The 45234-nt window shown below is 49.3% G+C and carries 35 protein-coding genes and 1 pseudogene; 18 read left to right on the forward strand and 18 right to left on the reverse strand.

What is annotated here, in order from left to right; genetic code table 11:
* Window positions 1-636: pseudogene (locus ACQY6F_RS08580) on the reverse strand (flagellar sheath protein A); the annotation flags it as partial.
* A 475-nt stretch (window positions 637-1111) separates the two neighbouring features.
* On the opposite strand from ACQY6F_RS08580, the gene ACQY6F_RS08585 reads away from it, so the two are divergent.
* From ACQY6F_RS08585 to ACQY6F_RS08625, 9 genes are all read left to right on the forward strand, one after another.
* Window positions 1112-2659 (forward strand): DUF3360 family protein, encoded by a 1548-nt coding sequence (locus tag ACQY6F_RS08585; protein ID WP_428773658.1) that lies wholly within the window; start codon window positions 1112-1114, stop codon window positions 2657-2659.
* 280 nt (window positions 2660-2939) lie between these two features.
* Entirely contained in the window at window positions 2940-5216 is a 2277-nt protein-coding gene (gene pflB / locus ACQY6F_RS08590) for a formate C-acetyltransferase (RefSeq protein ID WP_428773660.1), read from the forward strand.
* Window positions 5217-5371: 155 nt separating this feature from the next.
* Complete coding sequence (locus ACQY6F_RS08595; protein WP_428773661.1) at window positions 5372-6349, forward strand: lipid A deacylase LpxR family protein; 978 nt, start codon at window positions 5372-5374, stop codon at window positions 6347-6349.
* 123 nt (window positions 6350-6472) lie between these two features.
* Window positions 6473-7213: a pyruvate formate lyase 1-activating protein gene (gene pflA, locus ACQY6F_RS08600; RefSeq protein WP_428773662.1), complete on the forward strand. Its 741-nt coding sequence runs from the start codon at window positions 6473-6475 to the stop codon at window positions 7211-7213.
* A 65-nt stretch (window positions 7214-7278) separates the two neighbouring features.
* The gene (locus tag ACQY6F_RS08605; protein ID WP_428773663.1) at window positions 7279-7950 is read left to right on the forward strand and encodes an energy-coupling factor ABC transporter permease; all 672 of its coding nucleotides are present in this window, start codon (window positions 7279-7281) and stop codon (window positions 7948-7950) included.
* Between the two features lie 108 nt (window positions 7951-8058).
* Window positions 8059-8559, forward strand: a complete 501-nt coding sequence (locus ACQY6F_RS08610; RefSeq protein WP_428773665.1) for a YfbU family protein — start codon at window positions 8059-8061, stop codon at window positions 8557-8559.
* 319 nt (window positions 8560-8878) lie between these two features.
* Complete coding sequence (locus ACQY6F_RS08615; RefSeq protein WP_428773666.1) at window positions 8879-10813, forward strand: PrkA family serine protein kinase; 1935 nt, start codon at window positions 8879-8881, stop codon at window positions 10811-10813.
* Window positions 10814-10897: 84 nt separating this feature from the next.
* On the forward strand, window positions 10898-12169 hold the full coding sequence (locus ACQY6F_RS08620; protein WP_428773667.1) for a YeaH/YhbH family protein: 1272 nt from the start codon (window positions 10898-10900) through the stop codon (window positions 12167-12169).
* Between the two features lie 9 nt (window positions 12170-12178).
* Window positions 12179-13723: a SpoVR family protein gene (locus ACQY6F_RS08625; RefSeq protein WP_428773669.1), complete on the forward strand. Its 1545-nt coding sequence runs from the start codon at window positions 12179-12181 to the stop codon at window positions 13721-13723.
* Window positions 13724-13794: 71 nt separating this feature from the next.
* On the opposite strand, the gene kdsB is transcribed toward ACQY6F_RS08625, so the two are convergent.
* Genes kdsB through ACQY6F_RS08650 form a run of 5 tightly spaced genes read right to left on the reverse strand, consistent with a single transcriptional unit; the run spans window position 13795 to window position 19751 of the window.
* Window positions 13795-14553, reverse strand: coding sequence for a 3-deoxy-manno-octulosonate cytidylyltransferase (kdsB, locus tag ACQY6F_RS08630; protein WP_428773670.1), 759 nt, complete (start codon window positions 14551-14553; stop codon window positions 13795-13797).
* Complete coding sequence (locus ACQY6F_RS08635) at window positions 14553-14732, reverse strand: Trm112 family protein (protein ID WP_428773671.1); 180 nt, start codon at window positions 14730-14732, stop codon at window positions 14553-14555. Before ACQY6F_RS08635 ends, kdsB begins: the two co-directional genes overlap by 1 nt.
* Window positions 14713-15720, reverse strand: coding sequence for a tetraacyldisaccharide 4'-kinase (lpxK, locus tag ACQY6F_RS08640; RefSeq protein WP_428773673.1), 1008 nt, complete (start codon window positions 15718-15720; stop codon window positions 14713-14715). Before lpxK ends, ACQY6F_RS08635 begins: the two co-directional genes overlap by 20 nt.
* A gap of 2 nt (window positions 15721-15722) precedes the next feature.
* Window positions 15723-17471 carry a lipid A ABC transporter ATP-binding protein/permease MsbA gene (msbA, locus tag ACQY6F_RS08645; RefSeq protein WP_428773674.1) on the reverse strand — a complete coding sequence of 583 codons (1749 nt, stop codon included), beginning with the start codon at window positions 17469-17471 and terminating at the stop codon, window positions 15723-15725.
* Window positions 17472-17504: 33 nt separating this feature from the next.
* Entirely contained in the window at window positions 17505-19751 is a 2247-nt protein-coding gene (locus tag ACQY6F_RS08650) for a DNA internalization-related competence protein ComEC/Rec2 (protein WP_428773676.1), read from the reverse strand.
* Between the two features lie 8 nt (window positions 19752-19759).
* Here ACQY6F_RS08650 and ACQY6F_RS08655 point away from each other — a divergent pair, with 8 nt between their 5' ends.
* The gene (locus ACQY6F_RS08655) at window positions 19760-20269 is read left to right on the forward strand and encodes a DUF2062 domain-containing protein (protein ID WP_428773677.1); all 510 of its coding nucleotides are present in this window, start codon (window positions 19760-19762) and stop codon (window positions 20267-20269) included.
* Window positions 20270-20416: 147 nt separating this feature from the next.
* On the opposite strand, the gene lolE is transcribed toward ACQY6F_RS08655, so the two are convergent.
* Genes lolE through lolC form a run of 3 tightly spaced genes read right to left on the reverse strand, consistent with a single transcriptional unit; the run spans window position 20417 to window position 23546 of the window.
* On the reverse strand, window positions 20417-21661 hold the full coding sequence (lolE, locus tag ACQY6F_RS08660; protein WP_428773679.1) for a lipoprotein-releasing ABC transporter permease subunit LolE: 1245 nt from the start codon (window positions 21659-21661) through the stop codon (window positions 20417-20419).
* Entirely contained in the window at window positions 21662-22348 is a 687-nt protein-coding gene (lolD, locus tag ACQY6F_RS08665; protein ID WP_428773681.1) for a lipoprotein-releasing ABC transporter ATP-binding protein LolD, read from the reverse strand.
* The gene (gene lolC, locus ACQY6F_RS08670) at window positions 22341-23546 is read right to left on the reverse strand and encodes a lipoprotein-releasing ABC transporter permease subunit LolC (protein WP_428773683.1); all 1206 of its coding nucleotides are present in this window, start codon (window positions 23544-23546) and stop codon (window positions 22341-22343) included. Before lolC ends, lolD begins: the two co-directional genes overlap by 8 nt.
* 164 nt (window positions 23547-23710) lie before the next feature.
* On the opposite strand from lolC, the gene ACQY6F_RS08675 reads away from it, so the two are divergent.
* Genes ACQY6F_RS08675 through ACQY6F_RS08690 form a run of 4 tightly spaced genes read left to right on the forward strand, consistent with a single transcriptional unit; the run spans window position 23711 to window position 29157 of the window.
* Window positions 23711-24277 carry a PilZ domain-containing protein gene (locus ACQY6F_RS08675; RefSeq protein ID WP_428773684.1) on the forward strand — a complete coding sequence of 189 codons (567 nt, stop codon included), beginning with the start codon at window positions 23711-23713 and terminating at the stop codon, window positions 24275-24277.
* Window positions 24278-24288: 11 nt separating this feature from the next.
* Window positions 24289-27750 carry a transcription-repair coupling factor gene (gene mfd, locus ACQY6F_RS08680; RefSeq protein ID WP_428773686.1) on the forward strand — a complete coding sequence of 1154 codons (3462 nt, stop codon included), beginning with the start codon at window positions 24289-24291 and terminating at the stop codon, window positions 27748-27750.
* 51 nt (window positions 27751-27801) lie between these two features.
* Window positions 27802-28584, forward strand: coding sequence for a peptidoglycan binding protein CsiV (locus ACQY6F_RS08685; protein WP_428773688.1), 783 nt, complete (start codon window positions 27802-27804; stop codon window positions 28582-28584).
* 36 nt (window positions 28585-28620) lie between these two features.
* Window positions 28621-29157 (forward strand): GNAT family N-acetyltransferase, encoded by a 537-nt coding sequence (locus tag ACQY6F_RS08690; RefSeq protein WP_428773689.1) that lies wholly within the window; start codon window positions 28621-28623, stop codon window positions 29155-29157.
* A 62-nt stretch (window positions 29158-29219) separates the two neighbouring features.
* Here the strand turns inward: ACQY6F_RS08690 and ACQY6F_RS08695 are convergent, their stop codons facing one another.
* From ACQY6F_RS08695 to hinT, 7 genes are all read right to left on the reverse strand, one after another.
* On the reverse strand, window positions 29220-30509 hold the full coding sequence (locus tag ACQY6F_RS08695; protein ID WP_428773691.1) for an NAD(P)/FAD-dependent oxidoreductase: 1290 nt from the start codon (window positions 30507-30509) through the stop codon (window positions 29220-29222).
* Window positions 30510-30859: 350 nt separating this feature from the next.
* Complete coding sequence (ycfP, locus tag ACQY6F_RS08700) at window positions 30860-31402, reverse strand: alpha/beta hydrolase YcfP (protein WP_428773692.1); 543 nt, start codon at window positions 31400-31402, stop codon at window positions 30860-30862.
* A 10-nt stretch (window positions 31403-31412) separates the two neighbouring features.
* Entirely contained in the window at window positions 31413-32357 is a 945-nt protein-coding gene (locus tag ACQY6F_RS08705; RefSeq protein ID WP_428773694.1) for a phosphotransferase, read from the reverse strand.
* Window positions 32358-32375: 18 nt separating this feature from the next.
* Window positions 32376-32966 carry a penicillin-binding protein activator LpoB gene (gene lpoB, locus ACQY6F_RS08710; RefSeq protein WP_428773695.1) on the reverse strand — a complete coding sequence of 197 codons (591 nt, stop codon included), beginning with the start codon at window positions 32964-32966 and terminating at the stop codon, window positions 32376-32378.
* Between the two features lie 71 nt (window positions 32967-33037).
* Window positions 33038-33430, reverse strand: coding sequence for a YcfL family protein (locus ACQY6F_RS08715; RefSeq protein WP_428773697.1), 393 nt, complete (start codon window positions 33428-33430; stop codon window positions 33038-33040).
* A complete protein-coding gene (locus ACQY6F_RS08720; protein ID WP_428773698.1) occupies window positions 33430-34827 on the reverse strand; it encodes a COG3014 family protein in 1398 nt (465 codons plus the stop codon). Before ACQY6F_RS08720 ends, ACQY6F_RS08715 begins: the two co-directional genes overlap by 1 nt.
* Window positions 34828-34945: 118 nt before the next feature.
* Window positions 34946-35296, reverse strand: coding sequence for a purine nucleoside phosphoramidase (hinT, locus tag ACQY6F_RS08725; RefSeq protein WP_428773700.1), 351 nt, complete (start codon window positions 35294-35296; stop codon window positions 34946-34948).
* 252 nt (window positions 35297-35548) lie between these two features.
* On the opposite strand from hinT, the gene ACQY6F_RS08730 reads away from it, so the two are divergent.
* A complete protein-coding gene (locus tag ACQY6F_RS08730) occupies window positions 35549-37540 on the forward strand; it encodes a methyl-accepting chemotaxis protein (RefSeq protein ID WP_428773701.1) in 1992 nt (663 codons plus the stop codon).
* Between the two features lie 152 nt (window positions 37541-37692).
* Complete coding sequence (locus tag ACQY6F_RS08735; protein WP_428773703.1) at window positions 37693-38859, forward strand: DUF1887 family protein; 1167 nt, start codon at window positions 37693-37695, stop codon at window positions 38857-38859.
* A 73-nt stretch (window positions 38860-38932) separates the two neighbouring features.
* On the opposite strand, the gene fadR is transcribed toward ACQY6F_RS08735, so the two are convergent.
* Window positions 38933-39772: a fatty acid metabolism transcriptional regulator FadR gene (gene fadR, locus ACQY6F_RS08740; RefSeq protein WP_428773705.1), complete on the reverse strand. Its 840-nt coding sequence runs from the start codon at window positions 39770-39772 to the stop codon at window positions 38933-38935.
* A 637-nt stretch (window positions 39773-40409) separates the two neighbouring features.
* Here fadR and nhaB point away from each other — a divergent pair.
* Together nhaB and dsbB are read left to right on the forward strand one after the other, a co-directional pair.
* The gene (nhaB, locus tag ACQY6F_RS08745; protein WP_428773707.1) at window positions 40410-41996 is read left to right on the forward strand and encodes a Na(+)/H(+) antiporter NhaB; all 1587 of its coding nucleotides are present in this window, start codon (window positions 40410-40412) and stop codon (window positions 41994-41996) included.
* An 81-nt stretch (window positions 41997-42077) separates the two neighbouring features.
* Window positions 42078-42599, forward strand: a complete 522-nt coding sequence (dsbB, locus tag ACQY6F_RS08750) for a disulfide bond formation protein DsbB (protein ID WP_428773708.1) — start codon at window positions 42078-42080, stop codon at window positions 42597-42599.
* 89 nt (window positions 42600-42688) lie between these two features.
* Here the strand turns inward: dsbB and ACQY6F_RS08755 are convergent.
* Window positions 42689-45234, reverse strand: a 2546-nt coding sequence (locus ACQY6F_RS08755) for a DNA translocase FtsK 4TM domain-containing protein (RefSeq protein ID WP_428773710.1), incomplete at its 5' end; no start/stop codon positions are given.

Here is a 45234-nt window from a genome sequence, read left to right on the forward strand (position 1 = left end):
ATTCAGGTCGATCTGGTTACTCCCACCAGATGTACGACTGGCAGAGCCGCTGGTTTGGAAATATGCCGGCGCAGCTGCATTGGAGTCAGGAGCTATCGCAACAGCTGCAGTAGGTTCACTGGATTCTTCTATTGCTCGGTCACCTCGATAACAGGCATTGCTGCTTGCCTGCTGGGTGCGTACAGCAATAGTCATATTCTGCATCAGTGACTTATGTACGCCAAAAATATAGGACTCCCGGTCACCTGCCACCAAACCGCTATTCTCTTCCAGCGAAACATAACCGTTGTCCGGGATGTTATTGGCAGAAATGGAAACTATGCCATTACTAGGAATACCCGTGATAGTTTTGGAAGTCACGACAGCGCCTTGACTGTCGTGGAACAATATCTGAAAACCTCGGTCGGCAACGCGCGCCGCTATTACATTTCCATCTACCGATGTATCGTTAGCAAAAATCGCACAGCCGCTAGACACTTGGTTACTCGGAGTCGAATACAAATCGATCACTTGCCACTTATATACTAGTGGAGCAGGCTTGTAAGAGCCGCCCTCATCACCACCACCGCCGCCACAACCGACCAGGGCCAGAGAAATTGCAGTTGCCAGGGGCAAAGTTATTACGTTTTTCATCATAAATAGTCCTAACTGATTGGGTAGCGGCAATCATTTGCCGTTGCAATTTGATTCTGACTAGGTAACGCAATCTGCGTGCCAATTTTCAAACTGCCATTTTTCCTCAGCCCGCAGCACTATAAGTTTTTTTGAACAAACTTAACGCCTGTTAACATTTGAAAACAAATTACGAAATACGTTAACACTTTCGCGATTGAATTGTATTTATAGGTTAATCTTGTAGTTTAATTTCACATTTTGTCATTAAGTGATCTAAATCAATCACCCCAAGGGGTTAGCAAGCTACACTCGCCAACATGGACAAAGGCCTAGCAAGGCTCGGTTTGTATCAGCGTTGTCTACACTTAAGCACGTAGTCACTGCGCCGCAGACAACAAAAAGCCCTTTTAGGGCGGCACGAATACATAAGCGAGCTCAATTGCAGAACCAAGATTAGGCACCAAACCAAATACTAACTTTATAAAATGAGGAATCTATGTCAGACGCCATGAATAAAGTGCACTCTGATTCGGATATCGAAAACAAGAGTTACCAAGAGCTTCATCGTCCCGCATCAGAATTTGCAACTCGCTCGGACTACCTGGATCACGAACTTCAGATCATGAAGCCAAGACGGTTCGGACTGAACCTTCCTGGACGGGATTTCCGCTTTGAACTGGAAGATCTGGTTCCAGCCCTGGCAGGTACTATCGGCATTATTGCCATGTACTCAGCTGTGATGATGTCCTGGGCAGACGGCTTAACCCAAGCTTGGGATCACATTAACCTGGGTAAAGAGTTCGCTATCGAAGTGGCTCGCGTTGAGATGCTTATTCCAGCCCTCCTTTTCTGTGTCCTTGCTTCTGGATTTTTCAACCCGCGCGCAAACCTGGCCGGTAACCACGGCCCGATGATCCCGTTGATCGGTTCAATTGCTCTGGCTGGTGCTCACCCACTTGCTCTGGCTATTCTGTTGGGTGTTTTTGGTTTATTGCTCAGCTATTTTAAAGGTGGCTCAAAACTGGTTAACCTGACATCCCAAGGTACTGCCGGTGGCTTGTTGATCTTCCTTGGCTTTACCGGAACCATGAGCCAGATCGGCTCGATTCAAACTTGGGCAACCGGTCTGCAATCTGCCGACGTCGCCGCCGGTAGCATGGGTTATGTTGGCCTGCTGGTACTCGGTATCAACATTGCCGTTTATGCTTACCTGGCAAAAATCAACATGCGTTGGTTGGCCATCCCCGTCTGTGCCATTACCGGTCTGGTGATTGCATTGGCACTGGGCGCTGGGTTCGATCTGCAGTTTGAAACCGAAATGGGTCTGCCAAATCTGAATCCTGCCTACTGGTGGGGTAGCACAGAGACAGGCTGGCAACTGGGTCTGCCGAATATGGAGCACTTTATTGCCTCTCTGCCGTTCGCTATTCTGGCAGTCGCTATGTGGTCACCTGACTTCTTAGGTCACCGTATTTTCCAAGAATTGAACTATCCTAAGAAGACTGACAAAGTTCTGATGGACGTTGATGACACTATGACAATGTGTTCAATCCGTCAGATGGTGGGTACTGCAGTGGGTGGTGGTAACATTACTTCATCGTGGGGCACCTATATGATCCCTGCAGCAATCGCGAAGCGTCCAATCCCTGGTGGTGCGATTCTGCTAGGTTTGATCGTTATGACCGTTGCCGTGCTTGGTTTCCCGATGGACGTTGCGGTATGGCCACCAGTGATGCGTATTGCTCTGCTGGTTGGCGTATTCTTGCCACTGGTTGAAGCAGGTATGCAAATGGTTAAAGAAACTAACGACTCACAAGCCGCTGGTATCTGTATCTTTGCTTCTTTTGTGGCCAACCCGGTACTGGCTTGGGCACTGACAATGTTCCTGGACAACAACGGCCTAATCGGTGACAAAGAGCGCGCGGCGCGTTTGTCATTTGCCGATAAAGTCATCATTCCAGTCAGCGTCTTCATCATCTGTCTGGTGGCGATGTTGGCAGTCGGTATGCTAGAAGGCCAATACGGCATCCAAGCCTGGCTTTAAAAAAGTTGAACGGACGGCCTATGGCCGTCCTTATTTATTAAGTTTTTTTATCATTTATTGATTTAGTTTAAGGTTTGCAAAAAAATTTTAGTATACCTTGGACAACAGATAAGGATTACTACCCAGTAAGTAGTAATAATATGTATAGTTAATCGAATGTCACATCGACTATACATATTGTTATTTAATATAGAGTGTGCCGCTCCTCCGGTTTACCCGGTGTTCGCTGGCTCAACGGCGAAACGGCACGTGTTTTTTCTACTAAAAAGGTAGGTATGTCATGGCAGAGCAATTTGCTAAAGCTTGGGAAGGTTTTGCGGCAGGCGACTGGCAAAACGAAGTAAACGTTCGTGATTTCATTCAGAAGAACTACGCTCCTTATGAAGGCGACGAATCTTTCCTGGTTTCTGAAGGCACTGAAGCGACTAACAAGCTTTGGGCTAAGGTAATGGAAGGTATCAAACAGGAAAACGCGACTCACGCTCCAGTTGATTTTGATACTTCAGTTATCTCTACCATCACTGCTCACGATGCAGGCTACATTGAAAAAGACCTTGAAACTATCGTCGGTCTACAAACAGAAGCTCCTCTTAAACGTGCGATTATCCCTAACGGTGGTATCCGCATGGTTGAAGGTTCGTGCAAAGCTTATGATCGCGAACTGGATCCTCAAGTTAAAAAAATCTTTACTGAATACCGCAAAACGCACAACGCGGGTGTTTTCGATATCTACACTCCAGACATCCTGAAATGTCGTAAATCTGGTGTTCTGACTGGTCTTCCAGATGCATACGGCCGTGGTCGTATCATCGGTGACTACCGTCGTGTTGCCCTTTACGGTATCGACTTCCTGATGAAGGACAAACTGGCTCAATTCACTTCTCTGCAAGAGAAATTTGAGAACGGTGAAGACCTGCATATGACTATGCAGCTGCGTGAAGAAATTGCAGAGCAACACCGCGCACTGGGTCAAATTAAAGAAATGGCAGCTAAATACGGCTTCGACATTTCTCGTCCGGCTGAAACTGCTCAAGAAGCTATCCAGTGGACTTACTTCGGTTACCTGGCCGCAGTAAAATCACAAAACGGTGCCGCTATGTCTCTGGGCCGTACTTCGACTTTCCTGGACATCTTCATCGAGCGTGATATCGCAGCAGGTAAAATCACTGAAGAACAAGCTCAGGAAATGATCGACCACTTCGTGATGAAACTGCGTATGGTTCGTTTCCTGCGTACTCCTGAATACGATGAGCTGTTCTCTGGCGACCCTATCTGGGCAACAGAATCTATGGGCGGTATGGGTATGGACGGCCGTACACTGGTCACTCGTACCAACTTCCGTTTCCTGAACAGCCTGTACACTATGGGCCCATCTCCAGAGCCAAACATCACTGTACTTTGGTCTGAGCAGCTGCCTGACGGTTTCAAACGTTTCTGTGCAAAAGTATCTATCGATACTTCTTCTATCCAGTACGAAAACGACGACCTGATGCGCCCTGACCTAGAATCAGACGACTACGCGATTGCATGTTGTGTTTCTCCAATGATTGTGGGTAAACAAATGCAGTTCTTCGGCGCTCGCGCTAACCTGGCAAAAACCATGCTTTACGCAATCAACGGTGGTGTTGATGAGAAGCTGAAAATGCAGGTAGGTCCTAAGTCAGAAGCGATCACTGACGCAGTGCTAAACTATGACGACGTGATGGCTCGTCTGGACAACTTCATGGATTGGTTGGCGAAACAGTACGTCACCGCTCTGAACAGCATTCACTACATGCACGACAAGTACAGCTACGAAGCGTCACTGATGGCACTGCATGACCGTGATGTACGTCGTACTATGGCTTGTGGTATCGCTGGTCTGTCTGTTGCGGCTGACTCTCTGTCTGCCATCAAATACGCTACCGTCAAACCGGTTCGTGACGAAGATGGTATTGCCGTCGATTTCGAAATCGAAGGTGATTATCCTAAATTCGGTAACAACGATGCTCGCGTAGATGACATCGCATGTGAACTTGTTTCTACATTCATGAACAAGATCCGTAAACTGAAAACATACCGCGACGCGATTCCAACTCAGTCTATCCTGACAATCACGTCTAACGTTGTTTACGGTAAGAAAACTGGTAATACGCCTGATGGTCGTCGTGCTGGCGCTCCATTTGCTCCAGGTGCGAACCCAATGCACGGCCGTGATGAGAAAGGCGCAGTGGCTTCTCTGACTTCGGTTGGTAAGCTACCGTTCGCCGATGCTCAAGATGGTATCTCTTATACCTTCTCAATCGTGCCAAACGCGCTGGGTAAAGATGCTGGTTCTCAACGCGCTAACCTGGCTGGTCTGATGGATGGTTACTTCCACCATGAAACCGGTATTGAAGGTGGTCAGCACCTGAACGTGAACGTACTGAACCGTGATACTCTGGAAGATGCAGTTAAGCACCCTGAGAAATATCCTCAGTTGACCATTCGCGTATCAGGTTACGCCGTTCGCTTTAACTCACTGACTGCAGAGCAACAAGCTGACGTAATCGCACGTACCTTTACTGAGTCACTATAAGCTGACTGAGTTATCGTTGCAAAGCCCCGCTGATTAGCGGGGCTTTTTATTATCCATTGCTTTCACCCTGCCTGAATGTTTGTGAACACAATCAAACGCAGCAACGACTACTTCAGTCATAATGTCCTCTCATCATGTTGACTACTAGGATGTTTATGCACTGGGTTCTATTAACGCTGGGACTATTTTATTCCGCGTCTATTCTGGCTTCTGAGTCACCCACCCTGACGGTGGCACTCGACAACGACGGCGCGTTTGGTGTCGACCAGGATTATACCCATGGCCTGTTTTTCAGTTACAGCTCCGGCCGCTTATCAAAAGACTGGCACCAACAACCACTCAGCCTCTCCTACTGGCAAATCGATTCAGTCGACAAAATCAATATCACCATCGGACAGCAAATGTGGACACCGGCCGACATTGAGTCAAACCAACCGCAGGCTGATGACAGGCCTTACGCGGGGCTGATGTTTGCGGAATTCAATTATTACAGTACCAGTCCGGACCTAAGCCACAGGTTTGGCTTAATGGCAGGTACCACAGGAGAAAATTCATTTGCCCGATCCACTCAGAAACTGGCTCATACCGTGCTGGATACCACTCAGCCCAATGGCTGGGAATATCAGATAGAAAACAAATGGGTAGGTAATCTCAGTTATGCCAACCAGATCAAGTTGTGGCGCCAAACTACCCCGGCATTAGAGCGGGCCGAACTGTCAGCGTTGTCCGAAATTAATATGGGCAATTTTCGCCGCGATATCTCCGCCGGGCTGATGTTGCGCTGGGGCCAGGATCTGGCCAATAGTTTTGGTAGTGCCAGCGTCAACGCCGAACGGACTTTTCGTCCGGGAATGTTGGGGCAAGGTACTCAAGCATGGTTTTTGTTCTCTGGTATTTCAGTACGTTACCGGTTTTATGACCTAACCATAGAAGGCCTTCGTCCCGGACTCACTGTTCCTCAAAACTACGCCGTTGACGTTAAAAACCAGCAGGCAACGTTTACTCTGGGGCTGGCCTGGTACCGGCCTCATTTTGCGGCGAGCATCACCGCGTCGGCCTATAGTGCCGAATATTCACCATCTCGCCAGTCGGTGTATGGGGTGGCGGGAATGACCATCTCGTCCTTCTTCTAACTTATTGTTGTTCTGGGTTAATTCAACGCGATAAATTCTTGCTCAGTCAGGCTGCAAAAAATTAGGTTAAGCCTTGGTTTTGTAATAAAATAACAGCAAATTTCCCCCAGTAGAGACAACGCCATGTCAACAATTGGTCGTATCCATTCATTTGAATCTTGTGGAACAGTCGATGGCCCGGGTATCCGATTTATCGTCTTTATGCAGGGCTGTTTAATGCGGTGCATGTATTGCCATAACCGTGATACTTGGGATACCCACGGTGGCCGTGAAGTCACCGTTGAAGAAATTATCCAGGAAGCGAAATCTTACCGTCATTTTATGAACGCTTCGGGTGGTGGCATTACCTGTTCCGGTGGTGAGGCGATGCTGCAGCCTGAGTTCGTGCGTGACTTCTTCCGCGCCGCTCAGGCAGAGGGTATCCATACCTGCCTTGATACAAACGGATACATACGTAAACATACCGAAGTCATTGATGAAGTGTTGGCCGCTACCGACCTGGTCATGTTAGATATCAAACACATGAAAGATGAAATCCACCATGACTTCATCGGCGTTTCCAACCGCAGAACACTGGATTTTGCTCGCTATTTGCACAAAATCGGCCAAAAGACCTGGATACGTTACGTGGTGGTCCCCGGTTACACTGATGATGAAGAAGCTGCTCACATGTTGGGTGAATTTATTAAAGATATGGACAACGTCGAAAAAGTTGAACTGCTGCCCTATCACAAGCTCGGCGCGCATAAGTGGGAAGCTCTGGGATTAGAGTACCCACTGGAAGGTGTTGAACCTCCTAGCAAAGAAACTATGGATAAAGTAGTCGCAATTCTTGAGCAGTATCACTCTAACGTGACGTACTGATACCATCTGATGGCTGAATCGTAAAAAATACCAACCTACCCGGTTGGTATTTTTTTGGTGGTCGTGTGCTGTTAAGTGAACTGTTTTCGCTGTTAATGCTGTTGCTGGTGATACCCGCAGCTGTAAAAGATGCCAAACAGGCGTTGTTACCCAAAATGAAAATGGAACGCGGATTTCAGCATCTGACGTTTGCCACTGTATTCGCCCTCGGGCTACTTTGGTCAGCCCAAGCCGGAATCAAAGCCGACCTTAACATTCACTTTCTGGCCCTTACCACCATCACTATGATGTATGGCTGGCGTGTGGCGTTTCTGTTGTCCATCCCGGCCAGCATGATCAAAGCGCTGCTGGGTAATCTGGACTGGTCTGCCCTTCCAGAGTATCTGTTGATAAGTGCACTGATACCCATCTTGCTGACCTATTTGATATTTCTAGCCAGCTACCGTTGGCTGCCACGTAATATCTTCGTGTTTATCTTTGTGGCTGGATTTTTTAATGGTGGCGTGACCGGTACCTGTCATCTACTACTTAATGCCGCATACCTGCTTTTGCTTGGCAGCCACGACTGGGCAACCATTTACGACAACTACCTGATATTTTTGCCTCTGTTGGCCTTTCCCGAGGGGTTACTGAACGGTATGGCGCTGGCTATGTTGTGTGTTTTTAAACCAGAATGGCTGCGCACCTTTTCAGATAGAGACTATCTTTACAACCATCACCATAACGACCGGCGATAATTTGCAATATTAATAATGAATATGTGTTGAGATCATGTTTCAGATAACTGGAAGCGATTAACCTGTCTGCAGCACATTTAATAAGACTTTTAATATAGTGAGGCCAACATGGAAATGACCAACGCTCAACGCCTGATCTTATCCAACCAGTACCAATTGATGTCCAAGCTCGACCCGGAAAATGCAGCCAAATATCAACGCCTGCAAACCATCGTCGAGCGCGGCTATGCACTGCAAATGCGGGAACTTGATAAACACTTTGGCAGCCTGTCTGAGGCCGAATGTCGTGAAATCATCGATATCATGGAGATGTACCATGCCATGCAGGAATCTCATAAGATGCTCAGTGAACAGGACGGCAACCAGGTTGATATCCGCAGGCTGCAATTCTTAGGTTTCGATATCGCCACCGAAGCCCACCTGGTGCATTATGTCCGTTTTGTCGTTGATTCAGAGGGCCTGTACCCGCAGTTTGACAAGAGCGAGCATCACTACAACAGTCACACACCGATGCTGGAAAAATATCGTCGCATGCTGACCACCTGGCGCAACTGTCCACGTCAGTACCATTTATCGCCGACTGAACTTGCCCAAATCTATAACGCCTGATCACTCGTATCTGCAAGCCGGGTGCCGAGACGCCCGGCTTTTATTTCCCGTCACTTCAATAATCTACCCACCTAATCGCCAAGATCAAAACTCGCGATCTGACCTTCATCAGGCAAAACAGTAATAGATTCATATCATTCTGACCACAGACCGATGGCAAGATACTGCCAATTTCAAAATCTCAGTTTTGTCAAATGTCGTCAAATAAGCACATATTTTTTAAGCAAAATTCGCAATACCGACTAGCCTTATATAAAGAAGGATTTGTATTTCTATGCGGGTTGAGTGTCATCGAGACAGGTTCAGAGAGGGATTTATTATGAGTATTTTTGACCATTTCCAAGCACGTTATGAAGCTGCCAAGGACGAAGAGATATCAATACAGGAATTTTTAGCGCTTTGTAAAGATGACAAAAGCGCCTACGCCAACTCTGCCGAGCGTTTGCTGATGGCAATAGGCGAGCCTGAACTGATTGATACTGCACATGACCCTCGATTGAGCCGGATTTTTTCTAACCGCGTGATTTCACGCTATGAAACATTCAAAGATTTTTATGGCATGGAAGATGCCATAGAGCAAATTGTTTCATACCTGAAGCACGCCGCACAGGGGCTGGAAGAACGTAAGCAGATCCTCTACCTGCTCGGTCCGGTCGGTGGCGGTAAGTCATCTCTGGCAGAAAAGCTGAAAGCGTTAATGCAACAGGTACCAATTTATGTACTGTCAGCAAATGGCCAGCGCAGTCCGGTGAACGACCATCCGTTCTGCCTGTTTGATATCGAAGAAGATGGGGACTTACTGAAACAGGAATATGGCATCGAAAAACGCTACCTGCGCTCCATCATGTCACCTTGGGCAGCAAAACGTCTGCACGAGTTCGGCGGGGATATTTCCAAATTCAAAGTAGTGAAAGTCCGTCCTTCGATTCTCGATCAACTGGCGGTAGCCAAAACTGAGCCCGGTGACGAAAACAACCAGGATATTTCTTCACTGGTTGGTAAAGTGGATATTCGTAAACTGGAGCACTTCTCTCAGGATGACCCTGACGCCTACAGCTATTCTGGTGCATTATGTAAAGCCAACCAGGGGCTGATGGAATTCGTTGAGATGTTTAAGGCTCCGATTAAAGTGCTGCACCCGTTACTGACTGCCACCCAGGAGGGCAACTATAACGGTACTGAGGGGCTTTCTGCACTGCCATTTGACGGCATGATTCTGGCTCACTCCAATGAATCCGAATGGCAAACCTTCCGTAATAATAAAAACAACGAAGCATTTTTAGACCGGGTCTACATAGTGAAAGTGCCGTACTGTTTACGCGTATCGGAAGAAGTAAAAATTTACCAGAAATTGCTGGATCATTCAGAGCTAGCTAAAGCGCCTTGCTCACCAAGCACACTGGAGCTGCTGGCACAATTCAGTATTCTTTCCCGACTGAAAGAGCCGGAAAACTCGTCTATTTTCTCAAAAATGCGGGTTTATGATGGTGAAACGCTGAAAGATACTGATCCTAAAGCGAAAAGTTATCAGGAATACCGCGACTATGCCGGTGTAAACGAAGGTATGTCCGGGCTGTCAACCCGCTTCGCGTTTAAGATTCTCTCCAGGGTGTTCAACTTTGACCAAACGGAAGTGGCAGCCAACCCAGTTCATCTGTTCTACGTTATTGAACAGCAAGTTGAACGGGAGCAATTCCCTCAGGAAACGGCAGAAAAATATCTGGAATTCCTGAAAGGATACCTGGTACCTCGCTATGTGGAATTCATTGGTAAAGAGATCCAGACTGCATATCTGGAATCATATTCTGAATACGGTCAGAACATCTTTGACCGCTATGTAACCTACGCCGACTTCTGGATTCAGGACCAGGAATATCGTGACCCAGAAACCGGCCAGCTGTTCGACCGCTCTTCTCTCAACAGCGAGTTGGAAAAAATTGAGAAAACCGCCGGTATCAGCAATCCAAAAGATTTCCGTAACGAAATCGTTAACTTTGTATTGCGGGCCAGAGCCAATAACAAAGGCCATAACCCGGTTTGGACCAGTTACGAAAAACTGCGTACTGTTATTGAGAAAAAAATGTTCTCGAATACTGAGGAGTTACTGCCGGTCATTTCATTTAACGCGAAAACCTCGTCTGAAGACCAGAAAAAACACGACGATTTTGTCGCCCGTATGATGGAGAAAGGTTATACCGAGAAACAGGTTCGATTGCTGTCCGAATGGTATTTGCGTGTACGTAAATCCTCATAACTGCAGTTGATATACAGCCTGAATTGGTCTTGCTATCAGCCCGATGGCTGGTAGCGGGCCCTTGGATGTCCAGAGGGGTATTACATGGCGCAATTTATTGACAGACGTCTAAATGGCAAGAATAAAAGTGCGGTCAACCGACAACGCTTTTTACGCCGTTATAAAAAGCAAATTAAGGAATCAGTCGCTGATGCCGTCAATCGTCGCTCGATCACTAATACCGAGACAGGTGAAGACGTATCGATTCCACATCGAGACATTAAAGAACCGATTTTTCATCAAGGTAAAGGCGGTTTAAAGGAGCGTGTCCATCCCGGTAACGACCAGTTCATTACCGGCGATAAAATTGAACGGCCAAAAGGCGGCGGTCAAGGAAGTGGTGCTGGCGAAGGGGATGCCAGTCCAGATGGTGAAGGCCAGGATGAATTCGTATTCCAGATTTCAAAGGACGAATACTTAGATATTCTTTTCGAAGATCTGGCACTACCCAACCTGAAAAAGAACCAGATTAACAAGATCAAAGAGTGGAAGTCCCACCGCGCTGGTTTTCAAACTGCAGGGGTCCCGGCCAATATTGCGATTATTCGCTCACTGCAACAGTCTTTAGCGCGTCGTACCGCTATGACGGCCAGCAAACGTCGACTGCTGCATGAACTGGAGGAAGAACTAGACCGAATTGCCAATATGGAACCTGCTCAGGTAATAGAAGAAAAACGCCTGAAACAGGAAATAGAAGAGCTGCGAAAAAAAATCGATAGCGTACCGTTCATCGATACCTTTGACTTGCGATTTAAAAATTACGAGCGCAAGCCTGTGCCTTCCAGCCAGGCGGTGATGTTCTGTCTGATGGACGTTTCCGGTTCAATGGACCAGGCCACTAAAGATATCGCCAAACGGTTTTACGTCCTGCTTTACCTGTTCCTGAACCGAACTTATGAAAACGTCGAAGTGGTATTTATCCGCCACCACACTCAGGCGAAAGAAGTCGACGAACATGAGTTCTTCTATTCACAGGAAACCGGCGGCACCATAGTGTCTTCGGCTTTAAAACTGATGGATGAAATAGTCAAAGAACGTTACCCACTCGACCAGTGGAATATCTACGCAGCTCAGGCATCAGACGGCGATAACTGGGCGGATGATTCACCTCGCTGTAAAGAGCTGCTGGTCAATAGCCTGCTGCCAACCTGCCAATATTACGCCTACATTGAAATTACCCGGCGTTCACATCAGACCTTATGGCATGAATACGAGAAACTGCAGCACTCGTTTGATAACTTCGCCATGAAAAATATCCGCTCCGTGGAAGATATTTTCCCGGTATTCCGGGAGCTGTTCCACAAGGAAACTGCATAGGGAGGCGCTATGGCTACTGAGACCAAACGGGCAAGTAAGAAAAAAGACAAAATGCTGCCAGATGGACCAGACTGGACATTTGATCTGCTGGAGCGATACCACCAGGAGATCAAACGTGTCGCCGAGCACTATCGACTGGATACTTACCCTAACCAGATCGAGGTGATTACCTCGGAACAGATGATGGACGCTTACTCCAGTATCGGCATGCCGATTAATTACAATCACTGGTCTTTTGGTAAAAAGTTCATTCAAACTGAGCAGGGGTATAAACACGGCCAAATGGGCCTTGCCTATGAAATCGTGATTAATTCCGACCCATGTATTGCTTACCTGATGGAAGAAAATACCGTCACTATGCAGGCGTTGGTTATGGCCCATGCCTGTTACGGCCACAACTCGTTTTTTAAGGGTAATTACCTGTTCCAGACCTGGACAGACGCCAGTTCCATCATTGATTACCTGTTATTTGCCAAAAACTATATCGCAGAGTGCGAACAGAAATATGGCGTTGGGGAAGTTGAGGAGTTGATCGACTCCTGCCATGCCCTGATGAATTATGGGGTTGACCGATATAAACGACCGGAAAAAATTTCCATCGCCGAAGAAAAAACCCGCCAGGAGGAACGTGAAGCTTACTTGCAATCACAAGTAAACGACCTGTGGCGTACGGTACCGAAATCAAAATCAAAAGAGGCAGACATTAAAGTTCGCTTCCCGAGCGAACCGCAGGAAAACATTCTCTATTTCATTGAGAAGCACGCCCCCTTGCTGGAACCCTGGCAACGGGAGATCGTCAGGATCGTACGTAAAATCAGCCAGTATTTTTATCCGCAGAAACAGACTCAGGTAATGAACGAAGGCTGGGCTACGTTCTGGCACTACACCATTCTTAATCATCTCTATGATGAAGGGTTAGTGTCCGACAAGTTCATTCTGGAGTTTCTCCACAGCCACACGGCTGTTGTTGCCCAGCCAGCTTACAACAGCCCGTATTTCAGTGGTATTAACCCATATGCGCTTGGTTTTGCTATGTTCAGGGACATTAAACGGATATGTGAAGAACCTACTGAGGAAGATTACGAGTGGTTCCCTGAGCTTGCCGGTACAGACTGGCTGGATGCGGTGCATTTTGCAATGCACAACTTTAAGGACGAAAGCTTTATCAGTCAGTATCTATCACCACGTTTAATGCGCGAATTCAAGTTTTTCGCCATTCTGGATGATGATCGCAAAAACTACATCGAAGTGAGCGCCATACATGATGATTCAGGCTATCAGCAAATCCGGCAGAAACTGGCGGCGCAGTATAACCTCAGCAATCTGGAACCCAATATCCAGGTATTTAACGTCGATGTCCGCGGTGACCGCTCGTTAACGCTGCAATACGTACCGCACGACCGAATTCCGCTCGATGACAGCTGTGAAGAGGTACTGAAACATTTATACCGTTTGTGGGGCTTTGACGTGGTTCTGGAGGAAGTGAAAGAAACCGGTCGCCGGGAGATCATTGCCAGTTGCCCGAAACGTAACGATTATGACAACGGCATGTAAAACACAAACCTTTCAGATGCAACCAAAAGAAAAAGGCCCTGTTCAGGGCCTTTTCAATCATCTGAGTGCCATTAAACTTGGCCCTGTTCGACAATCTGCCTTACCACCTCAAGGTCTTCCGGGGTATCGACCCCGGCCGCTGGTGCCTGACTTGCAACATCAACGTGGATTTTTTCGCCGTACCAGAGCACACGTAACTGCTCCAGAGACTCAATTTTTTCCAGGATGGAGGGTTGCCAGTTGATGTAGGTATTAATGAAACCAGCCCGGTAAGCATAAATACCTATATGGCGCAGCAACGGCTGACCGATCACTTTGTCACCTGTAGCGAAGTTATCGCGATCCCATGGGATAGTCGCACGACTGAAATAGAGTGCGTAGCCGTCTTTGTCAGTCACCACTTTCACCACATTCGGATTAAACACCTCGTCCGCATCGGTAATTTCCACTGCCAAAGTGGCCATCGGTGCCTGACTATTGGCCAGGTTATCCGCAACTTGACGAATGATTTCAGCCGGAATAAGCGGTTCATCACCCTGAACGTTGACCACAATGTGCGAATCATCTATCGCCAGTTTGTCCACCACTTCCGCTAATCGCTCAGTGCCGGACTCATGGCTGTCAGAGGTCATGCAAACCTGGCCACCAAACGCCAGCACAGCTTGCTCAATGCGGGCATCGTCAGTGGCCACGACCACCTGGTCGGCACCTGACTGGAGAGCCCGTTCGTAGACCCACTGGATCATCGGCTTGCCACAAATATCAGCCAAAGGTTTACCCGGTAAACGACTGGATTGATAGCGGGCGGGAATCACCACGGTAAATGACATCAGCGTTTCTCATCCATTGACATAGTGCGGGCCTCTTGCTCCAATAACACTGGGATACCATCGCGGATTGGATAAGCTAATCGATCCAGTTTACAGATAAGCTCCTGATTATCTTTATCAAAAACCAGTTTACCTTTACAGACCGGGCAAGCGACGATTTCAAGCAGACGGTGATCCATGGTTGTTTATTACCTCTTTGATTCGATTCAATATATGCTCTGAATCTTGCTCTGAAAACGTGGCATCTACCGGTAAGTACCACCAATTGTTATCAGCGAATTGAGCACATTTTACGGCGTCTTTTTCTGTCATTATGACGTTACTGCCTTGCTGCGCAAGTGCTTCCAGCTCAGCAGGGTTAAAATCTTGATGATCGGCAAAACTTTGCGTTTTAACCAGCGTGGCACCCAATGAGTGCAAGGTAGCAAAAAAGCGCGGTGGATGGCCAATTCCAGCGAACGCCACCAAGCGCTCCAACTGAGTCACCGGTCGCTGTTCTCCTGTGACCAGGTTAACCGCTTGTTGTGGAGTCAGAGTCATTGGCAGTTCACCTGGCTGGGCCTTACCGCCATTGGTGATCAGCAGATCCACCTGCTCAAGGCGCGACATAGGTTCCCGCAATGGCCCCATAGGGATAAGTTGCTGGTTGCCAAATCGCCGCACACCATCAATCACCACCAATTCCAGGTCACGCTCAAGCGCATAATGCTGCAATCCATCATCGGTAATAATGACATCAACATGCTGGTCAAGCAGCGCTTTTACTGCTTCAGATCGTACCGGCGCGACGGCAACAGGCACTTTGGTTCTTTGGAAAATCAGCTTAGGTTCGTCGCCACTATGGTTAACCGGCGTCTGCTCATTCACTTGCAACGGGTAACCGGGGGCTTTGCCACCATAGCCACGCGAAACCACTCCGGGACGATAGCCCAGCGCCAGTAACTGCTCCACCAGCCAGATCACCACCGGGGTTTTACCGTTACCACCAGCGGTAATATTGCCGACCACCACTATGGGCACAGGCGCCCGATAACGTGTTTTTTTACCGCTGAGGTAGGCTTCTCGACGATGGGTACTGATTCGTCCGAATAACAGGCTGAGTGGCCATAGCAGCCACCCTAGCCAATATTTTGCCGGATGATTCTCAAACCAGATTTTTTCAAACACAGTTACTGCCCAAACTGGATGCTGTGCAACTGGGCATATGCACCATCTTGTTCAATCAACTGAGTGTGAGCTCCGCGTTCAATGATCTCGCCTTCATCGACCACCAGGATTTCATCAGCACCTTCAATGGTAGACAGACGGTGCGCAATCACCAGCACGGTTTTATTTTTCTGCAGCTCATCCAGAGCCGCCTGGATTGCTTTCTCAGATTCCGTATCCAGCGCAGACGTTGCCTCGTCCAGGATCAGCACAGGAGCATCGCGCAACAGAGCCCGGGCGATAGCAATACGCTGTCTTTGTCCTCCTGACAGGCTGGCACCGTTCTCACCAATCATAGTATCCAAACCATCATCCAGATTATCGATGAAATCCATTGCGTGGGCCAGGCGGGCTGCTTGCTCGATTTGTTCACGGGTGTATTTTTCAGTTGCTGCATAGGCAATGTTGTTGGCGATGGTGTCGTTAAACAGGTGCACATTTTGTGACACCAGCGCAAAGTGACTACGCAAGTTGGTTAACTGATACTCACGAATATCATGGCCATCCAGCAGGATCGCCCCTGAATCGACGTCGTAGAAGCGGGTAAACAGGTTGGCGATCGTACTCTTACCCGAGCCGGAACGCCCGACCAAGGCCAGCGTTTTGCCTTGTGGAATCTTGAGACTCACCTCTCTAAGCGCCGGTTTTTCTTTGCCCTGATAGGTAAAAGTGACATCTTTCAGCTCAATTTCGCCCTGCACTTTTTCCGGAGCGTAAGTGCCTTTATCCTGCTCGGTTTCCAGATCCATTAGTGAGAACAGAGTTTGGCTGGCCGCCATACCACGTTGGAAATCAGAAGTGACGCTGGTCAGCGCTTTAATAGGACGCATCAGACCAAACATAGCCGAGAACACCACAGTGAACGTACCTGGTGTCAGCTCGCTGCGAATTGATTCGACGCTCGCCAGCAGTAATACCGTCACCAGTGCAATTGAAGCAATCAATTCAATCACTGGATTAGCAATCGCCTGGGCAGCCACCAGTTTCATGTTCTGCTGACGCATCTGGTTGCTTACCTGGTCAAATCGTTTAGTTTCAACATCCTGACCGCCATAGCTGAGTACCACTTTGTGGCCTTTGAGCATCTGTTCCGCCGATGATGTTACATGGCCCATGGCGTCCTGCATATTGTGGGAAATCTTCCGAAAGCGTTTAGAGACCACTCCGATTCCCTTGGCTACGATCGGCGCGACAACAAACAGCACCAGTGAAAGCTGCCAACTGTTCCAGAACATCAGCACCAGCAAACCGATGATACTGGCACCTTCACGCACCATGATCACCAGTGCACGACTTGTTGCTCCGGCTACCTGCTCTGAATCATAGGTGATTCGGGACAACAGGCCGCCAGTGGATTCTTTGTCAAAAAACGAAACCGGCATATGCATGAACTGGTGGAATATTTTGCGACGCATCTCCATCACCACATTGCCGGAAACCCAGCTCAGACAATATGCGGAAACGAAGCTGCTAGCGCCGCGTAAAGCCATCATACCCATGATAATGAAAGGCAATACACGTAAAAAATCGGATTCTGCATTACCAAAGCCCTCATCCAGCAATGGTTTAAGCAGTGATACCATATAGGTTTCAGAAATCGCACTAATGATCAGTGCCACGACGGCAACCGCCAACCCGGCTTTATATTGACGTATGTAGTTCCACAGTCGGCGGAAAGTTTGCCAGGTAGTTTTGTCGGTATATATGGACATATGAAGACACGATTTTGTAATTACAAGAACGCGCTATTCTACTCTGTTCCTGAGCATCTGCCTATACCAAGCACTGCCATGGGTGTCACGCCAAGACTGATGACGCCAGCCGGTTGGTGAAATTACCAGCGAAACTTGCCCTTTGCTACCGGTATCCCACCATTCACCGTACTGGTGATAGCGCCTACGCACAGAAGCAGCCGGTAGATTCCAGTGATTGAATTTGGCTAAAGAAGCAATGGCTAATCTGGCCTTAACCGCCTCTACCAAAGCCTGACTGGAAGAAGTCGAACTGCCATGGTGTGGCACTACAATTACATCACTGGCGACAGCCTCAGGCTGCTGCAGGATAAGATACTCCGCCAGTTTGGGAATATCGCCGGTCAGCAACAAGCGAAACTGGCCATCGGTCACTAACACAACGCAAGAGTGAGGATTGCGGGCCTGGCTGACGACACTGGGGGGCCAAAGAACTTGAAATGTCAGCTGCTTCCATTGCCACTGCTGTGACCAATCACAAGCCTGGTAACCGGACAATGATTGACTGGCCCGTTGCCAGCTCGGATTCCAACGCTCAATAAAATCCTCTCGACCACCGGCATGATCGTTATCTAAGTGACTGATGATTAAGCCTTCTACTTGCTGAATGTTTTTATCTAGCATCACAGGAGACACCACCGAAGAAACCACACTGCCCGACTCCCAGCTTGCACCGGTATCATATAAGACGACCTCACCCTGCTGTTCTATCAGTACAGCCAGACCGTGGCCGACGTCCAGTATATCTACCCGCCACTGCTCCGGCGGCGGCTCGGCCCAACGCTCAACTATTACACTCATCAGGCATGCCGAGACCAGCCACTTTCCCTGTCGAGACAACCAGGGAAATAGTATCGCCATCACCGCCGCGCTGGCGATCAGCCACCACTGCTGGGAGGTGACCGGCCACCAACTGGTGTCTGCAAAGTGAAGTGACCAGCTGACCGGCCAGAACGTCATATCCAGCCATTGCCAAAGCTGGCCGCTAAACGGAATAGTCAATGAGCTAAAGAAGAGTGCCACAAAAAGCAGCGGGACAATGACCACGCTGAACCAAGGCACCCAAAGCAAGTTATAACCAGCCGCACTGAGGCTAATACCCTGAAAACTCTTGGCGAGCACTGGCGTCATCAGGACCAACAATATCGCCTGCAAATAGAGTGGCTTCAATATCGGATGAAGGTGGATAAAGCGAGGCTGGGATACCGCATACACCACTACTGCGTAGGCTGAAAATGAGAGCCAGAAACTGACCGAACAAGTGACAAACGCGTCCAGGGCCAAGCTGACACTACCCACTAGTAAAATTCGGTTTAATGGCGTTATTCGCCACTGTAGTAACAGCAATATTGCATTGAGCCAACAGATCATCAGCGCCCGTTGCGTCGGCAAGGTAAAACCGGCCAGCCAGGCATAAACTAACGCTAAACCAGAGCCCAGCAATAGAGGAAGCCAAAGCTGGCCAGGGAGTAATCTGAGCACAGCAAAACCCAACCAGTACCCTAGCGCAAATGCCACACCGATGTGCAGTCCGGAGATCGCCACCAAATGGCTTAACCCGCTGTTGCGCAACCCAAGCCATTGACTGTCCGGTATCGCGTCGCGTTCCCCAAATGCCAATGCGCGTATTAAACCGTAGTGCGCTAAATCTTGGGTCGCTTGCGTGACTCTATCAAGTATTCGATTCCGAACATTGCTCTGATCCAACAGATAATAACTTTGTGAGCTATCTAAATTTGCCCGGGCGACCACATGCTGACTAAGATAAAAGCGTTCTGAGTCAAAACCTGCCTGATTGAAGTAACCGGTGATTGGCGCCAGATGCACCCTTGCATGAACCGTAGCATTCAGTGCCGGTTTAATTGGCAGTGTTAGTCTAACCGTCGCTTGTTGCCAGAACGGTAAGGGACGATTTTCAATCTGGCTGATTGTGGCCAAACCTACATATCCATAGCGACTTGAAGTAAAAATGCTGTCAATTGTCGCAGTTATGGTAATATTGTCCCCGGACTGATCAAGGGTATGTCGCTGCCAGCTAAGCAGATTTCCATGCATAATCGCAACCATCAGACCAAATGTAATGCCAAGAAAGTAAGGGAACACTTTATAATGTCTGCAGGCCAGCAGACATACAGACAACGGTATCAACCACCAGCTGCTAGGCAACACAGGCCAGTGAGGCATGGACACCATCACTAAAACAAAAGATAGCAATGTCCAGTAATTATTAACGAGAGTCATAATCCCTTATGCCTAGAAAGTTCATAAAGCGTTTTATGCCTGACCACGAAGTTATTAAGCGGCAAAAGGCATTAAAGGTCTTTGGCAACGTGCTGTATAACCCAAACCTATGGTGTTTGAATCGCCGTTCTGCGTCAGGTGCATTTGCCGTTGGTTTGTTTATGGCTTTTGTCCCGCTCCCCAGCCAGATGATCATGTCGGCCGGTTTAGCCATTCTTTTGGGTGTCAATTTGCCTTTGGCCGTAGCTTTGGTCTGGGTGAGCAACCCAATTACCATGCCAGTATTGTTCTATTTCGCCTATAAACTCGGCGCCTGGGTGATGCATATTCCACCGCAGCAATTTCACTTTGAACTTTCGTGGGAATTCATCCTCAACCAGATGTCGGCCATCGGCCCACCCTTTTTACTCGGTTGTTTTATCTGCGGTATCGTGTCTGCTGTGATCGGGTACATTGGAATTAAAGGATTGTGGCGCTATTCCGTGGTTCGCAGCTGGCAACGGCGTCAGGTACGCTAACTGGCGACCCAAAAGGATTCAAGTGGGAATACATGCCGTTGCGACTGAATCACTGTCACACTGTAAAAGGTTTGTCGCGACGGTATGATGTTTGCCGAATCAGATAGTAAAAAGGACCATTTGGTCCTTTTTACTTTGCACTCAGCTTTATTTGGCACTCAACACGGAGGCCGGGTTGAGTTTGCTGGCTCGCGAGGCCGGATACCAGGTCGCCAACAAGCTTAATGCGATAGCTGTCCCGGACACTAAAATGACATCACCGCTCTCCACCACCGATGGCAGGAAGTCGACAAAATAGATATCACCAGATAAAAAGTGATGATCAAGCAGTCGCTCAAGCTGTTTGATCATAGCGGTCAGGTTTAACGCCAGCAATACACCAATCAGGCTACCGGCCAGGCTGCCAAGTACCCCGGAAAACACGCCCTGCCAGACAAAAATGCGCTTAATCGGGCCATCGCTGGCGCCCATGGTGCGTAAAATCGCAATGTCTGAGGCCCGGTCTTTCACCGCCATCATCAGGGTGGAGACAATATTAAAGCTCGCCACACCAATAACCAGTATCATCACCAGATACATAATGGTGCGAACCAGTTGAATGTCACGATACAAATAGCCGTACTTTTGCTGCCAACTGCGTAAGTAAACATAGACATCCAGCTGGTTACCGATTTCCCTCACAATAGAGGTCGCCTGCAACACTTCAGAGACCTTGATACTGACGCCACTCACGGCATCGTCCAGTCTGGCGTATTGCTGGGCATCGGCCAGCGGAACAATAGCCAGGTTATGATCTATCTGCCCATTCAGGGTCAGCAGCCCAGAGATACGCACTCGAATCCGTCTGGGGGTCTGCATTTTTGTCGGATCACTGTTGGCTGGCAGCATCAGGGTAATATGGTCACCCACTTTGGCCCCTAACGCCGCAGCCACACCTTGTCCTAAAATAATTTGCTGCTGTCCGGGACTAAAGCTCTGCCAGGCCGTAGTATCAATATACTCAGTCAGGCCAGACACCTGTGGCTCGAGTTGTTTGTCGATTCCGCGCAGCTCTATCGCCTTAAGTTGCCGGCCTTTTTCTGCCAGTGCAGTCAAACGCACATAGGGCGCCGCCGCAACCACTCGCGGATGCTTAACGCTTTGTCTCATCAGGGAGTCCCACTGCACGACCGGGCCTTTTACCCCCTCAAATTCACCGTGGGGGATCACAGACAACACCCGGTTGTTCAGTTCCCGTTCGAAACCGTTCATGGCAGACAAGCCCACGATGACGACCGCAACTCCTACCGCGATACCTATGGTCGACGACATCGAAATAAACGACACCATCTTATTGCGCTTTTTACCGCGACTGAATCTACGACCAATTAGCAGAGAAAGTGAGGCAAACACTTAATCCTCCCCCACGCTGATCAGCAAGCCATCTTGCATATGCAGCTGTCTGTCCATTTTTGCCGCCAGTTCGCCGTCGTGGGTAACCACTAAAAACGCCGTGCCCGATTGTTGGTTTAGTTCACGCATCAAATCGTATATCGCCAGTGCCGTGGCATGATCCAGGTTGCCGGTAGGTTCATCTGCCAGTACCAGAGCCGGGTTATTGACCAGTGCCCGGGCAATCGCAACCCGCTGTCGTTCTCCTCCTGACAGTTCGGCTGGCCGGTGTTCAAGCCGATGTGCTAAGCCGACTTTCGTCAGTAACTGACCAGCCTGCTGTTTCGCCTGGCTGGCCGAAACTCCGCCAATTAATAGCGGCATGGCGACATTCTCCAGCGCAGAAAAATCGGCCAACAGATGATGAAACTGATACACAAAACCTAAGTGCTTATTACGCAGTTTGGCCTGACGGTTGGAATTCAACCGAGCCAGGTTTTCGCCCATAAAGGTTACCTGACCATCGGTGGCATCATCCAAAGCACCCAGTATATGAAGAAGAGTGCTCTTGCCTGAACCGGAAGTCCCGATAATGGAAATCAGTTCACCAGGTTGCATCGTGAAGCTGACGCCTTGTAATACTTGAGTGTCGACGGCGCCATCGTGGTAGGTTTTACATACATGGTCGCACTGCAACAGATTATTCATATCTTAATGCCTCAGCAGGTTTTACGGATGAAGCCCGGTAGGAAGGTAAAATAGTGGCCAACAGACTCAGCGCTATCGCCAACGCTACAACAGCCAGTATTTGCAGTGGATCAATCACCACTGGCAGGTCACGGCCGACCTGAAACAACGCCACACCCATCGCACTCAGCAGGCTATTAAGATTACTGGCTAACAATACACCCAGCACCCCTCCCAGCACGGCACCAATCACCCCGCTGCTGGCTCCCTGAACCATAAAGATGGCCAGCACCTGATGATCGGTCATCCCCTGAGTTTTTAGAATGGCCACTTCGGATTGCTTTTCCATCACCACCATAATTAATGCGGATATGATATTGAACGCGGCAACGCCGATGATCAGGCCCAGCATCAGCCCCATCATATTTTTTTCCATCCGCACGGCCTGAAACAGTTCGCCGCGCTGATCACGCCAGTCACGCCATAGCCAACCTTCAGGTAGAGGCCGGTTTGCCAGCTCGGACACCACAAAAGGATCGTCAAAATAGAGCCGCCAACCACTGATCTGATCGCGGCCAAACCGCATCAGCTTACCCGCATCATTTAAATGGGTAACCATCAACTGGCCATCAATATCCGACCCGGTATTAAAGATAGCGGCGACGGTAAAATTTCGCTGGCTCGGAATTCGGCCAAGCGGCGTATACTGGCTGGCGCTTGTGACCATCAGGCGGACTTTGTCGCCCGGAGAGACGTTCAGGGTTTGTGCCAGGCTATATCCAATCGCGATTCGGTACTCACCGGCTTGCAACATCTGCATCGAACCTGCGATCAAGTGATCCGCAATTGGATCGTGCAGATTTGGTTCAACACCGAGCAAGTAGCCCGCCGATAGCTGGGCTGCACTTTGAATCACTGCCTCACTGGTGATCACTGGCTGCGGCTCAGAAGCTGTCGACAGCTCACGGGCAAACATAGGTGGCTCACTGGTACGCAGAGTTTTGCCCTGCTGGGACACAATAGCCTGTGGCAACACGCCCAGGATCCGGCCTTTCAACTGAGCTTCAAAGCCATTCATCACCGACAGCACGGTGACCAGTGACAACACACCAATCACTATGCCCGCCGTGGACATATAAGAGACAAAACGGCTGAAGCGATCACCGGAGCGTCCGCGCATATAGCGCAATCCAATGAAGGCCGACACAGGATGAAACATAGTTAAAACCACCAGAAAAAGTTGCCAGATACTGTAACGATTAATCCGCCAAGGTTGTAGCCCTAATTTGTGAAATCAACTTTAAATGAGGGATTTACACCCGGTTAACTTGATAAGTTGACCGGTATGACGATAATCAGATCATAATCAAAAGGACGCACGGAATGTCAGAACAAGAATATTTTACCGTTCATCATCGGATGACCATTAACGTAGAACCCGTGGGCGACAATTTTTCCCTACCCGACCAAGATGAATTTGAAAGTGAGATTCCTGCGCCGTTTGTGGTCGCCAGTGAGTTCAGCCAACTTGATCACCTGAACGACAACGCTCGCATGGAGCTTAAAAGTGGCGATTTCAAACATGTGATCACCCTACTGGACAACCAAAATGCCAAATTGAATCTGTTGTTGACCTTTATGCTCGCCCAGCAGGATCAGGAGCAATGGCGACATCACACGGTTACGTTTGGGGCCAGTCAATTCACCTATCTGGACTCGCAAGCTGCAACCCCTGGCATGTTGGGCCGGGTCAAACTGTTTCTGGAGCATCCTCCTGCCGCCATTTACTGCTATGCACGGGTAACCGAATGTATAGCCGAGCAGGACAACTATCGAATCACCATGCAATATGAACGATTGCGCGATGCGGATCAGGATCTGCTGATTAAAGCGGCCCTATACCAACAACAGAAGTTGCTTCGACAACGTTCAATGAACCGAAATAAGTAATATCCGACAATATGAGTCATTTGCAGTTACTCTCTCCGACATTGCCTGACCGAGCAGGAGATAAAAAACATTCCGGCAACTTGCCCGGAGCCAGTCTGGCATTAGCCATTGCAGAATTGGCTGCGCAGCATCAGAGTCACACCCTGCTGGCCGTCGCGGATCCGCAAACCGCGCTGAAGCTGGTACACGAAGTGGCCCAGTTTACCGACCAGGATGTCACCCTGTTTCCTGATTGGGAAACGCTGCCGTACGACAGTTTTTCTCCCCACCAGGAAATCATCTCTGATCGCATCGCCCGGCTCTATCAGCTGCCCTCTCTCACCACCGGCATTACCGTCGTCCCGGTCAGTACCCTGCTGCAAAGGCAGAGTCCGCGAGATTTCCTGCTGCAACACACACTGATGGTTAAAACCGGCGATCGCTTTTCACTGGACAAACTGCGAGTGCAACTGGATAACTCCGGCTATCGCCATGTTGACCAGGTGTTTGGCCCCGGAGAATACGCCAGCCGCGGTTCAATTCTCGATCTGTTCCCGATGGGCAGTAGCTTGCCGTACCGAATCGACTTCTTTGATGATGAGATCGACACCATTCGCACCTTCGATCCGGAAAATCAACGCTCAATAGAGGAAATCAGCCAGATTAACCTGCTGCCTGCTCACGAGTTTCCGACCAACGATGCGGCGATTGAAGAGTTTCGTATCCGTTGGCGACAGCAATTTGAAGCGCGCCGCGAGCCGGAATCGGTTTATATGCAGGTTTCAAAAGGAACCTGGCCGGCAGGCATTGAGTACTGGCAGCCGCTGTTTTTTGACCATACCGAGACCCTGTTTGATTACCTGGCCGACAATAGCCTGCTGATCACCGTGGGCGATTTGGAGCCCGCCGTCGATCATTTCCTCAGCGACGTAGAGCAACGCTTTGAACAGCGCCGGGTAGACCCGCTCAGACCGCTGCTGGCGCCGGAACAGCTGTGGCTGAAAAAAGATCAGCTGTTTAGCCAGTTTAAACAGATGCCGCGCGCCCAGCTCTCGGTGGAAAAAGTGGCCACCAAAGCGGGGCAGAAAAACCTGTCTGTTGAACCTTTACCGGCCATTGCGGTTCAGCATCAGAACAAAGAGCCGTTAGCTCAGCTGCGCCAGTACACGGAACAGTTCAGCGGTCAGATCGTATTTTCAGTCGAATCCGAAGGCCGGCGCGAGGCGCTATTAGAGCTGCTGCAACGCATCAAGCTTAAACCGGTCTTGGCCGACAGCTTTGCGGCAGCCATTGATGGCGGAGAGCGCTTCAGCTTAGTACTCGGCGCTTGCGAGCACGGCTTTGTCTGTCCTGAACGTAACCTGACTCTGATATGCGAAAGTGACCTACTTGGCGATCGCGTTATTCAGCGCCGCCGTAAAGAGCGCAAAGTGACCAATGCAGACGCCGTAATCCGCAACCTGGCAGAACTCAAGCCCGGTCAGCCAGTGGTGCACATTGATCACGGTATAGGCCGCTATGTCGGTCTGCAGACGCTGGATGCCGGCGGCATGACCAGCGAATACGTCACGCTTGAGTATCAGAACGAAGCTAAGCTGTACGTGCCGGTATCATCACTGAACCTGATCAGCCGCTATTCTGGTGGCGCGGAAGAAGCAGCCCCGCTGCATAAATTGGGCGGAGAAGCCTGGGCCAAAGCCAGACGCAGAGCGGCAGAAAAAGTCCGAGACGTTGCCGCCGAGTTGCTGGACGTCTACGCTAAGCGGGAACTTAAACCGGGCTACAAGTTTCAGCTCGATCGCGGCCAGTACGCGACATTTAAAGCGGGTTTCCCGTTTGAAGAGACCGATGACCAGTCCATGGCGATTAATGCAGTGATGTCGGATATGTGTCAGCCAAAAGCCATGGACCGCCTGGTATGTGGTGATGTCGGCTTTGGTAAAACCGAAGTTGCTATGCGCGCTGCTTTTGTCTGTACCGACAACGCCAAACAGGTCGCGGTGCTGGTGCCCACCACTTTGTTAGCCCAGCAACATTTTGAAAACTTCCGCGACCGGTTTGCCAACTTACCGATCCGGGTGGAAGTTCTATCACGATTTAAATCGGCTAAAGAACAGAAGCAGATCCTGGCTGACGTCGCCGACGGCAAAGTGGATATTCTGGTCGGCACCCATAAGCTGTTGTCCAGTGATATACGCTTTAAAGACCTGGGGTTGTTGATCGTCGATGAAGAACACCGGTTTGGTGTGCGGCAGAAAGAAAAAGTTAAAGCGATGCGCGCCGATGTCGATATCCTGACGCTCACGGCCACACCGATTCCGCGCACCCTCAACATGGCGATGAGTGGTATGCGCGATCTGTCGATTATTGCCACTCCGCCTGCCCGCCGCTTAGCGATTAAAACCTTCGTTCGCCAGCGTGATGACGCGGTGATCCGCGAAGCGATACTGCGGGAAATCATGCGTGGTGGTCAGGTCTATTTCCTGCACAACCAGGTCGAGACCATCGCCAAAGTCGCCGCCGATCTGGAAAAGCAGATCCCGGAAGCCCGTATCACGGTCGCACATGGTCAGATGCGCGAGCGGGAACTGGAACAGGTGATGAACGATTTCTATCATCAGCGCTATAACCTGCTGGTCTGTACCACAATAATCGAGACTGGCATCGACGTGCCAACCGCCAATACCATCATAATGGACCGGGCCGATCACCTCGGACTGGCGCAGTTACACCAGTTACGGGGACGCGTCGGCCGTTCGCATCACCAGGCGTATGCATACCTACTGACGCCACACCCGAAAGCATTAACCAAAGATGCCATTAAACGGCTGGATGCCATTGCCTCGCTGGAAGACCTGGGAGCCGGGTTTACTCTGGCCACCCACGATTTGGAAATTCGTGGCGCCGGAGAGCTGCTGGGCGAAGAGCAGAGTGGCCAAATTCAGTCGGTAGGCTTTACTCTGTATATGGAGATGCTGGAACAGGCGGTTGAGGCATTAAAAGCTGGCAAAGAGCCCGCGCTGGATGATCTGCTGCGTGAACAGACTGAAGTGGAACTGCGTTTGCCTGCGCTGTTGCCAGACGATTACATTCCCGACGTCAACACGCGGCTGTCGATGTACAAACAGATTGCCAGCGTAAGCAGCAGTGATGAACTGGATGAGCTGAAAGTCGAACTGATAGACAGGTTTGGCCTGTTACCCGATGCAGCCAAAAACTTGTTAACCGTTTCAGCGATAAAACTGACGGCGGCGGAGATCAAGGCGAAGAAAATTGAAGCGCATGATAAAGGTGGCTATATAGAGTTTTACCCCAATGCTGACATAAATCCGGCATTTTTGGTTAAACTATTGCAATCTCAGCCACAAAAATTCGCTATGGACGGGCCAACTAAGTTCAAGTTTGCGATACCATTAACCGATCGAAGAAAACGAATTGAGTTTGTCGGTGACATGTTAACGCAATTTGAGCAGAACCGATTACCAACCGCCTAAGCACCGGCATCAATACAATTTTGGCAATAACAGCCATCTGATGGAGTCATAATGAAGAAGCTGATCCCACTGTTACTCTTGTTCGTCTCTCTGCCTTCTCTGGCACAACGACAATTTGATATCGAAGTGATCATTTTTAAGCGTTCAGTGGATATTGAAAAAACCAGCGAATCCTGGCCAAGTGACGTCGCCGATATCGAGATGAGCCGCACGGGCCGCTTTACGGACGCGGGTTTCTTACAAAGCAAAGGCGTTACTCTGTTATCACCCGAGCAATACCAGTTGAATGAACAGGTTAATAAACTTAACCGTCATGCGGGCTTTGAAGTGCTGCTGCATAAAGCGTGGCGTCAGGGCGACCAAAACCGCCAGGGGGCACCCATTTTCCATATTCAGGCCGGTGATAATTTCGCAGGTCAGTTTAACCCTGACGGAAGTGAGCGGATCCCAGGACAGAATAATCCAGTAATCGAAGGCGTAACAGAAACCAATTTGGACCAGCCTCTCTACGAACTGGATGGCAAGCTGCAAGTCTATGTGGAGCATTACCTATACGCAGATGTGATGCTGGATGTGAAGTCACCCAGCGTTCGTCAGGTAATGCTGGAGCAACCAGAGTTACAACTGGACATGGTCGACAGTGATGACAATGCCGTTGTTCAGGCCGGCCTGTTGGAAGAGGTATCGCCGACCGTTATTGAAGAACGTTTTCTCAAGCATTACCGCTTGGATCAGAAACGTCGTATGCGCAGTACGGAAACACACTATCTGGACCACCCTCTGCTTGGTGTGATCATCCAGGTCCGTCGTGTCGAATCTGACAACGAATCGTAGAAGAAGACTGCCCCGCTGAAACGGGGCAGATTTGTTATGAGCCCAGAATACCAGATACTTACTCAACGTCTTTGTCTGCGACTGGTCGACAGCGAAGATATCGAACAACTGACCAGAGCCATTACCCGCTCGCGCAGTTTGCACGAATGGGTAGACTGGTGTCACCCGGGATTTAATATTGAAGAAGCACAGCGATTTATCCTGGCCACGCGGCTGAACTGGGTAAAAGGCGACGCGTTCGGCTTCGGTATTTATCGCCGCCTGGACAGCACCCTGCTTGGGATGGTGGCAATCAATGAGCTGTACTCGACCTTCAACATGGCCAGCCTCGGCTATTGGATAGCAGACGACTACCAACGGCTGGGCTATGGTAAAGAGGCTCTCGACGCTTTGATTGAGTTCTGTTTTGCCCAGTTAAAGCTCACTCGGCTGGAAGTGGTATGTGACCCCAATAACCTGCCCAGTCAGTCGTTAGCGATCCGCTGCGGCGCCGAATTTGAGGTAATTGCCAGAAATCGCTATCTGTACGATGGCAAGCCCTACCCCGGCATGGTGTTTGCCATTACACCCTGATAACGCTGACCGAAAAAAAAAGAGCTCAAATGAGCTCTTTTTTGTGGACAAGTTTTTGCGGATTAATGCAGCTTCAGATTCGGCCGCAGCACCCGGTTGATACGGCCCATCAATACGATTAGTGCGGTTTTGAACATGCCATGCAGCGCCATCTGATGCAGGCGATAGAGCGAAATATACACCATCCGCGCAATACGTCCCTCCACCATCATCGAGCCTTTAGTCAGGTTACCCATCAGGCTACCGACGGTGGAAAAGCGGCTTAGAGAGACCAGCGAGCCCTTATCTTTGTACACATAAGGCTTTAACTCACGGCCATACATTTTGGCGACAATATTACCAAATGCACGGCTGGCCATCTGGTGCGCAGCCTGAGCGCGTGGTGGCACAATCGAACCATCTTTCTGAGTACACTGTGCCAGGTCACCAATAACAAAAATATCCTCATCGCGCGTGGTCTGCAGCGTACTGTTGACCACCAGTTGATTGATGCGATTGGTTTCCAGACCAGCCAGGTCTTTGACAAAGTCCGGCGCTTTAATCCCTGCGGCCCATACCATGATTTGGGCAGAAATCTTATCACCATCAGCGGTGGTCAGGCCGTCGGCATCCGCCTCAGTGACTTTAGTCGCTGTACGTACGTTTACACCCAGCTTGGTTAATTCGTGATGGGCTGCACTCGATATCCGGGTAGGCAGTGCGGGCAAGATACGCTCACCAGCTTCCACCAAAGTGACGTTAAGTTTGCTTGAATCCAGGTCACCAAAACCGTAGCTGTGCAGCTCTTTTACCGCATTGTGTAGTTCGGCTGATAGCTCTACCCCAGTGGCTCCAGCCCCTACGATGGCAATATCAACGCTGCCCTGGCCATTTTTCGCGTGCAGTTTCAGAAATTCATTGTTCATTTCGGTGCGGAAACGGTTCGCTTGCTCCGGAGTATCCAGGAAAATACAATGGTCTTTTACGCCCGGAGTATTAAAGTCATTAGAGGTAGAACCGATCGCCAGCACCAGAATATCGTACTCAAGCTCACGTACCGGCATCAACAATTCGCCGTGCTCGTCGGTGATCTCACCCAAAGTAATGACTTTTCTTTCCCGGTCGACTTCACGCAGGCTACCCATTTGAAAATCAAAATGGTGGTTTTTGGCATGAGCCCGGTAGCTAAGTGCATCCACGCCCTCATCCAGCGATCCGGTCGCGACTTCGTGCAGCAGTGGCTTCCACAGGTGACTGGCCTTCCGATCCACCAGCGTCACTTTTGCACGTCTTTTACGGCCTAATGTGTGGCCAAGTTTGGTGACCAGTTCCAGTCCCCCGGCGCCTCCACCGACAACAATAATGCGTGTCACAATATCAATCCTCTGAAATAGCAAAAATCATATACAGCCTGAAGCTTCAGACTGAAAAAATTCGTATTGGGCTTCCCGCCTAAACTCTAGCGACTCGGAAAAGATGTCCTTAAGACACGTTGTTTGGAAAAACAATATTTGCCATTGTAAGCTGAACGCTTATTCTCAATTTTTTTTGATTTTTATCAATTTTTTTGACGTTGCCATTATATAACGCTGGGGTGTACGTGCAACCAAAGATTGGCTGAGATAATTAATCGTTACATAAACCTGCCGGGGCGAATATACAACAAAAGCGACCATAAAGGCCGCTTCAGTTTGGCACAATTACCTATAATGGTGGGTATCCACTAATTCGATTGTTTAAACGCTTTCATCGTTTGCAGATGCTGGGAGATTTTTTTAAATTTATGCGTCTGGGTGTCATCCCAAACGATGTCATAAAAAGGTTCCAGCTCTGACGCTGTGATTTGGTTGTCATGAATCTCATCCTGCTTGGAAAGAATCACCAGGCAGCGGCCTTTGTTCTTAATACGAAAGCTCTCGACACACTTAGTGGCAATATCAGAGTACTCTTCCGGGCGGTCTATTCTGCCTTGCATATTGTTTTCCGGATGCAGATTCGGATTGAACATCACCTGTTTGATACCGCACAGGAAGCCCACTCGTTCAGACCAATATCCTCCTAACCCAACACCACAGATTAGCGGCTGGGGATCATCAGACTGGTCGATAACTTTCTGCACTTCTTTGAGTAAATGTTGCATGTCGTGCTTGGGGTGTAGTGTGCTGTAGTTAATGAATCGCACGTCATCGTCAATGAATTGCAACTGCAGCACTTTTTCATGGTTGCCTGGGCTGTTGGAATCAAACCCGTGTAAATAAATAATCATAGTCTTACCTCTAATCTCTCGAGCTAAATCTATCACGAACACAAGGGGTTAACAGGTTGGAAGCGGCCATTTTGTCGTTCACACCATCCAAACAGTGATCCTGTTTGCAAAATCTTTGCTCCAGTTCTTCAGCCTGGCGAAGATAAACGGCTTCGCCCCACAGCTGATACGCGAGCAAATACCAAAGTAACGCCAGCAGTTGCGTTCTCGGCCTCCAGGCAAGCACTCCGCTCATCCAGAGGTCTACCTGCTCGATCTGCCGTAACTGGCAATATTGATATACCGCTTCTTCCAGCGGGCTACCTGACGCTTCAAGACTTAACGTTAGATCCAGACGAGGATCGGCGAGCCCGGCATATTCCCAATCAATAACTTTCAAGCCAGTCTCTGTATTCACCATGTTGTATCCGGCTAAATCAAAATGACACAGGGTATCAGGTACAAGCTCAAGTTCGGGAGCCGCACCCCACTGCTTATACAGCTCTGTCACGCTGGGGGTCTTTAATGTGTCCTGCAGTTGAATCCAATAATGATTAATTCTGGCAGTGTAGTTGAACGGCGCGACGGGAAGGCGATGAATATCGGTCGCATGGACAACAGCCAGGGTGTCGAGCAGTTGCCCAAGGCTCAATGTCCTGTCCATCAGTTGCCCTTCCAGCCATTCTACCAACAAGCCTCTATCATTCAGATGAATGGCTTTGGGTGATATAGCGGATGGCGCCAGAGCGCAAAGTAACTGATATTCCTGATGGCGGGAAATAGAGAAAGCTTGTGTAATTGGTGTCGTCGGACGCCAGACGTAAGCTTTCAGGTCTGGGCATACGACTTTCCAGCAGCGGTTAGTCAGGCCTCCGGTCAGCGTTTGTGCATAAAGCGGAGGCGACGTGAACAAGTGGTCTAACGACAACAACGAACTATCAAGTTGACAGGCTTCCAGCCAGGACATTCGTGCCATAAACCACCTCTTTGCAGATTATAAGCCGAGTAAACTTTTCGATTGCTGTTTACGAATTTCGGTTTCATCGGCCCATTCAATTAATCCGGATTCCAGATCCATTAACCGCATGGTCATTTTGTAGTAAACATCCCGGTCGCTGCCATCAGCTTTAGCAATGCTGGAAAGGTTGCCATACAGCATGTATTGGGCACCGACCATTTTACCAAACTGGATGGCATTGCTCTGATTCACCAGCTCATCGTTGTTCTGAAAATTGAGTTGCTCGCGTACGGATTCAACCCGGTTCATGTCGACAAACCTGAATTTACCCGAATTAAGCAGCTTAGTGCTGACAGTATCGGTGATGGACTCAGTATCAATGTGCTCACTGGTCTTGTTTTTAATGCGTTCAACAAACACTATCGGACGCGAGTCACGAGTGATCGCCGCCACTGAACCGGACATCAGCATACTGTCGACCATCTCTGACGCGATTTGTTGCAAATCCGTCGAACCAAACTCTATCGTGGTAGTTTCTACCTCTTGCGCATCACCATAGCTGACTTTATTAGAACAGCCACCAAGCAATACCGCCAAACCCAGTAATGCAATAATACTTTTTTTCATCTTGGTTCCTCAATCTACCAATTGCTTAGCATAGAATGTGCCTAATCTCTCAATGTCAGGCGCAAATGAACTTATTGTGACTGTGACTCGCGAATCTGCACCCGGAACTGGGTTCCGTCAGGGTTTACTGACACTTCAGACAGAGTGGCCGAATCCTTACCGCTGATGATCATCCGGCGCCAGGGTCCCTGTCGCGTATTCACCTCCAGACCTTGGGAGTTATACCAGTAAAAGCGGTATTCAATATCGAGATCGCCGGTATATTGACTGGTCAACATTACGATGCCTCTGGCCCGGTCGTCACTGTGGCTGGTGGTCACCTTATCCACTTTGAGTCTGGAGCCGAGCACCCGGTCTCCAAACAGTACCGATTGTGTCGCACCGTCTACTCTTAATCCGGCGGTATTTTTGCCGCATCCTACTAACACCATTGCCGCCATCGCGGCGATTAGCCACTTTTTCATCACAACCTTCCTAACTGTTTATGCCAGATGACGGCATTGTTGCCTTGCCTCGACACCCAAACCAGAGCCGTTTGGCCGGCAGGTACATCAAACCGGTATTCTTGTCCGGCGACTTTTAGCACTTGCTGCCCTGAATTAACTATAGCGCTTCGGCTGGAAACGACAGAGGGTAGAGTTTGCCAGCTTCTTGTATCCGGCTGTTCGGTGAGCGTATTCCAGATATTGACAATCAAATTGCCGACATCCTGCTTATCCGATGAACTGGCACTTTTGCGCAGCTCCTCTTTTGCCCACACCCGCAGCGCCTGACGAATGATTATCGCGGGCATTTTTTCCGACAGATCGCGTTGTGCCATCTGATTGACGTCAACCAATGTATCGCCCAACAGTGGCTGCTGATTCAGGGTAATCTCCGGAAAAACAGTCTGATACTGTGATGGATAGTAAGGCAGTGCGATAGAATAAATCGCGCCATATCCCCGCCTGTCATAAATGGGTAAAGATTGCTGCCACCCTTCTCTGGCCTGCACCACTCCCTGCTCATCTAGAATTATCACTCTGGCCTGTTCACTGGTTACAACTTCCGGCTCCGGATAGCGTTTTAGCAGTAACTGCAGGTCTTCGCTCATACCGAGTCGTTTCGCCACCCGTATGGCACCATTACTGATTTGCAGGTTATCCGGTTGAACGGCTAACGCGCGGCGATAGTCGACATAAGCGCTGTTGAGATCGTTGTCTGCCTCATACAACAGCGCGGACAGATAAAGCAGATAGCCGTTTTGTACCGCTTGCAAGGTTGCTCCGGCATCGGGATAGCGCGCCAGAATCGCACCGATGTTGGACGCAAGCCCTTCAGCTTCCAGCTTATCTTGTGCAGCCTGCAGTTCCCTCTCGCGGTCTTTGCGGGCTTGCTCCTGGACCTGATTCGCGTAGCGCATTTCCACTAAGGCCCCGTCCAGGTCATTTTGCTCCAGGTAGGTCAGGCCAAGATACAAGTGTAGAAAACCCACTTCATAATCGGCGGGCTGGTAGGTATCTAAATTATCATTGACGGCCAAAGAACCAACGCTAGTTGCGGTCTCAGACAGGGAAATGGTCGCCTGCGCCTGCTGAGCCCTCACCGCCTGGTCACTGGCCTTCAGACTAGCCTGACTCTGCTCAGTTTGCCCACTCAGCAGATAGACCCGGCCTTTTTCCATATTATCTAAGATGTCGCCGGCCACAGCATCGGGTAACGCCTGCTCTGCCTCATCATAGCGGCCGGCTTCTACCGCACTGTGAAGCAATTGATTCTGAGCGCTGTAGTGACTAAACAGGTTCCCTGCGGATAGGTTGGCGCACGATGAAAGCGTCAGCAAACACGTTGAAACAAAAATAAAACGAACGCGATTGTGCACTCCACCCTCCGCAAACTGGTCAACAAGGGTTGAAGTGAAGTAGCAAATTCATCACTTCAACCAATTCATCACGGCTTATGACAACCGAAAAAGGAAAAAGTTACGCGCCACTCGACATTTAGCTCATCACCAGTGGACCGAGAGGACGACCACCCAACAGGTGCATGTGAATGTGATAGACCTCCTGACCGCCGTGAGAATTACAGTTCACGATCAGTCGGTAGCCATCTTCATCGATCCCCTCTTCCTTGGCGAGTTTGCGTGCCACGGTAAACATCCGGCCCAGCGCCGCTTCATCTTCGTGGCTGACGTCATTAACGGTCGGGATCAGTTTGTTTGGAATGATCAGCAGGTGGCTTGGGGTACGAGGATTAATATCACGGAACGCAGTGACCAGTTCATCCTGGTACAAAATGTCAGCGGGAATTTCTTTGCGGATGATTTTGCTGAAAATGGTTTCTTCGGTCATAGAGCACTCCAGTTAGAGTCGAGTTATAGTTGTGTAGCCGAAGTATGCGTCATGGTTCACTAAAGCTCAATAAAAACAGCCTCACCATACGTGGGAAAGGACACATACCTTGTTGCTACCGCTACCATTTTTGTCACATAGCTCATAAAAACAGAATCTAATACTCAAAGCCAAAGTAATAATTCTGTAACTTTAACTTGTTGAATAGTTTTGGACCGTTTTGTCCGTTTTTTATTGTTGTGGGAGAGATCTATGAAAGGGTCTGTGATCAGGCGTATGTACGCCGGCTTCATATTGATCATCATTATGTTTGCAGTGACCGCCGCTATCATGGTGGGCGGGATGCAACAAATTCATTCTAATTTCGAAAGCGTGTCAAAGACGTCGCTACCGCTGGTATCTTTATCGAACCAAACCAGCGTACAACTGTTGTCTGCCGATAAATCTTTTAAAGATTTTCTGACAACTCAAAACCAGGAGCGCATGACCACCATGCGCGAAGAGTTCGACAATGCCGAACAGAAGTATGAGCAGTCACTAACCAATCTTGAACAGGCCACTCTGAGCCAGCCACAACTCGCCGAACGTATCACTCAGTTAAGAGAAATGCAGCAGCGCTACTTTACCGAAGCCAAAACCGCGATGGAGAACTACAAAGAAATGTTCGCGGCTCAGGAAAAAGTTCAGCAATCGACCCGTCGCTTCCAGCGTTTACATTCTGAACTGAGTGTCGGCATGAAAGAGTATGTCGATGATCAGAGCAGCATCTCGGTTAAAGTCATGGCCAAAAGCTACTTTATCAAGTTAAAAGATGCGGAAGTGATTACCTCTGACGCCCTGGCCAGCTCTGACGTCGAATTTGTCTCTAAAGCCGTGGATAAAAACAAAAAAGCGGTCACCCACCTGAATTACGCCTATCGTGGACTGGCAACTCAGATGCCATCGCTGAAGAAAGCGTTTGACGAGTCAGTGCAACAGTTTACCCGAGACATTGGCCAGAAAGGCGGCGTGTTGGATCAACACAACGACTACCTGCTGGCCAGACAGGCCCTGTACGACAATATTTCCAACCTGGCGGTAGAAGTGGACAACACCATGGCCATTCTCGACTCGTTTAACCAGGCCGCCAGCGATAGCCTGAATGCGTCACTGACGGAAGCCGGTGAAGTGTATGACCAGGGGGTGGTGAAAGCTCTGGTTATTGGTGCGATTGTGGTAATTTTCGCCGCTGGTATCGGCTATCACATTGCCCAGAGTGTTCGCGAACCGCTGACTCGTATTCTGAACACGCTGGAAAGCCTGACAGACGGCGATATGACCCAGCGTATTGACATTCGATATAATAACGAATTCAGCCGCGTCAGTGGCCATATCAATTCCCTGGCGGACAACCTGCATAACATTCTGGTTAAACTGAACGACGCTTCTGACAATTTGACCAGCACCGCCAATATTAATGAGCAGACGTCGTCCAGTGCGCAGTCGCAGCTCAATACCCAGCGGGAACAGACGGCCAGTGTTGCTACTGCGATGACCGAAATGGCTCATTCAGTACAGGAAGTCGCCCAGAGCGCGCAAAACTCTCAGGGAATGGTCGAACAGGTCGAAACGGCATCGGAATCCGGTCGCCAGATCATGAGCACCAATATTTCCACCATCAACCAGCTTGAAACCCGCCTGAATCAGTCGGTTGAAGCCGTGGGCGAACTGCAGAAGATGAGCAGCCAAATCGGCACCATTTTGGATGTAATCCGTAACATCGCTGAACAGACCAACCTGCTGGCCCTGAATGCAGCTATTGAAGCTGCCCGTGCTGGCGAACAAGGACGCGGATTTGCAGTGGTAGCTGACGAAGTCCGGGTACTGGCCCAGCGCACCACCGATTCCACTGAAGAGATCGAGAGCATGATCAGTAACCTGCAATCCAGCTCCCAGACCGCGAGCAAGGTAATTGAAAGCTGCATGAATGATATGGAAATGTCGGTTGAGCAAGCGTCCAATGCCAATAGCGCCATGGAAGAGATTCAGGCACTGATTATGGAAATCAGTCAGATGAGTAGTTATATCTCGCAAGCGGCGGCGGAGCAGAATGAGACCACGGCGGACATCGCACGTAATATCGAAGAGATTAACCTCATCGCCGACAGCAGTTACCAGGCCATGGCGCAAATTGCCCAAACCAGTACTGACTTGACCACCATGGCTAACCAGCAAGGAGAGCTCGTCCATCGATTCAAACTGTAAAAATCGTCGATAACTAACTGGAAATTAACTAAGCAAGGGTGACTTAATTATAAAGTCACCCTTGTTTTTTTATTGCTGCACCGTTATATCAAGATTATGGCTTGCGCTTCCCCTTACTATACATTTTTGCAAGCCAAACATAAGGATACTTTATGGCAGTCCATGTTGGCATCATAGACCAAGACCCAATTCGTCTGATTACACCGTTACTCGACGACCGCACTACCAGTAAACATATTGTGTTTATTGGTGATCAGACCCAACAGCCCCTGTACCAGCGTATCGAATTAGTGCTGACTGCCCGGGGGTTAACCAGTGAGTTCTATCAAATTCCCCAGTCGACCAATACGCTGGAACTAAAGCATTCAATCCAATTATTAGCAGAAGACCTAGACAGCAGAGGGGTTGAAATTAAACTCAATGCCAGCTGTGGCCTGCGTCACCGCTTACTGTCAGTGTATGAAGTCTTCCGTACCTTCCATTGGCCGATTTTTGTGGTTGAGCCGAATAGCGACAATTTGTGCTGGCTTTACCCAGATGGCTGGCCAAACACCCAGGTACAGGACAGAATCACCATATCTGACTACCTGACCGTGTTTGGTGCCAGAGGTGAGTTTAATGACACCGAACTCGCCCCCCATCTCGATCAAAAACTGTATCTGCTCGGTGAAAAATGGGCCAGTAATGCGCTCGAATTAGGACCAGGCTTGGCAACACTGAATTACCTGGCCACCACCTGCCGGAAAGAGCAGAAGCTTGATGTCGAGCTGTCTGAAAAGCAGCAGGGCTATAAAGAGCTTAACTCTCTGATCACCGATTTGGTTGATGCAGGTATCGCCGCTTATAGCAACGGTGTACTCACTTTCGCGAACGAAGATGCCAGACGCTTTTCCAATGGTGAATGGCTGGAAACACTGGTTCACAGCACGGTACGACAAATTCAGGATACCATGCCCACCATTCAGGACCGCTCGCTCAACGTGCAGGTATATCGCCAGCTCGGCGAACGCGAAGTGCGGAATGAGCTGGATGTCGCGACGGTCGTCAATAACAAGCTACATATCATTGAGTGTAAAACCAAAGGCATGCGTGACGACGGTGACGACACCTTATATAAACTTGAGTCTCTGCGTGATTTATTAGGCGGACTACAGGCACGCGCGATGTTGGTAAGCTTTCGCCCGCTGCGTGACAATGATATCACCCGCGCTCAGGACTTGGGACTGGCACTGATTGGACCGGATGAGCTGAAAGACCTTAAATCCCATCTGTCGCGCTGGTTTTTAGAAGCTGGCGGCACTGACGAGCTTTTACCTTAAGCTTCTCATTGCCAAAGAAGCTAAGATCGAAAAGACCCATCGAAATGGGTCTTTTTTTGTTTCCGCAATCGACTCAGCTGTCGTCTTCGGTAAAGTTGGTCGGTAGCGTGGTTTTCATCTGATTCCAGATTTGCGCGCTCTCCATACCATAGTGGCGTACTACTACCGGGATTTGCTCCCGGCTACCACTGCGACATACTTCCAGCAGGTCACGGTAAAACTGTAGTGCCAGCGCCCGAGCTTCTGGGTTAGAGAAGTAGTAACTGCCCACTCGATCGTACAACTTCTTCAGGCCATTAAAAATTAAACCGTAAATCTGGTTGCCTGAATGGAAGGCAAGCCGTTGAAATAACATGTAGTCGTAAAAATTGAACGTTTTCGCGATCAGGTTTTCCTGACGTTTTTGCTCGTCTTTTTCGCCATCGTCTTTAACATGCTGGGTGATTTTTTCCGCATATGGAGACGTCGACATAAACGTATCCCAGGACTCCGCATTCAGCAACGCTTCACAAGACTCAATTACGCTGCTAATGGTACGTTCGGAACTTTCCCGGTTGAGTTTAAATGCGTAGCGCATAAATATCGGGCTGATATTGGTTCGCGCTGCCAACAGGTCCTCAACAATAGAGGTGGCATTTTCGGCGTCCAGCGTCATTAGTGTGTCTAGGATATGCAAACCGGAAGTTTCCATAAACTGATTCACTTTAGTCGGTTTACCATGCTGAATAGTCAGCCAGCCATCTCTGGCTAACCGCTGTAATACTTCACGTAATGTGGTGCGCGTGACACCGATAAGTTCAGAGAGCTCTCGTTCGGCAGGAAGAATCGAGCCAGGCGGGAAGCGGCCATTCCAGATGCTTTCGATTATGTATTTCTCTGCAAATCCCGCTGGGCTTTTTGCCTTAATAACCATCAGGTTGTTTTCCAGTCTTATTCATTATTTGAGTTGAATGGAACTGATCATACCACTTTATGTCACCGTGCGGAAACAAACAAACAGTAAACTTGAACCAACGCACGACTGAGCAAATACTCTAATCAATTCTGATGCAACAACACAAGAATTATACCTAAAAAGTAGCAATATATAAATTTTACAAACCACATAAACATATAAAATCTTTATATTTCAATAAATAAGAAAATATTTCTGTAGATGAAATTTTAAGTTAACCCATTAAAATCAATAAATTATTGCTAATTATCCTGTAACTGGTGCTAAGTTCATCAGTTCAGTGACTACAAATCTTCTTTTTTCTACTTTTATTCACACCGCTACGCCACCGAGATCGCGTTTTTAAATAAAAGTTGTGCTGTATCAATCTCTAAGCAAAGTTAGCAGTTGACTCTATATTTGCAAGGAGTAGAGTGGCGTCCGAAGTATGGAGTGCTTGTCATTCTCAGGGAGTGACTTGGCAAGATAGCAGCCCTATATCTAACCAGTTATTTTACTAAGTCACTGTTGCAAGTAGGCACCAAACAGATGCCCGAAGCGAGAACGGAACCACTCGCAATTAATTTTAATATTAACAACAGTAAGAGTATTACCCATGCCGATGTCACTCGGAAATGCCTTTATTAAGAACTTTCTTGGTAAAGCTCCAGATTGGTACAAACTGGCCATCATAGCTTTCCTCGTAATTAACCCAATCATCTTCCTCATTGATCCTTTTGTAGCCGGCTGGATTCTGGTGGCGGAATTTATTTTCACGCTTGCTATGGCGTTAAAATGTTATCCACTGCAACCGGGTGGTTTGCTGGCCATTGAAGCAATTGCTATTGGCATGACCAGTCCTGCGCAGGTAAAACATGAACTGGTGGCTAATATCGAAGTACTGTTACTGCTGATTTTCATGGTAGCCGGTATCTACTTTATGAAGCATCTGCTGCTGTTCATCTTTACCAAGATCCTGCTTGGCATTCGCTCCAAAATGATGCTCTCTGCTGCATTCTGTTTTGCCGCAGCTTTCCTGTCAGCGTTTCTCGACGCACTAACGGTAATTGCCGTCGTCATCAGCGTCGCGGTCGGCTTCTATGCTATTTACCATAAAGTCGCTTCTGGGAAAGGTTCCAGTGCCGCTCACGACCATACTCAGGATGATCACCTTTCGGAACTGACTCGTGAAGATTTAGAAAACTACCGTTCTTTCTTGCGTTCACTGCTGATGCACGCCGGTGTCGGTACGGCCCTGGGTGGTGTAACTACTATGGTGGGCGAACCGCAAAACCTGATCATCGCGGACCAGGCAGGCTGGATGTTCGGCGAATTTATTCTTCGGATGGCACCTGTCACTCTGCCGGTGTTTATCTGCGGTATGATCACCTGTGTACTGGTCGAAAAATTTAAGGTGTTTGGTTATGGCGCTGAGCTTCCAGACAACGTGCGCCAAATTCTGGTAGATTTCGATAATGACGAGCGTAAAAACCGTACCAAACAAGACGTGGTAAAACTTTGGGTACAAGGCGCTATCGCGGTCTGGTTAATTGTTGGCCTGGCGCTGCACCTGGCGGCGGTTGGTCTGATTGGCCTTTCAGTGATTATTCTGGCGACGGCTTTCACCGGAGTCATCGAAGAACACGCACTGGGTAAAGCGTTTGAAGAGGCGCTGCCATTTACCGCCCTGTTGGCGGTGTTTTTCTCCATCGTAGCGGTCATCATCGACCAACAACTGTTCAAACCGGTTATTGATGCAGTACTGCATGTTGAGGACAAAGGTTCTCAGTTGGCGTTGTTCTATATCGCAAACGGTCTGCTATCTATGGTCTCGGACAACGTATTTGTCGGCACTGTCTACATTAACGAAGTGAAAACTGCACTAACGGAAGGCATTATCAGCCGCGATCAGTTTGACCTTCTGGCAGTTGCTATCAATACCGGTACCAACCTGCCTTCAGTCGCGACTCCAAACGGCCAGGCTGCATTCCTGTTCCTGCTTACTTCGGCGCTGGCACCGTTGATCAGATTGTCTTACGGCCGCATGGTTATTATGGCACTGCCTTATACTGTGGTTCTGACCTTAGTTGGCCTAGCAGGCATTATCTTATTCCTTGACCCAATGACAGATTCCCTTTACCAACTGGGATGGATTTCTCACCACTCGGGAGAAGTTGTTGGAACTGTGACGTCCGGTCACTAAAAAATAGGTTGAAAGTGAAACTAATAGTGGTTAAAAAGCTCTGAGTATTCAGAGCTTTTTTATATCTACAAGGATTGAATTGTGCAAATTCTCTACTGGTTAAACTCTTTTTCTCGCCGTCGTCTCGCTTGGATGTTGCTACTGACTTTCGTAGTATTCTTCGAAGGCTGCGCGCTAGTTTTCCAGCATATTCTGGAACTGGCGCCATGTGTGATGTGCATTTACGAGCGAATCGCCATGTTAGGCATAGGTGGTGCGGCCCTGTTCGGCGTGCTGGCACCACAAAACCCGCTAGTACGCTGGTTAGGGCTGGCTGGTTGGGGGGCATCCTCTTATAAGGGGCTGACGTTGGCGATGCAACATGTCGATTACCAGCTAAATCCCTCGCCTTTTGCTACTTGTGATCTGTTTGTAACCTTCCCAGACTGGGCGCCTCTCAACCAGTGGGCTCCTTGGATGTTTGAAGCCTATGGTGATTGCAGCAAAATCGTCTGGCAGTTCCTGACCTTATCTATGCCTCAGTGGCTAGTAGTGATTTTTGCCGCCAATCTGGCTGTATTCGCTTTGATCGTGTTGGCGCAATTAACACCAAAGCGAGGCTAACCTAACAGTTGAACCTGGTAACGAACCACACATAAAAAAGCTTGGTGTTTCCACCAAGCTTTTTTATTGACCTGCCGCGACATCGGCAATTAGTTGTGATCTCGTGTCGGTGCGGGGGCCAGCACTTCACGGTTGCCGTTGTGTCCGGGAGCACTCACAATCCCCTGAGCTTCAAGCTGCTCAACGATTCTTGCCGCACGGTTGTAACCAATTTTAAAGCGCCGCTGTACACCTGAAACTGAGCCGCGACGGCTTTCCACTACGTGCTCAACAACTTGATCGAACAGCGGGTCCATATCTTCATCCTGCTCAGTTTTCTCACCCGGCAGCAGGCTTTCCGGTCCTTGATCGCCATTAGTGATTTCATCAATGTAGTTAGGCTTACCGCGCGCTTTCCAATTGTTAACCACCGAGTGAACGTCATCATCAGAAGCAAAGGCGCCATGAACTCGAATGGTGTGACTCGAGCCCGGCGGCAGATAAAGCATATCACCCATGCCAAGCAAAGATTCCGCTCCGCCCTGATCCAGAATAGTACGCGAGTCGGTTTTGGTCGAAACGGTAAACGCAACCCGGGTCGGAATGTTGGCCTTAATCAGGCCGGTGATCACATCCACAGACGGACGCTGAGTGGCCAGAATCAAGTGTATGCCTGCCGCGCGCGCTTTTTGCGCCAGGCGGGCGATCAGCTCTTCGACTTTCTTGCCGACCACCATCATCAGGTCGGCAAACTCATCCACGATCACAACGATATATGGCAGGTTTTCCAGCAGCGGTGGCTGTTCGTCCATACTATCGCCCGGTTGCCATAACGGGTCGTGAATCGGATGGCCCGCTTCAGCGGCCATTTTCAGCTTGTCATTGAAGCCTTTAATGTTACGTACGCCCAGTGCCGACATCAGCTTGTAACGGCGTTCCATCTCGCCGACACACCAGCGCAGTGCATTGGAGGCGTCCTTCATGTCCGTGACGACTTCAGACAACAAGTGCGGGATACCTTCATAAACCGACAGTTCCAGCATTTTCGGGTCGATCATAATGAAACGGACTTCTTCCGGCGTTGCTTTATACAACATACTCAGGATCATCACGTTTACCCCCACAGATTTACCGGAACCTGTGGTACCCGCGACCAATACATGGGGCATTTTTGCCAGGTCGGCCACGACCGCTTCACCAGCGATATCCTGCCCCAGCACAACGGTGGTCGGCGATTTAGCCTGTTTGAATGCCTCACTGCTGATCACATCAGACAGATAGACTGTCTGGCGGCTCATGTTCGGCAGTTCCAGGCCAACATAAGGCTTACCGGGAATCACTTCTACCACGCGCACCGCCATAGCCGAAAGAGAACGAGCCAGGTCCATTGACAGACTGGAAATCCGGCTTACTTTAACCCCAGGGGCCAGATCCAGCTCAAAGCGGGTAATCACCGGCCCAGGGAAGATATCCACTACGCTGGCCTGGATTTTGTAGTCGGCCAGTTTCGACTCGACCAGACGTGCGATTTCCTGCAAGGCTTCCCGGTCAATAAAGTTTTCCCGTTTCTCTGGGTGGTACAAAAGTTCAAGAGTCGGCATAGGTTCAGCCGGTTTCGGCAGGTTAATCTCTTTTTGCGCCAGGAAAGGATTTTGCTGTGCAGCCATGCTAGCTTGTGCGTCGGCAACCAGCTCCTGAAATGCCGCAACATCCTGGTCCGCGTCGTCATCACTCTGTTGGCCTTCAATTACTGCTTCAACAGCAGATGATTCGATACGTTCCGCGTGGTGCTCGATTTCCTCGATCTCTTCGTCGGCGACATCAAAACTGGAAATCGTCGGTTCCTGATGCATAGGTTCGGGTCTAACCTGCTCACTGATTTGCTCCAGTTGCTGCATATTGATAGGCGGTTGAGAAACGTCCTGTTCATCTTCGACTTGCCACGGTAAGTCCAGGCTATCGGTCACACGACTTGCTGACGCCGTATCCGCTGGCTCCTGATCCACACCAGGCTCTTCTTCCAAACCGGTTTCTGAGGCCATATCGTCCGCAGCGATAGCGGCAGATTCCAGTTGCTCGATAGTGGCGGTCAACTGTTTCGTCCGCTCCTGATGCTGACTATGTTCGTCTGCCGGGTTGTGCGTGGCCGCTCGCTCAGTCTGTACTGACTGCGACGGCATATGAATACGGTATTGCGGCTCAGTCTGGACGGTTTCAGGTTCAGACGGTGCCTCGATGGATGGAGAAGCTTCCGTTGCTACGAGCGGCTGATCAAGGATAGGCTGTTCTGCGTCAGGCTCGGTCAGAGTCGGGGAAATCATTTCCTCTTTTTCACCACGCACACTGTTCAGTAGCCAAGTCACCATACTCAGCACCAGGTTACCCAGCCACTCAACGATCGAAAGCCAGGAAATCCCGGTTAGCAGGGTAAAACCCGCCCCCCAGAGAAACAGTAACGCGATTGTAGTGCCTAGTATATTCAGGGTCGGCAGTGACAAACTGGTCATCACATCTCCGATCACCCCACCCGATGAGAAAAACCAGATATCGTCGAAATTGATATCGGCCAGTCCGCAACTGGTCAGGATCAGCAAGCAGAGCCCCAACAGACGGGTTCCCCACAACATGAAATCAATCTGTTCTTCAGGCTCACGGC

Source organism: Vibrio sp., from assembly GCF_050299255.1.
Lineage (GTDB): Bacteria > Pseudomonadota > Gammaproteobacteria > Enterobacterales > Vibrionaceae > Vibrio.

Bases quoted from the DNA above. Each gene is read 5' to 3' on its own strand.
- ACQY6F_RS08620 (WP_428773667.1), top strand. From the start codon at position 10,898: ATGGCGCAATTTATTGACAGACGTCTAAATGGCAAGAATAAAAGTGCG.
- mfd (WP_428773686.1), top strand. From the start codon at position 24,289: ATGAGTCATTTGCAGTTACTCTCTCCGACATTGCCTGACCGAGCAGGA.
- ACQY6F_RS08585 (WP_428773658.1), top strand. From the start codon at position 1,112: ATGTCAGACGCCATGAATAAAGTGCACTCTGATTCGGATATCGAAAAC.
- ycfP (WP_428773692.1), bottom strand. From the start codon at position 31,402: ATGATTATTTATTTACACGGGTTTGATTCCAACAGCCCAGGCAACCAT.
- ACQY6F_RS08615 (WP_428773666.1), top strand. From the start codon at position 8,879: ATGAGTATTTTTGACCATTTCCAAGCACGTTATGAAGCTGCCAAGGAC.
- pflA (WP_428773662.1), top strand. From the start codon at position 6,473: ATGTCAACAATTGGTCGTATCCATTCATTTGAATCTTGTGGAACAGTC.
- ACQY6F_RS08650 (WP_428773676.1), bottom strand. From the start codon at position 19,751: ATGACTCTCGTTAATAATTACTGGACATTGCTATCTTTTGTTTTAGTG.
- hinT (WP_428773700.1), bottom strand. From the start codon at position 35,296: ATGACCGAAGAAACCATTTTCAGCAAAATCATCCGCAAAGAAATTCCC.
- ACQY6F_RS08690 (WP_428773689.1), top strand. From the start codon at position 28,621: ATGAGCCCAGAATACCAGATACTTACTCAACGTCTTTGTCTGCGACTG.
- nhaB (WP_428773707.1), top strand. From the start codon at position 40,410: ATGCCGATGTCACTCGGAAATGCCTTTATTAAGAACTTTCTTGGTAAA.
- ACQY6F_RS08715 (WP_428773697.1), bottom strand. From the start codon at position 33,430: ATGAAAAAGTGGCTAATCGCCGCGATGGCGGCAATGGTGTTAGTAGGA.
- pflB (WP_428773660.1), top strand. From the start codon at position 2,940: ATGGCAGAGCAATTTGCTAAAGCTTGGGAAGGTTTTGCGGCAGGCGAC.
- ACQY6F_RS08685 (WP_428773688.1), top strand. From the start codon at position 27,802: ATGAAGAAGCTGATCCCACTGTTACTCTTGTTCGTCTCTCTGCCTTCT.
- msbA (WP_428773674.1), bottom strand. From the start codon at position 17,471: ATGTCCATATATACCGACAAAACTACCTGGCAAACTTTCCGCCGACTG.
- lpoB (WP_428773695.1), bottom strand. From the start codon at position 32,966: ATGAAAAAAAGTATTATTGCATTACTGGGTTTGGCGGTATTGCTTGGT.
- lolC (WP_428773683.1), bottom strand. From the start codon at position 23,546: ATGTTTCATCCTGTGTCGGCCTTCATTGGATTGCGCTATATGCGCGGA.
- lolD (WP_428773681.1), bottom strand. From the start codon at position 22,348: ATGAATAATCTGTTGCAGTGCGACCATGTATGTAAAACCTACCACGAT.
- ACQY6F_RS08675 (WP_428773684.1), top strand. From the start codon at position 23,711: ATGTCAGAACAAGAATATTTTACCGTTCATCATCGGATGACCATTAAC.
- ACQY6F_RS08610 (WP_428773665.1), top strand. From the start codon at position 8,059: ATGGAAATGACCAACGCTCAACGCCTGATCTTATCCAACCAGTACCAA.
- kdsB (WP_428773670.1), bottom strand. From the start codon at position 14,553: ATGTCATTTACCGTGGTGATTCCCGCCCGCTATCAATCCAGTCGTTTA.
- ACQY6F_RS08735 (WP_428773703.1), top strand. From the start codon at position 37,693: ATGGCAGTCCATGTTGGCATCATAGACCAAGACCCAATTCGTCTGATT.
- ACQY6F_RS08635 (WP_428773671.1), bottom strand. From the start codon at position 14,732: ATGGATCACCGTCTGCTTGAAATCGTCGCTTGCCCGGTCTGTAAAGGT.
- ACQY6F_RS08595 (WP_428773661.1), top strand. From the start codon at position 5,372: ATGCACTGGGTTCTATTAACGCTGGGACTATTTTATTCCGCGTCTATT.
- ACQY6F_RS08655 (WP_428773677.1), top strand. From the start codon at position 19,760: ATGCCTAGAAAGTTCATAAAGCGTTTTATGCCTGACCACGAAGTTATT.
- ACQY6F_RS08705 (WP_428773694.1), bottom strand. From the start codon at position 32,357: ATGGCACGAATGTCCTGGCTGGAAGCCTGTCAACTTGATAGTTCGTTG.
- fadR (WP_428773705.1), bottom strand. From the start codon at position 39,772: ATGGTTATTAAGGCAAAAAGCCCAGCGGGATTTGCAGAGAAATACATA.
- ACQY6F_RS08730 (WP_428773701.1), top strand. From the start codon at position 35,549: ATGAAAGGGTCTGTGATCAGGCGTATGTACGCCGGCTTCATATTGATC.
- ACQY6F_RS08625 (WP_428773669.1), top strand. From the start codon at position 12,179: ATGGCTACTGAGACCAAACGGGCAAGTAAGAAAAAAGACAAAATGCTG.